The sequence below is a fragment of the Streptomyces flaveus genome, assembly GCF_014647675.1.
GTDB classification, from domain to species: Bacteria; Actinomycetota; Actinomycetes; order Streptomycetales; family Streptomycetaceae; genus Streptomyces; species Streptomyces flaveus.
The window spans coordinates 1-50,532 of sequence record NZ_BMPQ01000020.1; the positions used below are offsets into that span (position 1 = coordinate 1).

The following is a 50,532-nucleotide window of genomic DNA, read 5'->3' on the forward strand; positions in this document are numbered from 1 at the left end:
AGAAGATCGAACTCCCGCAGATCTACTTCGCCCACCAGCGCGAGGTGTTCCAGCGCAGCGGCATGTGGCTGACCGCCGGTGACTGGGGCGGTCCGAAGGACGGCGAGAGCGTCGAGAAGCGCCTGGTGCGTTACCGCACGGTGGGCGACATGTCCTGCACCGGTGCCGTGGACTCCGACGCCACCACGCTGGACGCGGTGATCGCCGAGATCGCCGCCTCCCGGCTCACCGAGCGCGGCGCGACCCGCGCGGACGACAAGCTGTCCGAGGCCGCGATGGAAGACCGCAAGCGCGAGGGGTACTTCTAACCATGACCAGCACCACCGAACCCACCGAGCCGCTGTCCGTCGAGCAGTTGTCGGGGACCACCCTGCTGCGGTTCGCGACCGCGGGGTCCGTCGACGACGGCAAGTCCACGCTCGTCGGACGACTGCTGCACGACTCCAAGTCGGTCCTCACCGACCAGCTGGAGGCCGTCGCACACGCCTCGCGCAGCCGCGGTCAGGACGCACCCGACCTCGCGCTGCTCACGGACGGGCTGCGGGCCGAGCGCGAGCAGGGCATCACCATCGATGTGGCGTACCGCTACTTCGCCACCGCCCGCCGCCGGTTCATCCTCGCCGACACCCCCGGCCATGTGCAGTACACCCGCAACATGGTGACGGGTGCCTCCACGGCCGAGCTGACGGTGATCCTGGTCGACGCCCGCAACGGCGTCGTCGAGCAGACCCGCCGGCACGCCGCGATCGCGGCCCTGCTGCGCGTCCCGCACGTGGTGCTGGCCGTCAACAAGATGGACCTCGTCGACTACCAGGAGTCCGTGTTCGCCGCGATCGCCGAGGAGTTCACGGCGTACGCTTCCGAACTGGGCGTCCCCGAGATCACCGCGATCCCCATCTCGGCGCTCGCCGGGGACAACGTGGTGGACCCGTCCGCGAACATGGACTGGTACGGCGGCCCGACCTTCCTGGAGCACCTGGAGACGGTCCCGGTCACCCACGACCTGGCCACCTGCCACGCGCGCCTGCCCGTGCAGTACGTGATCCGCCCGCAGACCGCCGAGCACCCGGACTACCGCGGCTACGCGGGCCAGATCGCGGCCGGTGCGTTCCGCGTCGGCGAGGAGGTCACGGTGCTGCCCTCGGGCCGTACGTCGAAGATCTCCGGGATCGATCTGCTGGGCGAGCCGGTGGACGTGGCGTGGACGACGCAGTCGGTGACGGTCCTCCTTGAGGACGACATCGACATCTCGCGCGGCGATCTGATCGTGCCCAGCAAGGACGCGCCCGCGACCACGCAGGACATCGAGGCGACCGTGTGCCACGTCGCGGACGCGGCGCTGACCATCGGCCACCGTGTGCTGCTCAAGCACGGCACCCGCACGGTCAAAGCGATCGTCAAGGACATCCCGTCCCGGCTGACTCTCGACGACCTCTCCCTGCACCCGCACCCGGGGCACCTGGTCGCCAACGACATCGGCCGCGTGAAGATCCGTACCGCCGAGCCGCTGCCGGTCGACGCATACGCCGACTCCCGGCGCACCGGCTCGTTCATCCTGATCGACCCGGCCGACGGCACCACGCTGACGGCGGGCATGGTCGGCGAGTCCTTCGCCTCGCCGGAGCCGGTGAAGACCGCGGCCGACGACGACGGCTGGGACTTCTGACATGACCACCGATGACTTCTTCTCGACGTTCGCGAAGGAGGGCGGCCGGGTAGGCAGCGGTGCTCTCGGAAGCGGGCAGGGCGGGGTGGCCCGATGTGTGTGATGGCGTACGCGCATTGCCGGCGCGCCCCGTACCGACGAAAACCCCCTGCCGATCCCCCGGCCACGACCTGAGAGCGTGACCGCCGGGCCGACGAGAGGAACCCCTCCCTTGCCTGCCATGAACTCCGCCCTCCGCCGCGGCCTCGCCGTGGTGGTGGCCGTGCCCCTGCTGGCGCTCGCCGCGCCGGCCTGCGGGTACGGCTCCCAGGCCAAGGACAACGGCACGGCGAACGTCGCCGCCCACGGCAAGAAGCTCTCCGCCGGCACCGTCAGGATCGGCTACTTCCCGAACCTGACCCACGCCACGGCACTGGTCGGTGACGAGAAGGGGCTGCTCCAGAAGGAGCTCGGGGGTACGCAGGCCACGTACTCGCAGTTCAACGCGGGCCCCGCCGAGATCGAGGCGCTCAACTCCGGCTCGATCGACATCGGTTGGATCGGCCCGTCGCCCGCGATCAACGGCTACTCGACGACCGAGGGCAAGGGCCTTCGCATCATCGGCGGCTCGGCGTCCGGCGGTGTGAAGCTCGTGGTGAATCCGGACAAGATCAAGTCCCTGAAGGACGTCAAGGGCAAGAAGATCGCGACTCCGCAACTCGGCAACACCCAGGACGTGGCGTTCCTCAACTGGGTTTCGGAGCAGGGCTGGAAGGTCGACGCTGAGAGCGGCAAGGGTGATGTGTCCGTGGTGCGTACGGACAACAAGATCACCCCCGATGCCTACAAGTCCGGTTCTGTGGACGGTGCGTGGGTGCCGGAGCCGACCGCGTCCAAGCTGGTCGCGGAGGGCGGCAAGGTGCTGCTGGACGAGGCCGATCTGTGGCCGGACAAGAAGTTCGTGATCACGAACATCATCGTGTCGCAGACGTTCCTGAAGGAGCACCCGGACGTCGTCGAGGCCGTGCTGCGCGGCTCGGTGAAGACCAACGCCTGGATCAACGCCCACCCGGACGAGGCGAAGGCCGCCGCCAACGCCAAGCTCGAGGAGCTGACCGCCAAGCCGCTGCCGGCCGAAGTGATCGATCCGGCCTGGAAGTCGATCCGGTTCACCGACGATCCGCTGGCCGCCACCCTCGGTGCCGAGGCGCGGCACGCGGTCGACGCGGGTCTGCTCGAGAAGCCCGACCTCAAGGGCATCTACGACCTCGCACCGCTGAACAAGGTCCTCAAGGCCGAGGGCGAGCCCGAAGTCGACGACGCCGGTCTCGGCGTCAAGTAAGCCCGAAATCCATCCCGTTGAGTTCCCAGGAGGTGACGACCATGGCAACCGCCCTCGCCAAGGCCGCCGACGCCGGTACGTCGGTGGCGCACGCCGCGCGCATCGAGCATGTCTCGAAGTCCTTCGCCGGCCCGGCCGGACAGCAGCTCGTCCTCGACGACATCACGCTCGATGTCGCGCCCGGCGAGTTCGTCACCCTCCTGGGAGCCTCCGGGTGCGGCAAGTCGACGCTGCTGAACCTGGTGGCGGGCCTGGACAGGCCGTCCGCCGGCGGCATCACGACGGACGGCCGCCCGGCGCTGATGTTCCAGGAGCACGCCCTCTTCCCGTGGCTGACCGCGGGCAAGAACATCGAACTCGCCCTGAAGCTCCGGGGCATCGCGAAGTCCGAGCGGCGCGACAAGGCCGAGGAGCTGCTGGAACTCGTCCGGCTGAAGGGCGCGTACGGCAAGCGCGTGCACGAGTTGTCGGGCGGTATGCGGCAGCGGGTCGCGCTGGCCCGCGCACTCGCGCAGGACAGCAAACTCCTGCTGATGGACGAGCCGTTCGCGGCGCTCGACGCGATCACCCGGGACGTGCTGCACGACGAGCTGACCCGCATCTGGCGCGAGACGAACCTGTCGGTGCTGTTCGTGACGCACAACGTGCGGGAGGCGGTGCGACTCGCCGAGCGCGTGGTGCTGCTGTCCTCGCGCCCCGGCCGTATCGCACGGGAGTGGACGGTAGACATTCCGCAGCCGCGCCGTATCGAGGACGCCGACGTGGCGGAGCTGTCCGTAGAGATCACCGAACAACTGCGTGGGGAGATCCGCCGTCATGGCCAGCACTGAGACGACGGACGCCAAACCCACCGGGGGCAAGGCCACCGGGGGCGGCAACGATCTCGCCGGGCTCGAAGCGGGCCTGGACGCCCTGGAGACGGTCCAGACCGGACGTACGCCCTTCCGGAAGACCCTCGTCGACAAGATCCTGCCGCCGGTCGTCGCCGTACTCCTGGTCCTGGTGGTCTGGCAGATCCTGGTGTGGGCGGAGGTCGTCGACAGCTACAAGCTGCCCGCGCCGTCCGAGGTCTGGAGCGAGGTCCGGGACGCCTGGCTGCAGGGCACGCTCCACGAGTACATCTGGACGAGCGTCTCGCGCGGACTGCTGGGCTTCCTGATGGCGCTGGCGATCGGTACGCCGCTGGGTCTGCTGGTGGCGCGGGTGAAGTTCGTCCGGGCGGCGATCGGCCCGATCCTGTCCGGCCTTCAGTCACTGCCGTCGGTGGCCTGGGTGCCGCCGGCCGTGCTCTGGCTGGGCCTGAACGACCGGATGATGTACGCGGTGATCCTGCTCGGTGCGGTGCCCTCCATCGCCAACGGCCTGGTGTCGGGCGTCGACCAGGTGCCCCCGCTGTTCCTGCGGGCGGGCCGTACGCTCGGGGCGACGGGCCTGCGCGGGACCTGGCACATCGTGATGCCGGCCGCGCTGCCGGGCTATCTGGCCGGTCTGAAGCAGGGCTGGGCGTTCTCGTGGCGTTCGCTGATGGCCGCGGAGATCATCGCGTCCTCGCCGGAACTGGGCGTCGGTCTCGGCCAGTTGCTGGAGAACGGCCGTACGGCGAACAGCATGTCCATGGTCTTCTTCGCCATCCTCCTGATCCTGATCGTCGGTATCGCCATCGACCTGCTGATCTTCAGTCCGCTGGAGCGGTCGGTGCTGCGCAGCCGCGGTCTCCTCCCGAACCGCTGACCCGGGGAGTGTCACGTCCCATGCGCCGACCGGTCCTTCTCGTCATCGCCCACGGCAGCCGCGACCCGCGCCATGCCGCGACGGTGCACGCCCTGGTGCGCCGGGTGCGCGCCATGCGTCCGGGCCTGCGCGTGGAGACCGGCTTCCTGGACTTCAACATCCCGTCCGTCCCGGCGGTCTTGGAGTCGCTGGCAGCAGAGGACGTGCGGGACGTGGTGGCACTCCCCCTGCTCCTGAACCGGGCCTTCCACGCGAAGGCCGACATCCCGGCGGTGCTGCGGGAGGCACCGTCGCGGCTGCGGATCCGGCAGGCCGAGGTACTCGGCCCGTCGCCGCTGCTGACGGCCGCGCTCGAACGGCGGCTGTACGAGGCCGGGTTGACCCCGGCCGACAAGTCCTCGACCGGGGTCGTGCTGGCCTCGGCGGGGTCCACAGACCCGGAGGCGATCGCAGTGATCGCAGAAATCGCGCGGGAGTGGCGGCACACCGGTTGGTGCGCCGTGCGGCCTGCGTTCGCCTCCGCATCCCTCCCCCGCACGCAGGACGCGGTACGCGAGCTGCGTGCGCTGGGCTGCGCCCGCGTGGCGGTGGCCCCGTACGTCCTCGCCCCCGGCTTCCTGCCGGACCGGATCGCGCGGGGCGCGGCCGAGGCGGACGTACTGGCGGATGTGCTGGGGCCGGCGCCGGAGGTGGCGCGGGTGCTGCTGGAGCGGTACGACGCGGCGCGGGTGCCGGTGCTGGCGGCGCTGGGCGCTTGAGCAGCCGCAGACGCCCGCAGCTTCTTCCCTGGACGACCCGCGGCTGCTTCCCTGCCCGAGCAAAAGCGGCGCTCAGTCCTCTTGAACAGACGCGACCGCCTCACCTGCCAGCCGTATCAGCTCGGACACCGGCATCGACCCCGCCTCCCTGCGCTCGCGCGCGAAGTCGTTCGCGAGGCGTTGCAGCAGGTCGTTGAGCGGGGTCGGTACGCCGTGCAGGCGGCCCAGGAGGGCGATCTCGCCGTTGAGGTAGTCGGCCTCGATCGTGCCGGTGCCACGGTGGAGCGACTGCCAGGAGGAGCCGGCACCACGCTCGGAGCCGTCGAAGGGCTCGAACCGCATCTTGTCCGCGCGGGCCTGCTTCTGCTCCTCGTCACCGGCGTACGCGATGCCCGCCACGGCGAGCACGGCCTCGCCCTCGGCGCGGACGCGGTCGTAGAGCGCGATCCCCTCCTCGCTGGTGAGCACGCCGCTGACCGCCTCGATCGCGTTCGCGAGGTTGCCGAGGAGCTTGGCGTACTGCCAGCGCGTCACATCGGGCACGACCGGCGCCTCGAACCGGGACTTCTCCAGGTCGGCCGCTATACGGCGGGCCGTCTCATCCGTGCCGGATGGATAGCGGCCGAGGTGCAGGATGCCGGTCAGCGGCGTGCCGGCGGCGGACACGACGCCCGGCTCGACAAAGGTCGCGGGCAGCCAGACGCACATGCCGTACACGCGCCGGAAGCGGCGCAGCGCGAGCCGCTGGCTCTCCACCCCGTTCTGCGCGCAGACCAGCGGCAGCCGCTCACCCGCCGTCCCGCCGCCCGCCACCGTGACCGGAGCCCAACTCTCCAGGGCCGCCGCACTGTCCTGCGTCTTGACTGCGAGCACGAGCACGTCGTCCGCCCGCAACTCCCCCAGGGCGTACGGCCCGTCGACCGTGGTCAACCGCTGCACGTGCGGCCCATCGGGCACCACCAGCCGCAACCCACGCTCGCGCAGCGCCTCGTACTGCGCACCCCGCGCAACCAACACGACCTCGCACCCGGCCCCGGCAAGACGACCACCGATCGCCCCGCCCACCGCCCCCGCTCCGATGATGATGTATCGCATGGGTCAGAGCCTGCCACAGCCGCGTGTAGCCGCCATCAAGATTCCGCACACAGCAACGTGGCCTGAATGCGCACACCCCGGCCACGTACCGAACAGGACGGGGCCGTCCGGGCCGACGTGGACGTTGCGCGGCAGCGCGTCGCCGTGGATCGGGCCCGGCGCGAGCAGCTCCGCGCCGCCCTGCCCGAGTCCCGCCCCCGCGAGGACGTCCCGCGCCCGTGCCTCGTCCATCACTCGCCTTCCATGGCTGCTCAGTCCGGTATCAGACACGTACGCGGCGTGTGCTCGCGTACGACGTCGAGATCGCGCCATACGCCGCCCAGTGTCGCATTCGCCCAGGTGGGAGCCCTGGCCAGGGCCTGCGCACTGCCTTGACGGCACGTCAGTCCGCCAGCACGATGACCAGGGCCGCCGGGGCGGCCGGACCCCCACGAGCCGCCCGAAGGAGCCGATTCCGTGACATTGGCGAGCGCGACGAAGCGGGCAGCGAAACCCCGTCCGCCGCAAAAGGGCCGGCCCGTCGACCACGGCGCCTGGTTCCTGGTGCTGCCCGCGCTGATTCCGATCCTGATCCTCAGCGTCGGACCGCTGCTGTACGGGATCGCGCTGGCCTTCACCGACTCGCAGTCCGGCCGGACCGAGCCCACGCAGTGGATCGGGATGCTCAACTTCCAGGATCTGGTGCACGACACGCTGTTCTGGCACTCGTTCCGGATCGGTCTGCTGTGGGCGGTCGGGGTTACCGTCCCGCAGTTCCTGCTCGCGCTCGGCCTCGCGCTTCTGCTCAACCAGGACTTGAGACTGCGCTGGCTGGCACGCGCCCTCGCGATCATCCCGTGGGCGATGCCCGAGGTGGTCGTGGGCATCATGTGGCGGCTCGTCTACAACGCGGACGCGGGAATCCTCAACGAGACCATCCGCGACCTGGGCCTGGGCCAAGGCCGTGACTGGCTGAGCGGCCTGGCCACCGCCCTCCCCGCCGTGATCGTCGTTGGCGTCTGGGCGGGTATGCCCCAGACGACGGTCGCTCTGCTCGCCGGCCTGCAGAACACCCCGCGCGAACTCCACGAGGCGGCCGCGATGGACGGCGCGGGCGCCTGGCGCCGCTTCCGCACGGTCACCTGGCCCGCCCTCAGACCGGTCGCCCTCGCCATCACCGCGCTCAACTTCATCTGGAACTTCAATTCATTCGCCCTGGTGTACGTCCTGACCAGCGGCGGCCCGGGCGGACGCACCCGGCTGCCGATGCTGTTCGCGTACGAAGAGGCCTTCCGCTACGGCCAGTTCGGCTACGCAGCGGCGATGGGCTGCGTGCTGGTCGCGGTGATCTCGGTGATCCTCGCCGTCTTTCTCGTCGGCCGCCTGAAAGGAGGTGCGGACGCGTGAAGACCGGCAAAGGCGTCCGTGCGGGCCAATACTTCGCCCTCCTCGCGTACCTCGTCTTCCTCGCCTTCCCCTTCCTCTGGCTGATCTCCACCGCCTTCAAGCCGGCGCGCGAACTGGGGAGCCTGCACCCCACCTGGATCCCGAAGGACCCCACGCTCGCCAACTTCCGGCAGGCCTTCGACGAGCAGCCGCTGCTGGACGCCGCGCTCAACTCCCTGGTCGCGGCCGTAGGCGCGGCGCTGATCGCCGTACTGATCGCGACCCCGATGGCGTACATCATGGCCCGGCACCGCACACGGCTGGCGAAGGCCGCGACCGGCTGGGTCGTGGTCAGCCAGGCGTTCCCGTTCGTCCTGCTGATCATCCCGCTGTTCCTGGTCCTGAAGAGCCTGCGGCTGATCAACTCCGTACCGGGTCTGATCATGGTGTACGTGGTCTGGGCGCTGCCGTTCGCGCTGTGGATGCTCGTCGGATACGTACGGGCCGTGCCTGCCGAGCTGGAGGAGGCCGCGGCGGTGGACGGCGCGGGAAAGGCACGCACCCTGGTCTCGATCACTGCGCCGCTGCTCGCGCCGGGCATCGTGGCCACGGCACTGTTCGCGTTCATCAGCGCGTGGAACGAGTTCTTCTTCGCGCTGATCCTTCTCAAGACCCCGGAGAAACAGACCCTGCCGGTCGTCCTCACGCACTTCCTCGGCGCGGAGGGCGTGGCGGACCTCGGACCACTGGCGGCAGCCGCGTTCCTCGCGACCCTGCCGTCACTGGTCGTCTTCGCGATCATCCAGAAGCGGATCACGGGCGGCATGCTCGCCGGGGCGGTGAAGAGCTGATGCGCAGGAGACCGCTCGTGGTATTGGCGGTGGTGCTGGGCCTGGTGATCAGTGGCTGCACCAGCGACGACAGCGGCTCGGAGGACGGCCGCATCACCCTCCGCTTCCAGTCCCTCGCCTGGCAGCAGGAATCCGTCGACGCCAACAAGGAGCTGGTGAAGGAGTGGAACGCCACGCATCCGGGCGTCAAGGTCGAGTATGTACAGGGGACTTGGGAGAGCGTCCACGACCAGCTGCTCACCTCCTTCGAGGGCGGCGAGGCTCCGGACATCATCCATGACGCCTCGGACGACCTCGCGGACTTCGCGTACGGCGGGTATCTCGCCGATCTGACCGACCTTCTCCCCGAGCGACTCAAGTCCGATATTCCGCAGCGCAGTTGGGAGACGGCGACGTTCGGGGAGGGGATCTATGGGGTGCCGTTCCTCCAGGAGCCGCGAATCCTGATCGCCAACGCCAAATGGCTCAAGGAGTCCGGCGTACGCATTCCCACGCCCGAAAGGCCTTGGAGCTGGGGCGAGTTCAGGGAGATCACCGACGAACTGAGCAACGGGGACGGCAAGTACTGCGTGGCCTGGCCGCTCAAGGAGCCCGTCTCGGCCACGCTCAACCTGTCACTGTCGACCGGTGGGCAGCTGTTCCACCAAGGCACGGACGGCAAGGTGAAGATCCGCTTCGACGAGGCCGACGAGGTGGTGCCAGAGACCATCCACGACCAGGTCAACACCGATGGCAGCGCGCCGAGTTCGACGCTCGGCAGCAGCGGCTCCGACACACTCCCCGGCTTCTTCGGCGGCAGATACGCGATGGTGCCGCTCGGCTTCTCGTACCGGCAGCAGATCGTGCAGCAGGCACCCAAGGGCTTCGACTGGCAGGTGCTGCCCGCACCGGCCGGCGCCGACGGGCTCGCCCAGGGAGTGAGTCCGCAGACGCTGTCCATCGCGGAGGACAGCCCGAACAAGGAGCAGGCCGCAGAGTTCATCGACTTCCTGCTGCGGCCCGAGAACATGGTCCGGCTCGCGCTCGGCGACTGGATGCTGCCCACGGGCACCGAGGCACTCAAGGACCCGGCGCTGCACACGACCGAGCACGACTGGGCCACCGGAACGGCCCTCGCCGCCCACCTCCGCTCGGCCCCGGCGCAGTCCGTACGCGGCTATCCCGAGTGGAAGGACAAGATCGCGACACCTGCGTTCCAGGAGTACTACAGCGGGGCGATCGGCCTGGACGAGCTGCGCGGGCGCCTGGTGGAGGACGGGAACCTGGTGCTCAAGCGCTATCAGAGGTGACGGAAGGCGATGGCCATCGATCCGATCGGCGGTCACGGTGTCTCTGGTGTGCGTCGTGATTTTCAGCATTTTCGTACTGGCCGGAATTGGAGGAGCAGACAGGGCGTCAGGACGCGCCTCGACGGCCGCACGAACCGGGGAGACACCGGATTCGACTACGGTTTGGGGGGCAAGCTCGTGTGCGTCAAGCCGCTGGACGAGGAGGTCGCCGTCTTCAACGGCACCCTCGACAGCAAGGAGCCGCTGCTCACGTTCGGCCCTTCTGGGGACCGGGTGTGGTTCTGAGATCCGCGGCGGACTGAATCTCTCTCGGCACGGCTCGAGGACGTCGTCGTGACCGAGACCAGGAAGGGCAGTTGCGGCTGACGTCTGCCCGGCGGAGGGCGATGCGTCCTGCACTTGGAGATGTCACTGTCACCCAGCCGGAGCGCCCGGCGTGCGCCCGGCGGGCCTCTACACCACCTTGACCGGGCTTATGGCCTGCCGCATGCTCATAACATCCGTAGCACGGTGCGCTGTTGAAGGCGGGGGCCATGGAGAGCAGCGATGTCCGGCACGCACTTCTGGTCGCACCTTCCTATGATCACAACGAATACCTCGGGGCGGAGAGCCTGGGAATCCGCTCCGTGGCGGCGGCCCTCCTCCGAGAGGGGGCGCAGGTTGCGGTGGTCGACGAATGTCCGGCCAAGCCCTCCACGGAGATCCTTGATCTGGCCCGTCAGGCCTCGTTGATCGGGATCGGGGTGCTGTTCACCAGGCAAATTCCGGACGCCCTGGCCCTGGCCCGAAAATTCCGGTCGGCGGCACCTCAGGCCCATATCACGATCGGCGGGCAAGGCACGTTCTCGCTCTGGGCCCGCATGCTCGAAGAATGTGACGCTCTGGATTCCGCCTGCCTCAATGAGGCCGAGGAGTCCGTCGCCGAGTTATGGCGCCATGTCACCAGGGGCAAAGGCCTGAAGGGCGTCCGAGGGACTTACGTCAGGCTGGACGAGGGGCTGGTGTTCACCGGCCCCAGGCCCCCGACGGAGGATCTCGATGGGCTGCCTCTTCCGTTCCGGGGAGGCCGCGAGGCAGCGTACGCCGACAGCCACGTGACGATGTGCACCAGCCGGGGTTGTGCGGCCCACTGCTCGTTCTGCCAGTCGGGAAACTACGCGAACCGCCACCCCGGGGCACCACGCTGGCGGTACCGGTCGGCGGAGCATGTGGTAGCCGAGATCAAGCATCTTCAACAGACTTACGGCGCCCGCATGTTCAGCTTCGTCGACGACGACTTCCTGGGCGGCGACAGCCGCGGGGTCCAGCGGGCCCATGAGATCGCCGGCCTGATCAGGAAGCATGAGCTGGACATCAAGTTCGCCATCGAGTGCCGCATCAGCGAGCTGGAAGAAACAGTGCTGATGACGCTGCGGGAGGTCGGGCTGCGCCATGTTCTGATCGGTGTCGAGTCGGCGAACGACAAGGACATACGGCTGTACGCGAAGCGCACCACCCCTCAGCAGGCGGCCGACGCCATCGCCCTGCTCAGGAAGGCCGACATCGAATTCTCGGTAGGCTTCATCATGTTCCAGCCGTTGTCCGGCCTTGACGGCATCCGCACGAATATCGACTTCCTCCTCGAAAACAACGTGGGCAGCTACCGGAGGGTCGTGAACCGGCTGGAGGTCTACCCTGGTTCACCCCTTCTCGGCTACTTCAGGCGAAAGCAGGTCGACTTCCGTGAAGATGCCTACCGCATGTACTACGATTTCGCGGATCCTCAGGTAGCCGCCCTCTACGACGCGTTCGTCAGGGTACTCAGGCCGTTCGAGGAGCTGGAGACTCTCGCAGCCAAGGCTCTGTTCCGACTGCGCGCTCAGGAAGGACCGGCCGAGATGCGTGCCCCCCGCCACGCCACGAAGGTGGCTGACGACGTCACGCGCGCCCTGCTGGAGACCGCCCTTCACTGCCTCCAAGCTGTCGAGGACGGACGGATTCAGGCCTGCGAAACCGAGATAGCAGCCCACACCAATAGTCGCCTGACCGAATTGCGAAAAGCTGTTGCGTCACTGTGAAAACCAGGCGAACAACCACAGGAGGTGGATTCCATGTGGGTACACGGCAACGGCGGCGGTGACGACCCGGGCGGAAAATCTCCGGACAATCCTGATGACTTATTTCCGGTGGCCACGAGAACCATACACATTCCGGAGGGAAGGGAGGTGGGTCACATGTGGGTGAACGGCAATGGCGGCGGCGGCTGACGGCCGAATTGAGCGACGGTCTGACGGAGCTCCGATAAGCTACGATAGGAGTCCCGTCAGACCGGGGCGGTTACGGATGCCGAAACAAGGCGAGGGGGCCTTTCAGCCATGCAATTTTCCGAATACCTGTTCGGAGGAATTTATCTCAGTGCCTGCCGTTTCGCAAACATTGAACGCTTTGCTTCCTATGTGACTGACTTTATGGGCTCCGACGCTCGCGCCGACTCCGCGTCGGAGGCCGCGCGCATCCTCCAGGAAGCCGCCGGGCGTCTCGACTCGGCAGCCGAATCAGTCCTTTCCACCGAGGAGGACGCCGAGCGCAGACTCATCGCACGCGACCTCCGACTCGTGGCCGAGTCGGAACTCGAACGAGTCGACGACTTCGCCTCGGTGGAAGAGCGGCTGGATCGCTTCGGGCCGCAGGTCCAGTCCGTCCTGGTGGACCTCGGGCTGGACGTGAGGGATGCACCCCTGCGCATCGTTGACGTGTTTCCCGAGCCGTTCCACCGCTTCGGCTGGTCGGCCTTCGCGCCGGACCTCGAAGACGAAGAGAATTTCGACATCCCTCGCGGAGTGTACTTCCGCCGGGACAAACTGCGCCCCTTCTACAGTGAGGCGCTCTTCGCGCACGAAGTGGTCCACACAGTCACCGGCCGTATCGACCCCGATATCTTCGCCATGGGACTGGAGGAGGGAATCGCCGAGATTCTCGGCACCTGCTACGCGGGCTCCTCCATTCTTCCTGAAGAAGTGCTCGGAAACATTCTCGTCCACGGCCGGCACGGCGTGGAAAGGCCGAAATTGTGGTCGGTGTATCTGAACCACACGCGGCAGGCCAGTCTGCTCTACGACCGCTTCGGGCTCGAAGGTCTCGCCGAACTGATCAGGCGTGGCCGAAAAGCCATCCACGACGCGGAGCATGCCGTGCTGACCGGGCAGGTGGAACAGCTCGACCTCCCCAGGGGAAAAACCGATCCCAAGACGTCCAGGGTTCTTGATTTCGCGTGCCGGGGATATCTGTCCACGCATGTCTTCTCACCACTCGAATGTCTGTTGCTGCTCAGCGTCCGCAAGGGGCTGACGGTGGAGCGGATCTGCGCGGACGCCGGAGTGGACCTGACGGTGGGGGCACCCCTGCTGGAACGGCTCGGCGCAGAATCGGCCCTGTTCGTCCAGGACGGAGACCGGATCGCGTACTCCAACATGGAGCGCTATCTGCACGCGGAGGAAGAATCTGTCGCGGCGATCATCCGCTACCTGCCGCGCTGACGTCCCGCACGTCGACGAAGGACGAAGGGGGAGATCGTGGGGTCACCTACCGGGCCGCCGGGTTCCCGTCGCACTCTCGGTGGTGCGCTGACGGATCTGTACCGCAGCCGTGGGCTGCTCCTCGGTCTCCTCGCGGTGGCCGTGGGCATCATTCTCATGATCACCGTGCCGCAGGAAACTGTCTACATAGTCCGTGACGCGGACGGCCAGTACGTCATCAACAAAGGCGCCGAGAACCTTCAGAGTCGCCTACATCTGTTCGACATCGGTAACGCCATCTTCCAGACCGGCCTGGTCATCGTGCTCTTCCAGGTACTGCTCAACCAGATCGCGGACGACCGCTTCGTCGAGCAGGTCAAGAGCGTCATGGACACTGAGCGGGAAATGGTCCGCGAAGCGGTGGTCCGGTCCATGGCGGTCGGCAGGCACATAAACTCGCTGGAGCTGTCGCCTGCCGAACTGGATCGGGTCATCGAGAGCGCTGTGCGACTCCGCTCGGGCAGCTCGGAACTCGGCTCCGTGGTGGCCCGCAAATTACGCCTGGGAGTCTTCGACTCGGAGGAGATCTGGCACAACCTCGTGGTCCGCGCCGAAATCCTGGAGATCGAGCGCGCGGCACCAGGGGGCAGGGACCACGACTACTACGTCGTCTATTTCCAGTTCGGCTACCACACCAACAACACACGCCGCACACGGTTCGCCTTCAAAGTGGCGACCTGGGGGGAGGAGTACGACAGAACGCTCCGTGCCCAGGATCTGGGCGGGGTCTGGCGCCTCCCCTCCTCGGGCGAGTTCGACGCGGACTGGACCGACGGTTTCTCGCTCACTTCCGTGTCGTTCGCGGGCCGTTCAGTGCCGGTCGGGGTGAACGAGGCCGAGCGTGAGTTCTTCGTCCATGTCCCGGTCGACGAGTTCGAGGACGCTGAGAGCATCAGGGTCCAGTACTCCTTCGTGGCCAAGGTGCGGGCGGACGGCAATCTGCTCAGCTTCGAGGTACCGAGACCGACCTTCGGCGCGAACTACTCGGTGAGCGTGGGGGTGAACGACATCGACAGCATCAGAGCCCTCGACTACTTCGGAGCCACCCGGCCGGCCTCCGTCGACTACAGCCCGGGGCTCACGGCGACGCGTGTCGTCAGCGTCAGCATCGACGACTGGATCCTGCCCAAGGCAGGCATGGTGCTGGTGTGGAAACGAGGTGCTGCCTCCTGATCCACCTGATCAGGAGAAAGTCTTCCGCGATGCCCCAGGTGCCCCAGGAGGTTGGCGTTCTCTGCCTACCGCAGCAAATCATCAGGGCAGTCGGAAACCCGATGCAGACGACGCCCGGCGGCCACCATCCGGCCGAGCAGTTCATGGCCGGCCACGGCAGTCACCAGCCCCTCTACGACAGCTTCGTTCATGAGGTCGAAGGTCTCCTTCGTGGTGATGCCCCGCCGTCGCGTGAAGGCGGCCGCCGACCGGTCGTCCGTGATCCACACCGAATCGCGGAACTCAGGGCGCTTGATGATCAGTGCGCAGGTCTCGGCCTCGCCGAGGTGTTTGGTCGGCACCGACGCCACACCGCCGAAGACCGCTCGGCGTAGACGGTCGACCTCGGCGATCTCGTCGAGGTCCGTGATGGTGATCGGCTCGCCGAGCATGCCGACCGCCACGATGTCCCGTAACCGGGGAAGGTAGGCGGCGGACTGCTCGGCCTCGTGGGCCACGGCCTCGGTCCAGCGGCCGCGGCCGTCGAGCAGTTTCTCCAGCAGGGGTACGCGGTCGACGGCCGCGAAGTTGCACAGGACAGTGTTGTCCGGGAACCAGCAGATTCTCATGGCTGGAAGATCAGGTCCCCTTCTTCCACCGCACTGTCGGCAAGTTCAGGAGTGTCGGGCTCGGCAGGATCGAGCAGGTCGTGCAGTTGGTCCACGTCCATCCCCAGGAGAGAGGCGAGGGGGCGGAGAGTCGTCTCCCCGTCGGCGTAGCACTTGTAGAGGGCGGTCACGAGGCGTACGGGGAATCGCTCCGCCGCCGCCCAGGCGAGTTGCCTTTGGAAGGCGTCAGTCGCACCTGCCAGCAGGTGGCAGATCTCAGTCGTGAATCCCTGGAGGTGCGGTGCCGACTTCGCGTCGATCAGGCGGAGTTGGCTCAACCGTGCGGCCAGCGCGCTGGGCGAGACCTTGAAGCCCACTACCAGCCCGGAGAACGCCTCGTCGGTGAGCCTGCCGTGCCGGTCGGCCACCTGCCGGAACCTGTCGCGGACTTCGAGCGCGGGCATCAGCAGATTCGAGGCAAAGACGTTGGCCCGCACCTCGGTCAGATCCTTCTGCCGCCCCGGCGCCACATGTGACTCCACGACGAGCTCCTGGGCGTCGCGGGCCAGGATGTGGCCGAGTTCGTGAGCGATCGTGAACCGCTGCCGGGTCCAGGTCTCCGTGGGCCCGATGAGGATGAGCCGAAAGGCGTCCGTCTGCCACGTGAGCCCGTCCACGCTGTCGGGCAGGTGCGTCACCGCCACGTCCACGCCGAACAGTTGGGCGCACGCCGTGATCAGTACGTCGGTCTCGAGATCGGCCACGGTGCCGGGGCCGGCCGCCGCCGTCAGGACGTCGACGGCGTCCTGCGCGAGCCGCTGCCCCTGGTCCACGAATCGCTTGAGGTCGGAGCGTACGGAGGGCAGCGGCGGCAGCTCCGGCGGTCTTCCCAACAGCTCCAGCACCTCGTACGCCTCGGTGAACCGGCTTGCGGTATCACTCACGCGGTCCCGCCGGGGAGCCGATCCGGCGACCGTACGCGCCGCGAACGACGGACGCAGCGGCTCGCGCCCCGTGAGCAGCCAGTCCACCGTGCGGCCGCCGGTCTCGGCGATCAGTGCGAGATCGAGCGAGGTGAAGCGGCGCACCCCGGCCAGCGACTTCGACAACTTGTCGGGGGTGAGCCCCACCTTCTCGGCGAACGCTGCCTGACTCGTCGAGGCTGCTTCCATGACCCTGCGCACACGGTCGATCACAGTCTCGTTCATACACCCACCGTAACCGCAGCTTGCGAAAATCGCAACGCACTGGCCAAAGCGTCGACCCGTGCAATGGCGTACGCAACGGCCGGTGCCCGCGCACAGCAACGTGGCCGGGATGCGCACACCCCGGCCACGTACCGAACTACCGCGAGAAGATCAAACCCCCACCTTCTCCCCCTCCACCGCCGGCGGCGGAGGCGGCGCGGACACCGGGCCCTGCGGGGACTCGTCGTGGGTGAGGTCCGGGAGGCGGTCGAGCCACTTCGGGAAGTACCAGTTGCGTTCGCCGAGGAGGGCCATCGCCGCGGGGAGCAGGACGCCGCGGATGATCGTCGCGTCGATGAGGACCGCCGCCGCGAGGCCCACGCCCATCTGCTTCATGGACTGCATGGACAGCGTGCCGAAGATCGCGAAGACGGCGACCATGATGACGGCGGCGCTGGTGACGACACCGGCCGTGGTGACGACACCGTGCTGGACGGCGTCCTTCGTCTCGAGGCCCCTCAGCCGCGCCTCACGGATCCGGGAGACCACGAACACGTGGTAGTCCATGGACAGGCCGAAGAGGATCACGAAGAGGAACAGCGGCAGCCAGGTGATGATGGCGCCCACACCCTCCGCGCCCACCAGTGAGGCACCCCAGCCGTGCTGGAAGACGCCGACGAGGATGCCGTAAGCCGCGCCCACCGAAAGGAGGTTGAGGACGATCGCGGTGATCGCGATCGTCACCGAGCGGAACGACAGCAGCATCAGCAGGAAGGCGAAGACCACGACGAAGGCGAAGACCGGGGCCACCGCGCCGGCGAGCTGGTCGTTGAAGTCCTTCGAGCCCGCGACCTGACCGGTGACCGGCGCCTCGAGGCCGTCGACCTTGCCGAGCGTCGCCGGGCGCACCTCGTCGCGGATGGTCTCCAGGCTCTTCTCCGCCTTGTCCAGGTCCGAGCCGCCCACCAGCGGTACGTACACGAAGGCGACGTTCTTCTCGTCGTGCACCTTGACGTCGACCGGGCCGCGCGAGGCACCCGATTCCACGGCCTGCGTCCGGAAGTCGGCGATCGCGGACTTCACCTCGGGCGAGTTGATGTCGTCGGCCTTGACGACCACTTCGGCCGGGTCGCTGCCGCCGGGGAAGGCCTCGTTGACCCGGTCGTACGTCGCCACGATGGGCAGCGAGTCGCCGAACTCCTGGTCCAGGGTGAGGTTCTGGGTCTTCATGCCGAGCGCGGGAGCCGCGATGGCCAGCAGTGCGCCGGCCGCCACGATCAGCGAGATCGCGGGCTTCGCCAGCACCACCCGCAGCACGCTCTTCCAGAACCGGCTCTCGGCGCTCGCCGAACCGTCCTTGCGCTTGCGCCGCTTGTCCGGGTGCAGGAACGGGATCCGTCCCTTCTCCACCCGCTCACCGAGCAGCGAGAGCAGCGCGGGCAGCACCGTCACCGAACCGACCATGGCGACCGCCACGACCATCAGCGAGGCCAGGCCCATCCCCTCGAACTCGGCGATCCCGGTGAACAGCATGCCCGCCATCGCCACGCACACCGTGACGCCGGAGACGATGATGGCGCGGCCACTGGTCGCGGCGGCGATACGGAGCGCGGTCTGCGGGTCGTGTCCGGCCGCTCGCTCCTCGCGCTCGCGCCGCAGGTAGAATAGGCAGTAGTCGACGCCGACCGCGAGGCCCACCAGCAGCATCACGGAGCTGGCGGTGTCGCTCATGGGCATCACATGGCTGACGATGCCCATCAGACCCATCGTCGCGATGATCGCGGTGATCGCGAGGGCCACCGGCACCAGCGCCGCCACCACCGCACCGAACGCGACCAGCAGGATGCCGAGCGCCACGGGAACGGCGGAGTACTCCGCCTGCTGGAAGTCCTCACCGAACGCGTCGTCGAACGTCTTCATCATGCTGGCGCTGCCGATCTGCTCGATCGTCAGTGCCTCATGGTCCTTCTGCACCTCTTCGACGGCCTTGAGTACGGGCTCCACGCGCTCGCCCGCGGTGTCCGCCTCGCCGCGCATGTCGAACTGCACGAGCGCGCTGCGGCCGTCCTTGGAGATGGTGTCCGTCTCGTACGGCGAGGTCACGGCCGTCACTTCGCCGGTCTTCTCGACCGCCTGCATCACGGCCGTGACGGCGGCGCGGAAGTCCGCGTCCGTCGCCTTCATGCCGGAGTCCTTGGCCTGGACGAGCACGGTCTCCCCGGCCGGCTCGTCGATGCCCGCTTCTTCGGCGATGGTCGCCGCCTGGCTGGTCTCGCCGCTGATCTGATCGCTGTCCTTGACCTCGACCGTGCCCGCCGCGGAACCGAGCCCCATCGTCAGGACGACGAACAGCATCCAGATCCCGACGGCCGCCCAGCGGTGCCGGGCACTCCAGCCGCCGGCCCGGGCGGCTATGCCCCGCACCCGTGTATCTCCGTTCCCCATGACGGACTTGCCCCCTTGTCCGAGGTGACGGCCCCCTGCCGCCTCCTTCGCTTCGACGGTATGGGCCGGATAAGGACGTCTCGTCGTGCTGCCTGGTGAAGTGACGGAGGACCGCCTCCTCCCCTTGGCCCCCGTGACCTCCCCACTGGGGAGGAGGTGTCCCCTACACGTAAAGGGAGTACGGGAGGGGCGCGATCACCATGTCCGGCCCGCCGGACGCCGCGTCCGATCTGTCGGCCCTCAACCCCTTTGTTATTGCGAACACTTGTTGAATGTGTCACAGGTGTATGTAGGTGTTGATCTGCGCGCGTCAATCAGTCAGGGTTTCGTGCCAACCGCCGGGTAACTTTCGGTGCCCGGCGGCGAGTTTTTCCCCCCACGAATCCCCCCACAGAAACCACGAGGAGACCCCTCTTCATGGCAACAACCCAGCGTGCCCGCAGAATCAAGCTGACCGCGGCCATAGCCGCCACCGCCACCGCGGTGGGCGTGAGCCTCGTCGCCGGGACCACCGCCGGCGCCGCAACCCCGGCCGAGGGCAAGGTCTACGGCCTCGACGCCAAGGGCGCCGTTTCCGGCAGCTACATCGTGCTGCTCGACGAGAAGGCCACCAAGGGCGCCAAGAAGGACCTCGCCCAGGAGTACGGCGGTTCCCTGAAGCGCACGTACGCCTCGGCCGTCAACGGCTTCTCGGCGTCCGGCCTTTCGCAGGCCGAGGCCAAGCGGCTGGCCGCCGATCCGTCGGTCGCCAAGGTGGTCCAGAACAAGAAGTTCCACATCGACGCCACCCAGGCAAACCCGCCCTCCTGGGGCCTGGACCGTATCGACCAGACCGAGACCGCGGGCGACGGCGCCTACAACTACCCCGACAGCGCCGGTGAGGGCGTCACCGCGTACGTCATCGACACCGGAGTCCGCGTCAGCCACAGCGACTTCGGCGGCCGTGCCGCGGACGGCTTCGACGCGGTCGACAACGACAACACCGCGCAGGACGGCAACGGCCACGGCACGCACGTGGCGGGCACCATCGCGGGCGAGGCTCACGGCGTCGCCAAGAAGGCGAAGATCGTCGGTGTCCGGGTTCTCGACGACCAGGGTTCCGGCACCACCGAGCAGGTCGTCGCGGGCATCGACTGGGTCACCGCCAACCACGAGGGCCCGTCCGTCGCCAACATGAGCCTCGGCGGCGGGGTCGACGAAGCCCTCGACGCGGCCGTACAGAAGGCCATCGCGTCCGGCGTCACCTTCGCCGTCGCGGCGGGCAACGAGTCGGCCGACGCGAGCCAGGGTTCACCGGCCCGCGTCCCCGAGGCCATCACGGTCGCCTCCTCCACCGAGGACGACCAGCAGTCGGACTTCTCCAACTTCGGCTCCGTCGTGGACCTTTACGCCCCCGGCTCGGAGATCACCTCCGCCTGGAACACCGGCGACGACGCCACCAACACCATCTCCGGTACGTCCATGGCGACCCCGCACGTCGCGGGCGCCGCCGCCGTCTATCTGGCCGGCCACCCCGACGCCGACCCGGCGGCGGTCACCCAGGCGCTCACCGACGGCGCGACCGCGGACACGATCTCCAACGCGTCCCCGGGCACGCCGAACAAGCTCCTGAAGATCGTCGAATAAGCGAGTAACGTCACCGACCGCGGCCGTCGTGCTCGCCCCCACGGGGCACGGCGGCCGCTTTGTCGTATGCGGATCTAATGTGTGCGGCGGTTCTATTGTGTGCGGATGACGACGTATGCGGCGCTGTTGCGCGGGATCAACGTGGGCGGCAGCAAGAAGGTGCCGATGGCCGAACTGCGCACGCTGCTCGAGGGACTCGGTCTCGGCGGGGTGAGCACCTACCTCCAGAGCGGCAACGCGATCTTCACCGCGGACGGCGGCGACGAGGGCACTCTCGCTGCCGACATCACCGCGGCCATCGAGAAGCACTTCGGCTTCACCGTCGACGTCCTGGTCCGCGACCACGCGTACCTCCAGGCGGTGCTCGAGGCCTGCCCGTTCCCGGCCGCCGAACTCCAGCCCAAGCAGCTGCACATCACGTACTTCTCCGTGCCGGTCGTCCCGGAACGGTTCGCGTCGATCGACCAACAGGCCTTCCTCCCCGAGGAATTCCGCTTCGGCGACCGCTGCCTCTACCTGTACGCCCCCGATGGCCTCGGCCGCTCCAAGCTGGCCGAGGCCCTGTCGAAGCCGCGGCTGGTGAAGGGCGTGATCGCCACCAGCCGCAACTGGAACACCGTGGTCAAACTCGCGGAGCTGACCCGGACTTAGGGGTCCCCTGAACTGCCGCGAGCTCCGCCTCGATCAGGTCCGCCGCCCGCTGCGTACCGCCCTCCGCCGCCATCTGCCCCTGGATCTCCTTGAGCCGCCCGGCCACCTCCGGGTCACCGGCCAGCGCAAGTACGGCCTCGCGCAGGGTCTCAGCGGTCGCCTCCTCCGTCGGTACGTGGCGGGCGACGCCGAGTGCCTGGAGCATGTCTGCGTTCCCGAACTGGTCGACGGCCTGGGGCACGCAGACCATCGGCGTCCCGGTGGCCAGACCCTCCTGGCTGCCGCCCGCGCCCGCGTGCGTGATGAAGGCGTCGGCCTGCTTCAGGATCGCCAACTGCGGGACCCAGTCCCGTACTTCCACGTTAGTGGGGATCGCGCCGAGCTCGGCCGGGTCTACGTGCTTGCCGATCTGGAGCACCATGTGCCAGCCCGGCAGGTCGCCGAAGGCCTTGACGCACTCGCGGTAGAAGTTCGGCTGCTTGGTGAAGCTCGACCCCAGTGACACGAGCAGCACCTTCTCGGCGCTGTCCGGCCGCTGCCAGTCTCCCTGCGTCGAGCGGTCGCCCTGGCAGGCTCCGACGAAGGAGTGCACGCTCTCGTCGACCCGGTCGGCGGTCGGCTGGAGGGCCTTCGGGATGAGGACGATGGAGCGCGCGGGGCGGCCGGCGAAGGGGTCGGGGTGCTCGGTGATCCCGTTCTCCTCCAGCCAGGCATGAAAGCGGGCGTAGTACGCCTGGCCGCGCTCGGTCTTCTTCGGCTCCTCCCACATCGGCTCGGAGACCTCCTCCTCGTAGCCGTCCCAGGCGACCAGGTTCGGTGAGAGGGAGATCGCCTTGACGCCCCAGCGGTGGGCGAGGACGCGGGCCGGGTAGGAGGTGATGTCGTGCAGGACGAGGTCCGGTTCGTCGCCCTCGTATGCCTCGATGAGCTGCGGGAGTGCCTGGATCGCGTCGTTCAGGAAGGGCTCCACGTTGTCGAGGAGGGTGGTTCCCCATGCCTCGGGGTCGTCGTCGGGGGACGGCAGCATGGAGTTCCACAGCTTCGGCTCGGCGCCCGTCTCGGCGACCTTCTCGGCGAAGGCGGGCGGGATCGCGTACGTCACGCGGTGCCCGCGGGCCACGAGCTCCCGGATCACCTCGAGGCTCGGATTCACGTGCCCGTGAGCAGCGATGGAGAACATGGCGATGTGGGCGGGGCGAGGTGTGGTCATGACGGAGACGCTACGAGAGACGATACGTCTCGTGCAATCCGTTTTCGGACGCCCCTCCTATCCGGTGGCGGGATCCGGGTGAGGGCTCCCACCTGGCCGAATGCGACACTGGGCGGCGTATGGCGCGATCTCGACGTCGTATACGCGGGCTCGATGCGTACGTGTCTGATGCCGGACTGAGCAGCCATGGGAGGCGTGTGATGGACGAGGCGCGGGCGCGGGACGTCCTCGCGGGGGCGGGGTTCGGGCGGGGCGGCACGGAGCTGCTCGCGCTGGGCGAGAACGCCGTGTTCACCGCCGGTGACCTGGTCGTCAAGGTGGGGCGTGACGCCGAACTCCTCGACCGGGCGCGGCGGGAGCTGGCCGTCGCACTCTGGCTCGCGTCGGCGGGCGTCCCCGCGGTGCGGGCCGCCGCACCCGAGGCGCGGCTCGTGACCGGTCACCCGGTGACGGTGTGGCACCGGCTGCCCGATGCCGTACGTCCCGCCGAGCCCCGCGATCTGGCCGAACTGCTGCAAAGGGTGCACGCCCTGCCCGCCCCCGCCTTCGGCCTGCCGCGCCGCGAGCTGCTGGGCGGCGTCGAGCGCTGGCTGCGGCTCGCGGGCGAGGCGATCGACCCGGCGGACGCCGCGTATCTGCGCGTGCGCCGCGACGGCTTCACGACGGCCGCCGCCGCGCTCACCCCGCAGCTGCCGCCGGGCCCGATCCACGGCGACGCGCTGCCGCGCAACGTCCACGTCGGCCCGGACGGCCCCGTCCTGGTCGACCTGGAGACCTTCTCCGCCGACCTGCGCGAGCACGACCTGGTGGTCATGGCCCTGTCCCGCGACCGCTACGGGCTGCCGGCCGAGGCGTACGACTCCTTCACGACCGCCTACGGCTGGGACGTGCGCGAGTGGGACGGCTGCGCCGTACTGCGCGGGGCACGCGAGACGGCCAGCTGCGCCTGGGTGGCCCAGCACGCGCCGAGCAACCCGAAGGCACAGGAGGAGTTCCAGCGACGGGTGGCCTCGCTGCGGGAGGGAGACACGACCATGCGCTGGTATCCGTTCTGAGAGCCGGCTGAGGTTCAGCGGTCCTGCCGGTTCAGTGGTCCTGCCGTCGGATCGCGTCCGCGGCACGGTGCAGCTCGGTCAGAACCGTGCGGACGGCTTTCCGTGCCGTGCGTTCGGGGCGGTAGAGGGCGTCGATGTGGCGCCGGGCCCGTACGCCGCTGAGTGGCTTGAGGACCAGCTCGGGATGCGGGCGTGTGGTCCAGCGGGGCATCAGGGCGAGGCCTCCGCCTGCGGCGACCGCCTCGGCGACGACGGCGAACTCGTTGATGCGGTGGGCGAGATGGAGCCGTTGGCCCGCTGCGGTGGCGATGGCCTCGATGGTGGCCATGAGCGGGAAGCCGTCGTGCACGGTGATCCACGGCTGGCCGGCCACATCGCGTGGAACGAGCCGCCGCTTCACGGCCAGCGGGTGATCGGCGGGCATGGCCACGTCGAGCGGTTCGCGCAGCAGCGTGGTCGCGGTCACCGTACGCGGCCACGGGGGCGCGTGCTCGAGACGGTGGGCGAGTACGAGGTCGTACTGCCTGGTCAGCGGCGGGAAGTCGGTCTGCGGGACGTCCTCGTCGGCGAGGGCCAGTTGAGGTCCGCCGGGTGCGGCGAGGCCGCGCAGCAGCAGGGGAAAGAACGCCGAGCCCGCACTGTGGAAGGCCGCCACCGACACCTCGCCGTCCGGCCGGTCGACGAACTCGGCGACGGTGTGCCGGGCTCGCTCCAGTGCCGTCTCCACCTCGATCGCCGCGTCGGCCAGGGCCTGCCCGGCGTCGGTGAGGACCAGTCTTCGCCCCTGTCGCTCGGTGAGCGGGACGGGCATCGCGCGTTGCAGCAGCCGCAGTTGCTGCGAGATCGCCGAGGGCGTCACCAGCAGCGCCTCGGCGACGGCGGTGACACTGCCCAGTTCCCCGAGCTCCCGCAGGATCCTCAGCTGCCGTTCGTCCATTGCCTCAGTGTAGGGATGCTAAAGGGTTGCTTAAGAAGGTGGCCCTGGGCTTCATGGAGCGGGGAAGGCAAGGTGGGCGCGTGCCTGATACCCGCCGTACCGATGCGGTACTTCTCCTTGTCGCGCTCGTCTGGGGCTCGAGTTATCTCTCCGCCCAGACAGCAGCCGCCGCGCTCCCGGTCCTGGTGGTGCTGTTCGCGCGGTACGCGCTGTCCGCGCTCGCCTGCCTCGGCCTGGTCGCCGCCGCCCGTCGAGGACCCCATGGGCGGACCCGTGGGTGGACCCGTGAGGAGCTCCGGGCCGGTGTGCCGCTGGGAGTCACACAGGCGGCCGTCCTGCTGATCGAGACCTACGGCGTCGCCCACACGAGCGCCGCCAACGCGGGGTTGATCATCAGCCTGACCATCGTGCTCACCCCTCTCCTGGACCGCTCGGGTCACCGTGGCGGTCTGCCTCCGGTCTTCTTCGCCGCCGCCGGGGTGTGTGTGCTGGCCGTCGGGCTTCTCATGGCCGGCAACGGGTTTCACGCGCTCCGCCTCGGTGATCTGCTGATGCTCGGCGCCGCGGTGGTGCGGGCGGCGCACGTGGTCCTCGTCGGACGGCTCACCGCGGGCCGGACGATACGTCCGCTGCAGCTGACGGCGGTTCAGACCCTGGTCGGCTCGGCCCTGTTCCTGGCGCCCGCCGCCCGCGACCTTCCGGACCTGGCGCACGTCGGCCTCGCGGCCTGGGCGCAGCTGCTCTATCTCGCCCTGTTCTGCAGCGTGTTCGCATTCCTCGCACAGACCTGGGCCGTGCAGCGCACCTCGGCCAGCCGGGCCAGCCTCCTGCTCGGCACCGAACCGATCTGGGCCGCCGCGGTCGGCATCGGCCTCGCAGGCGAGCACTTCACCGTGCTCACCGCGCTGGGAGCGGCCCTGATGGTCACCGGCACGTACTGGGGGCAGGCCGTGGAACGCGCCCATCGCGGCACCGCGCCACGCGCAAAAGACCCGAAGATCCCGCACCACACCGAAGAGGACCCTGTATGCCCGCCTGGCCCGGCACACCGAAGCCGGGCACCAGAACAAGCCATCCCTGGTGGCCCGCGTGACAGAAGTGGTTGAAAGCCTGACCGCAGGTCCGGGCTGGGGTTAGCCTCGTGATCCCATGGGGGCGAACTGACGTACGCATGAAAGCACTTCGGGGGGTACGTGTCACAACAGCGGCCGGCGCCACCGGACTCACCGACGAACGAGGCTTCCGCACTGCGGGAAACCGGTGCCGCACCCCTGCGGCCCGGCGACCCGGGCCGTGTCGGCCCCTATGTGCCACTGGGGACGCTCGGCAGCGGTGGCATGGGGCGGGTCTATCTGGCTCGTCCCGCGGACGACGGCCCCGGTCTGGTCGCGGTGAAGGTGATCAGGCCGGAGTACGCGGAGGACGCCCAGTTCCGGCGCCGGTTCAAGCATGAGGCGTCGGTGCACGCCCGGGTCCGTACGCCGCGCACGCCGCGATTATGCGGTACGGGCTTCCAGGACGAACTGCTGTGGATAGCCACCGAGTACGTCCCGGGACTCGATCTGGCCGATGCCATACGCGAGGACGGCGCCCTGGAGACGGCCACGGTCTGGCGTCTGGTGAAGGAACTGGGGCAGGCGCTTTCCGACCTCGCCGCCACGGGGATCGTGCACCGGGACCTGAAGCCGTCCAACGTTCTGCTGTCCGTCCGGGGTGCGCATGTGATCGACTTCGGCCTTTCGAAGGCCGCGGACGCGAGCGCGATCACCGGCACGGGCAACCGGGTGGGAACTCCGGCCTACATGTCGCCGGAGCACCTGCGGACGGGCCTGTGCGACACGGCGTCGGATGTCTTTTCGCTGGCCGGAACGCTGGTCTACGCGACGACGGGGCGTGGTCCGTTCGGTGACGGCACGGGTGTGGATGTGATGCACCGGGTGGCGTTCGAGGAGCCGAATTCGGAGCTGATGGCCAAGGTCTCGGCGGCGGACGCGGCGCTCGGTTCGCTGCTGTCCGACTGTCTGGCGAAGGAACCTGCGATGCGGCCCGCCCCGCAGGACCTGATCGACGCGGCGGCCGGGGCGCACTCCGGGACGTCCACCTGGCCCGAGCCGCTGCGCGGCAAGGTGCTGGCCCGGCAGCGGGCGTACGAGGCGCTGCACCGCCTCCCCGTCGAACAGACGACTCGTCTGCGGTCCTCGGGCGACCGGCCGGCGGCGGGGCCGCGGATCCCTTCCGAGCCGGTGCCCCAGTCCCAGCCCGCTCCGCCCGGTTCCGGACCATCGGTACAGGCGGCAGCTCCTTCCGGCGTCACACCGCCGGGGCAGTCCCCGGGGCAGTCACGCCCGGTGGAAGCTCGTCCTTGGGTACGGAGGAAGCCGGTGCTGGCCGTCGCCGCGGGCATCGCCCTCTGCGCGGTGGCCGCAGGAGTCTTCATGCTCACTCGTCCGGACACCGACACAAGCGCTTCGGCTCCGGAAGCCGGTGCGCCGACCGCCGTCGGCACCGTGCCCGGCGATGCCGGCGTCTCGCCGGTGCCGGAGGTCTCGGAGGGGACGTCTGCCCCGGGTGCGCCCGGCAACGGCGCGTCCGGCAACGGCGCCAACGGCGTCGGCGGCGTCGACGCCTCGCGTCCTGAGGTCTCCAGCACCGCCGACGACGGCAGGCGAAACGATCCCTCTGTTCCCGGCACCGAGACCAGCGTCCCCACTGACGCGGCTCCGTCCCCGAGCAGCCCGCCTCCCGAGCCCGCAACCCCACCCTGGATCTCCGACTGCACGCACTACTCCGGCAACGGACGCACACGCCCGGGAGACAGCGGCAAACGCGTGCGGCAGGTGCAGTGCATGCTGACGAAGCGCGGATACAGCGTGGGGAACACCGGCGTGGACGGCAACTTCGGCCCCGGCACGGAGTCCGCGGTGCGAAGCTTCCAGAGCGGCAAGGAACTGGCCGCCGACGGCGTCGTGGGCCGCGAGACCTGGGTCGCGCTGCGCAGCACGGAGTGACGTCCCCGATCCCGTGACCCGTCGCGCCGCCGCAGCGGCAGCCGAGACAGCCGACGCCGGGCATGACGGCCACGCCGGGGCTGCGGTGTCACCGCGTCCCGTGCGTGGCCTTGCGATCGGCCGGTCGGCGCGCCCTCAGACCCGTTCGTCCGTCACGTCCGCCAGGTCCCGCAGCGGCCATATCCCGTCGACCACCGCCGTCGCGTCCCCCTTGCGGCGCAGGAAGCTCTGGAAGTCGGCCGCCCACTCGGCGTACCACTCGATCTGGCGGCGGTGCAGCTCCGCCGGGCCGAGGGCCGCGACCTTGGGGTGGCGGCCGGCTATGGCGTGAGCGAGGCGGGCCGCGGCCAGGGCGTCCGCCGAGGCGTCGTGGGCGGAGTCCAGTGCGACTCCGTACTCCGCGCAGACCGCTTCGAGGTTGCGCTTGCCGCGGCGGTAGCGGTCCACGGAGCGGTCGATGGTGTACGGGTCGATGACCGGCGCCGGGGCCCGGCCGTCGAGCCGCTCGCGCAGTGACGGCAGGTCGTGGCGGCGCAGTTCGGCGGAGAGCAGAGTGAGGTCGAAGGCCGCGTTGTACGCCACGACCGGGACGCCCGTCTTCCAGTACGAGACGAGTACCGAGGCGATGGCGTCGGCCACTTCGTCGGCCGGGCGGCCTTCCGCGGCCGCCCGTTCGTTGCTGATGCCGTGTACCGCCACCGCGTCCGCCGGGATCTCGACTCCCGGATCGGCCAGCCACTCGCGGTGCCCTATCGGCTCTCCACCCCTGACCTCGATCACCGCTCCCGTGACGATGCGCGCCTCGCGCGGATCCGTCCCGGTCGTCTCCAGGTCGAAGCCGATCAGCAGCTCGCCGTGCCAGCCCATGCCGGGCCCCCTTCTTCGTGGTGCGTTCCCCCAGTGAGCTCCACGATCCCATGCGCCACTGACAATCAGAGGACCGCGTTCCGCTTACCGCTGCCCGTTCTGCCTGCCGGTAACGGGAGCTGTCAGGACACAGGCCGCGAATCCACCCAAGCCAGCTCGAACTCTTCCCGATACGTACCGAAGAGTCCCTCTTCGCCGGTGTCCTCCGCTTTGACCACGCGTCCGCCACCGCGCAGTACGAGCACCGGCGCCTCCATCCCCCGCGTCCGGCGCAGATACGACTGGACGACCGCTATGCCGTCCGAGCCGTCCCCGTCGACGAGGTACGCGGTGAAGCGGGGCGTCTCGTCGTAGACCTGGATCTGGAAGGCGCCGGGATCGCGCAGCCGGGCCCTCACGCGCCGCATATGGAGGATGTTCATCTCGACGGAGCGGCTCAACTCTCCGCGTTTGATGCCGAGTTCGCGCTCGCGTCGCTTCACGGCGCTGGAGGCGGGGTTCAGGAACAGCAGCCGCACCCGGCAGCCGGACTCGGCAAGGCGTACCAGCCGTCGTCCGGAGAAGTTCTGCACCAGGAGGTTCAGGCCGATGCCGATGGCGTCGAGGCGGCGGGCGCTGCCGAAGAGGTCCTCGGCGGGGAACTGCCGCATCAGCCGTACCCGGTCGGGGTGTACGGCCACCACGTCCGCATAGCGGTCGCCGACGAGGTTCTCTACGGCGTCGACGGGCAGCCGCCGCGCGGACGGCACATCGCTGCCCGCCCCGAGTATCTCCAGGAGCTTCGCCGAGGCGCGCTCGGCCTGGGCCAGGACCGCCTCGGACAGGGCGCGGTTGCGGGAGACGACGTTCCGGGTGACTTCCAGTTCGTCCAGGGCGAGTTCGACGTCCCGGCGCTCGTCGAAGTACGGCTCGAAGCACGGCCAGTGCTGCACCATCAGCTCGCGCAACTGCGGCAGCGTGAGGAAGCTGAGGACGTTGTCGTCGGCGGGGTCGAGCAGATAGCCCTTGCGCCGGCTGACCTCGCGTACCGCGACCGCGCGGTTCACCCATTCCTGGCCCGCGGGTCCGGCGGCGGCGACCACCCAGTCGTCCTCGCCGTGCACGGGTTCGTAGATGGGGCGCAGAACAGCGGCCACGACCGCGCGCAGCCGCTGTTCCACCAGATTCAGCCAGATGTAGGCGCGCCCGGCCCGCTGGGCGCGCGTACGCACCTCGCCCCAGGCGTCGGCGCCCCAGTCCAGCTCCGCACCGATCTCCATCGGTCGCGCCAGAGACACCGCCCCGGGTGGGACGTCCGTGGAGTTCCCCTCGTGACCGTTGTCACCAGAAGGCAACTCCCGCCCTCCCGAGCCCACCCGCGCACCGCCTTCCGCTCCCCCGAGTACTCCCCCAGCCAACGATCAAGGAAGGGTACTCCGTGCGCGGTCAACGGTGCAGCCGGATGGACAGGTCGATTCTCAACGGCCGTTGTCCGGCTGCCCGTTCTGATCGGCGAGGGCGGGCGGAGTGAGCGGATTCATAGCGGTGACGTCGCGCGGGGCGATCGAGAAGCCCTGCCAGTGGACCGGCATGGGCTGCTGGTCCTCGTCCCGGGCGACGTGGTGGAAGCCGACGTTCATCCAGACGATCGGCTGCGTGAGGGTCTGTCCGTTGACCCACTTGTCGACGGACTTACCGGCTCCGGTACCGCAGTTGCGCGGGTTGTGGCTGGCGAACTGCTCGCACTTCTTGTAGTCGGTGAAGTAGATGTCGTGCTTGGTGTAGCTGCGACCGGGGTACTTGGAGGTCGCTCCCGGGACGATCTCGTACGAGCGTGCGTGGTCGTCCTTGTTCTTGCCGGTGTTGCTGACGACCCGCCACCAGCGCATGTTCTTGGCGTCACCGGCGAGTTCCTTGGTGACCTTGGTACGCGTCGTCTTGGTGCGCGGCGCCTCGCCGCCCTGGGCGGGCGCGCTGACCACCGAGTCGTACTGCTCGACCTTGTTCTTGGTGGAGCCGTCCAGGCCGAAGTTGAGCCGCCAGAAGACGTTGTGGTTGTGGCTCGTGGCGTACGCCTTGGCGCCCTTGCCGATCGGCCAGCCGCGGCCGTCACCGGCGTCGTAGTCGCCGGGCGAGAGGCTGCCGGTGGCGCCGACGTTCATGTTGATCGTGCCGTCGTCCTGGAAGCGCCACTCGGTCATGTACTCGTACCAGCCGACCTGGTTGACGGTGTAGACGAGCAGGTCCTTGCCCTGGGCCTGGTAGACCCGGTTCCCCGTGTCGGCCTGCATGCGGTAGGCGTGGCCACGGGAACGGGTCGTGGTGCACAGGCCCTTGACGTTCGGGTTCTCCGGGTCCCAGGCGTCCGGGACCTTCACGGTCTTGATGGTGCCGCCGGGGCACTCGGCCGGCGCCAGGTTCATCAGGCCCTGGGCGAAACCGAAGCCCGTCAGGTCGTCGTACTCGACCGAGCCGTCGTCGTAGGGGACGTGGATCTGGGCGAGCTTGGCGCTGGTGAGGACCTTGATCGGCTGGGCCTCGCCCTTGGGCTGGTACGAGATGTCCTCCAGGACGAGCCCGGCGTTGGTGTCGTAGCGCCAGCACATCCGCCAGGTCGTGCCGGTGGAGAGCTTCTGCTCGATCCTGTACGCCGCGCTGCAGTCGGCGGCCGCCGCCGGGGCCGCCTTGGGCTGGGCGGCAGCGGGTCCCGCGGCCGACGTCACGCCGACGGCGAGTGCGGCCACGGAGAGGCCCACCGCCGCCCGGTTGCCGGCACGGCTGATTCTGTTCACACGCATGAAGAAGTGACTCCTTGCGGAAAGCACGAAAGTTTGGAAAGTGAACGGACGACGGCTCAGCCGAGCTTGCCGACCTTGCGGGTGCTCAGGTCGATCACCACGTCACGGGCGTCGATCCAGGGCCCGTTCTTGACCTTCGGGAACAGCCGTACGCAGCGTTCGTCCCCGCAGTCGGCGAGCGCGGCGGACTGGGCGCCCGAGGTCCCGCGGTAGACCATGCCGTTGAGCATCAGCTGGTCGGGCGAGGTGAGTTCCTTGCCGGTGGCGTCCTTGTAGTCGGCCTTCAGGCCGGAGCCGAGCGGGTCGGCGATCAGGAGCTCGGCGGCCTCGATCATCTCGGCGCGGCTGATGGACGGCTGGACACCTCGCTGGGTGTCCGTCCGCTCGACCTTCCCGGTGTCGAGGTTGATGGTCCTGGTGACGAGCGTGTCGTCCTCGTAGTCGTAGAACGTCACGTCGGCACGGCGGGGCGCGTTCGCGTCGTCCAGCTCGTCCGCCTCGGGCTCGGCGAGGTCGACGCTGAGCCGCTGCGGGCCGCGCTCCCCCTCGACGTTCTCGCTGGAGCGCTGCAGCTGCCGGTCCAGGGCGAGCTGCTCGACGCGCTTCGTCTCGTCGTCGGTCAGCGGGTCGCGTCCCTCACCCGTGTCGCCCTCCGCCGGGGCCTGCTCGACGACGCCCGGCTGCACGGCGGCCTGGCCCTGGCCCTGCTCCTGGCTCCCCTGGCCCGTCTGCTGAGCGTTCTGGCCGGCTCCCGCCCCGCTGCCGGAGTCGTCGGCTCCCGCCGAGCCCGGCAGCGTGACGGCGACCATCACGGCGGTCGTGGCGACCGCGATGCCCGCCCCCGCGACCACCTTGCCCAGATGGCGGTGCACTATGTTGCGCACATTTCCCCCTGCTCCCCTGCTATCCCTAGGAGTCCTATGAGCCCCACTGATCGGCATACGTATCGCGTATGCACTGGTCGACAGGTAAGAGGGACGTAAGTCATAGGTGGTTCCATCACTTTCGGGGAGACTCAGGCCGGAGTCGCCCCACGCGACGTCGCACAACTGGAAGAGTCGTATCCATGCAGGTCTGGCCTGGACAGGCGTACCCACTCGGTGCCACGTATGACGGCGCCGGCACCAACTTCGCGGTCTTCTCGGAGGCCGCCGACCGAATCGAGCTGTGTCTGCTCCATGACGACGGCTCGGAGACAGCGATAGAGCTGCGGGAGTCGGACGCGTTTGTGCGGCACGCGTACCTGCCCGGCATCATGCCGGGACAGCGGTACGGCTTCCGTGCGCACGGTCCGCACGCACCCGAGCGCGGACAGCGCTGCAATTCCGCGAAACTGCTGCTCGATCCGTACGCGCGTGCCATCAGCGGCAGCATCGACTGGGGCGAGGAGGTGTACGGCTACCACTTCGGCTCGCCGAACAAGCGCAATGATCTCGACTCGGCTCCCCACACGATGTCCTCGGTGGTGGTCAACCCGTACTTCGACTGGGGCGACGACCGGCTTCCGCGCACCGAGTACCACGAAACGGTGCTCTACGAGGCCCATGTGAAGGGCCTGACCATGCGCCATCCGGCGCTGCCGGACGAGCTGCGCGGCACGTACGCGGCGCTGGCGCATCCCGCGATCATCGAGCACCTCACGGAGCTGGGGGTCACGGCGCTTGAGCTGATGCCGGTCCACCAGTTCGTGAACGACCACCGTCTGGTCGACATGGGCCTGAACAACTACTGGGGCTACAACACGATCGGTTTCTTCGCCCCCCATAACGCGTACGCCTCCTGGGGCGACCGCGGGCAGCAGGTCCTGGAGTTCAAGTCCGCCGTACGAGCACTGCACGAAGCGGGCATCGAGGTCATTCTGGACGTGGTCTACAACCACACGGCGGAGGGCAACCACCTGGGGCCGACGCTGTCCTTCAGGGGCCTCGACAACGCCTCGTACTACCGGCTGACGGACGATCCCCGCTACTACATGGACACCACCGGCACCGGCAACTCCCTGCTGATGCGCTCCCCGCACGTGCTCCAGCTGATCATGGACTCGCTGCGCTACTGGGTCACCGAGATGCACGTCGACGGCTTCCGCTTCGACCTCGCGGCGACGCTCGCCCGGCAGTTCCACGAGGTGGACCGGCTGTCGTCGTTCTTCGACCTGGTGCAGCAGGACCCGGTGGTCTCCCAGGTGAAGCTGATCGCCGAGCCCTGGGACGTCGGCGAGGGCGGCTACCAGGTGGGCAATTTCCCGCCGCTGTGGACCGAGTGGAACGGCAAGTACCGCGACACCGTACGGGACCTGTGGCGGGGCGAGCCTCGCACGCTCGCGGAGTTCGCGTCCCGGCTGACGGGGTCCTCCGACCTCTACCAGGACGACGGGCGGCGCCCGCTCGCCTCGATCAACTTCGTCACCTGCCACGACGGCTTCACGCTGCACGACATGGTGTCGTACAACGACAAGCACAACGCGGCCAACGGCGAGGACAACCGCGACGGCGAGAGCCACAACCGGTCCTGGAACTGCGGGGTCGAGGGCGAGACCGACGACCCGGCGATCCTGGAGCTGCGGGCGCGGCAGATGCGGAACTTCATCGCGACGCTGATGCTCTCCCAGGGCGTGCCGATGCTCAGCCACGGCGACGAGTTCGCCCGCACGCAGGGCGGCAACAACAACGCGTACTGCCAGGACAACGAGCTGGCCTGGGTGCCATGGCCGGAGGACCCGGAAGACGGCGGCGAGCTGCTCGCGTTCACCCGCGCGATGGTGTGGCTGCGCCGCGAGCATCCCGTCTTCCGGCGGCGCCGGTTCTTCCACGGGCGGCCCGTGCAGGGCACCCACGACGAGCTGTCGGACATCGTCTGGTTCACCCCGTCCGGCGAGGAGATGACCCAGCACGACTGGAACTCCACGCAGGCACGGGCACTGTCCGTCTTCCTCAACGGCAACGCGATCTCCGAGCCGGGGCCGCGCGGGGAGCGGATCGCCGACGACTCGTTCCTGCTGATGTTCAACGCCTCGCCGAAGACCATGGAGTTCGTGGTGCCGGTCGATCACGGGAAGCAGTGGCAGGTCGTCGTCGACACGGCGCGGACCGAAGCGGTGCCTCCGGGGACGGGGGCGAAGGTGCAGGCGGGGGATCGCCTGACGCTCGTCGACCGGAGCGTGATGGTGTTGCAGCGGCCGGCGTGATGACGCAGCCCGGCGCCCCTAAAGGAGGCCGCAGGCCCTCCTTTAGGGGCGCGGGGAACTGCGCGACCAGCCACAACGGACCCGCAGCGTCAAAACTTCCCTCCCAGCGAAGCGCAAGCGTGTCAATGACACGAAAGGCTCGCCTGCGGGGTACGTAGGTTGCCATGACACCTTCGCGTCAAGAACCGGCGCCGACCGCCACCTACCGGCTCCAGCTGCAGCCGCAGTTCCCGTTTGGTGCCGCCGAGGCCTCCGTGCCGTATCTGGCCTCGCTCGGCGTCTCGCATCTGCATCTGTCGCCGGTACTGGAGGCCGTGCCGGGGTCGCCGCACGGCTATGACGTGGTGGACCACGCGCGCGTGCGGGACGAGCTGGGCGGCGAGGAGGGCCTGCGGTCCCTGTCGCGCACCGCGCGGGAGCACGGCCTGGGACTCGTGGTGGACATCGTGCCGAACCACATGGCGATGGTCCCGCGGCACAACCGCGCCCTGTGGGAGGTGCTGCGGGAGGGCCCGGGCTCGCCCTACGCGCGCTGGTTCGACATCGACTGGGAGGCGCAGGACGGCCGGATGCTGCTGCCGGTGCTCGGCGGGCGGCTCGGCACGGAGCTCGGCCGGCTGGAGGTCGACGGCGAGGTGCTGCGCTATCACGAACACGCGTTCCCCCTGCGTGCCGGCACCGAGGACCTGCCGCTTCCTCAGCTTCTGGAAGCGCAGTGGTACCGCCTTGCGTGGTGGCGGCTGGCCCGTACGGAGCTCAACTACCGCCGTTTCTTCAGCATTTCGGAGCTCATCGGGGTACGGGTCGAGGACCCGGAGGTGTTCGGGGCCACCCACGCGAAGATCCTCCAGCTGCTGGACGAGGGCGTGGTCGACGGGCTGCGGATCGACCACCCCGACGGCCTTGCGGACCCGGACGCGTACCTCCAGCGGCTCCACGAGGCGACGGGCGGGCGCTGGACGGTGGTCGAGAAGATCCTCGCGGAGGGCGAACCGCTGCCTGCCGCCTGGCCGGTCGCGGGCACCACCGGCTACGACGCGCTGCGGCACATCGACGGCCTCTTCACGGACCCGGCGGGCGCGGGGGAGCTCCTCGGTCAGTACCGGCGGTTCGCGGCGCCCCAGGCCGACCGTGGCGGCGTCTGGGAGGCGACGGTGCGGCGGGCCGCGTACAAGGTGGTCCATCACGAGCTGGCCACCGAGATCGACCGCCTGACCCGCGAGGCCGACCATCTGTGCCGTACGTCCCCGGACCCCGCGCTGCGCGACCACGCCCCCTGGGCCCTGCGCACCGCGCTGCGCGAGCTCCTCGTACGCCTCCAGGTCTACCGGCCGTACGCCTCCGGGGACGCCGCCGCGGTCGTCACCGAGGAGGCCGCACACGAGGCGCGGGGGGCCTTCACGGTGCCGGAGGAGGCCCACGCGGTGGACGTCGTACGGGACCTGGTGCTCGGCCGGACCGGGGAGGGGCCCGAGCGCGAGGGGTTCCGGGCGCGGTTCGCGCAGACCGCGTCGGCGCTGCGGGCCAAGTCCATGGAGGACACGGCGTTCTACCGGTACGTACCCGTCCTCTCGGCGAACGAGGTGGGCGGCGAGCCGGAGTTCCCCGCCGTGACCCCGGAGGACTTCCACACGTACTGCGCGCGCGTGCAGCGCGACTGGCCCGCCACCGGCACCGTGCTGTCCACCCACGACACCAAGCGCAGCGCCGACGTGCGGGCGGCGATCTCCGTGCTCACCCAGTGCCCCCTGCGCTGGGCCGACCTGCTGGCCGAGGTGACCGGGCAGACGGCGGTCGACGGGGTGGGCGCGCCGGATCCCCAGGTGGCGTGGGCGGCGTGGCAGACGGCGGTCGGCCTCGGGCCCTCGGCCGAGGAACGGCTCCAGGGCGCCTTGTTGAAGCACGTCCGGGAGGCCGGCCTGTTCACCTCGTGGACGGAGCAGGATCCCGCGTACGAGGCCTCCGTCGCCGCCTTCCTGAAGGCGGGGCCGTGCGGGGCGCCCGGGCGGCGTGCCGCCGAGTTCAGGGCGTCCCTCGAGCCCCATGTGCGGGCGAACGTCCTCGGGGCCACCCTCGTCCAGCTGACGATGCCGGGCGTGCCGGACGTCTACCAGGGCACGGAGGTCGAGTACCGTGCACTCGTGGACCCGGACAACCGGCGCTCGGCCCACTTCCCGCCGAAGGACACCGGCGACCTGTCCGCCGAGAAGGCCGCCCTCACCGCGACCGCGCTGCGACTGCGGAGGCAACGCCCCGCCGTCTTCGGCGAGTCGGCCACGTACACCCCGCTCGACGCGGAAGGCACGGCCGCCGCGCACTGCGTAGCCTTCGTACGCTCCGGGGAGGCGATCACCGCCGTCACCCGCCTGTCCCTGCGTCTGGAGGAGGCGGGCGGCTGGCGCGACACACTGCTGCCGCTGCCCGAGGGGCGGTGGGCCGATCTGCTCACTCCAGGACGGGAGTTCACGGGGCACGCGCGCGTGGACGCGCTTTTCGAGCGGTTGCCCGTGGTGCTCCTGGAGAGGGTGGGCGAACCCGAAGGCTCGCGTGACTGAGGTCGGTGCCGTTCATGCATCCGTGCGCCCGCGGACACCTCCTTGACAGTTCATCCAGTCCGTGGAGTACTGCGGATTGCGGCGCAGGGCGGACCTAGACGGGGGTGAGTCTCCTGCCGGAGAGGCACTACCCCAGTGTGACCGAAATCGTCACGTCCGCCCGGGCGTTGGCGGCTCAGCAGCCATGGCTGTGCTCGCTCGAGCAGGTCGGGGTCTCGCGGGCGGGGCGACCGCTGCATCTGCTGTCCCTTGGGCATGCCGAGCGGGCCGTGCTGGTGGTCGCGGGGGCTCACGCCAATGAGCCCACCGGGGGTTCCACTCTCCTCGCGCTGGCTGAACGGGTGTTGCACGAGCGGCAGTTGAGGGCCGATACGTCGTGGCACTTTCTGCTGTGTGCGGATCCGGACGGGGCGAGTCTTCATGTGACTCCCGCGCCACGGACCCTGCTCGACTATCACCGCGGGTTCTTCCGCCCCGCCGGACCCGAGCAGCCGGAGTGGTCGCCCTCCGTGCTGCCGCCCGACCGGCTGCCGCCCGAGACGCGTGCCCTCACCAGGGTCATCGACGAGCTGCGTCCCTACCTCCAGGCGACCCTCCACGGGACCGATCTGGGCGGCAGCTGGGTGCAGTTGACGAAGGATGTGCCGGGGCTGGCGGAGCCGTTCGCCAAGTCCGCGGCGGAGCTGCACATTCCGGTGGAGACGGGGGCCTCGGACGCGGCGGGCTGGCCTGCCTCCGGGCCCGGGGTGCATGTGATGCCCGAGCCGGGCTCGGACGCGCCGTATCCGAGCATGCCGGACGATGCCCGGCACAGCACCTGGTACCACGCCCACCGGTACGGCGGTCTGACCGCGGTCGTGGAAGTGCCGATGTGGGCCAGCGACCTGGTCGACGACCCGGCGCCGCATCCCGCGCCGGCCGCGGCGATGCGGCAACTGGCGCGCCGGCTGCTGCGGCACTCGCTCGAGGTGGAGGGCGTCCTCACCGAGGCCCTGCCCCGCCTTCCGGGCCCCGACGGACCACTGCTGCGTGCCACGAAGTGGGCCCTGGAGCTGGTACCGGGGCTGGCCGGCGACTGGGCCCACCATCCTCCGGCGGACACGACGATGGCGTACGTCGGCAGCGTGGACGCGTTCGGCCGCCGGCTCCCGCTGCGGGCCGCCGCGATGCTGCTGCGGGTCCTCCAGGAGACCGACGACCGCGCGGCACCGCACCTGGAGCACCTCGTCGCCTCCTGGAGCGAGTCCTTCGCCGAACGCTTCCGCGCCCGCTGGGTGCCGCTGGAGCACCAGGTCGAGCATCAGAGCCGTACGGTGGTCGCGGCGGCGCGCCACGCACGGGACTACGCGGAGTAGGCCCTTGATCCGAGCCCCCTCAGGCTTACTCGAACGGCACTTCGGCCTTGGCCGGGGGCCCGCCGACCGCACTGGCGCCGGGGCGCGACACCGGCGCCCGGCGGCCCGCCAGTTCGAAGGCGTGGAGCACCACCCGCGCCTGGTACTCGACCTGCCGCGCGACCGGGATCCAGCGCGCCTGGTGCCCGTCGTGGTAGTCCGCGCACCACACGTCGATCAGCCGGTCGAGGTCCGGCAGCGCGCCGGACGGGTCGCATCCGGCGCGTGTCACGAGCTGGTGCAGCAGCCCCGCCGTACGCAGCGCTATCCGCCGCGCGGAGATACGCAGCGCGGTCAATCGGGCAGTGTCCAGCGGCGGCAGGGGATGCGTGCCGTCGCCGGCTTCCGTGTCGGGGTCCCAGGAGTCGGCGAGGCCGGGGCCGACCAGTAAATAGTCGTCGACCGGTGCGAGAAGGGAGGCCGTGTCCGCTGCCGTGCCGAGGCCGGGGCGGATCCGTGTCAGCAGCGCCTCCAGAACCCGTGTGTCGCGGCGCAACGTACGGCTCACGGCCCTCAGCGCCTCGTCGGCGTCGGCAGGCGGCGAGGCGTCCCCCACGGCCCGTACGCCCCACATGGGGGCCTCGACGACCGCGGTGACCGTGCCGTACCGGTGCGGGTGGAACCAGGTGGACTCGACCGCCGCCTCCGTGATGGCGGCGGCCAGGTCCGCGCGCCGCGGGGGCGGGATGCGGTAGACGGCGGGCCCCAGGGTGGGCCAGTACAGCGTGTCGTACGGCCCGAGTTCGAGGGGGATGCCCAGGCGGGCCGCGGTGTGGGCCAGGCGCGGGGCGAGGCCGGGCAGTTCGCGGGTCAGCTCGACGAAGCCGCCGCCCACGTCGACGCCGTGCAGGGAGCACTGGAAGAAGGGCCGCAGTTCGTCCTGGAGGTCGAGCAGGGCGCGGGTCTCCGGCAGGGCGGCGCAGTCCGCGCCGTCGGGCAGCCACTCGGGCTGCTCGCGGAAGCCGGGCCTGAAGAAGTGCCGGAAGTAGTGGCCGAGGGTGTAAGGCCCGGACAGCCAGCCCTCGTTGCGGCGCGCGCCGTCCGGGTCGAGGCACAGCAGCAGGTTCCAGGTCGCGTCGGCGCCCTCGCACAGCCGGGGGTCGGCCAGCGCCCGTTCGGCGAGGCGCAGGGCGGTGGCGCCGCCCACGGGCTCGTTGGCGTGCGGTCCCGCGACGACGAGGGCCTGACGGCTGCCGTGTCCGACGGACAGCAGCCACAGCGGGAGCCCGGCGCGGGAGGTGCCCACCCGGCGCAGCCGGGCGTCCTTCGGGTGACGCTGGACGAGCGCCGCCGCCCGGACGCGCAGCTCGTCCACGGACGGGTAGCGGAGGAGTTGCGGCAGGGTCTTACCTCCGCTGCGAGTAGCTGTTCGGTTCACTTGCTGTGGGTGGCGTAAGCACAGTGAGTCACGATCACGCGGGTACGTCAACACCGCCGTGTGTGCGGGATGTTCGGCCTTCGCGGGCCGTTTGCCCGGAGGCTGCGGTTCCGCTCACCGGGCAGGAAGCGTCAGTCCGTGGCGAGCCGGAACGACATCCGCCCGAAGCTGACCTGATCGCCGGCCTGGACCACGGCTGCGCCGATCACCCGCCGCCCGTTCACGGAGGTGCCGTTGGTCGAGCCGAGGTCGCGCAGCACCCACAAGCCGCCCTGGCGGGTGAGTTCGGCGTGCACGCGGGAGACCGTCTCGTGGCTGAGCCTGAGTCCACTGGCCGGGTCGCGGCCTATACGCAGCGGGTACGGGCTCTCGGGGCGGGGCAGCAGCAACTTGGGGAGCTTCTCGGCCTGCCAGGCCCTGCTCAGCCGTACGGTGAAGCCGGAGACCGCCTCCACGGTGCCGAACACCAGCCGCGAGAAACGGCTCTCCTTGCGCAGATCGGCAGTGAGCGCGGCGAGTTCGTCGGAGGTGCGGGCGGCGAGCGCGAGTTCCATCCGGTGGACGAACGTGTTGTGCGAGATCCTGCCCACAGCGGCGCCCTCTCGGAGCACACTCAACGCCCTGTCCCGCTCGGCGTCCGACAGCCGAGGGGCGGGATAGGTGTGGAACTCGAAAGACGACGTCACGCTGGTGATTGTCGGTCAGCGCGGCCAAGGTGTCCAGAAAACGAGGAACTAGCGAGGAACTTGGTACGCCCCTGGTTCGGCTCTGGTTCGATACTGCGACCGACGCGGGTTCAATCCTTCGTTCGAGCGGTTTCAGCCGCGTACTGATCTCATGTGGCGCACCATGGGACCGGCGAGATCGCGGTGAGCAGACGAGGGAGAAACGTCCGTGCAGTTCGAGGTGTGGGCACCACAGGCCGGCCGTATGACGCTCCACTGCGCGGGCGGCACACAGGCGATGGAGCGCGATCCGGACCGCGCGGGGTGGTGGACGGGCGAGGCGGAGGCCGAGGACGGCACGCGGTACGGCTTCGCGGTGGACGACGGCCCCGTACTGCCCGATCCGCGCTCGCGGCGGCAGCCCGACGGCCCCGACGGGCTGAGCGCGGTGGTCGACCACGAGCGGTACGCGTGGCGCGCCGAGTGGGCCGGACGCGGGCTGCCGGGCGCGGTGCTGTACGAGCTGCACGTGGGCACGTACACGCGCGAGGGCACCCTGGACGCGGCTGCCGAGCGGCTCGGACATCTCGCGGAACTGGGCGTCACGCACGTCGAGTTGATGCCGCTGTGCCCGTTCCCGGGGCGGCATGGCTGGGGGTACGAGGGGGTCTCGCTGTGGGCGGTGCACGAGCCGTACGGCGGTCCCGAGGCGCTGAAACGGTTCGCCGACCGGGCGCACGAACTCGGTCTCGGTGTCGTCCTGGACGTCGTGCACAACCACTTCGGCCCGTCCGGCAACCATCTGCCCGCGTTCGGCCCGTACTTGACGGACGCGCATCACACACCCTGGGGCGCGGCCGTCAACCTGGACGCGCCCGGCTCGGACGAGGTGCGCGCGTATCTGCTGGGCAGCGCCCTGGCCTGGCTGCGCGACTACCGGCTCGACGGGCTGCGCCTCGACGCCGTGCACGCGCTGCGCGACACCCGCGCGTACCACTTCCTCGAGGAGCTGTCGGCCTCCGTGGACGCGCTCTCCGCCGGCCTGGACCGGCCGCTGTTCCTCGTCGCCGAGTCCGATCTGGCCGATCCGCGGCTGATCACGGCCCGCAGGGAGAACGGGCTCGGCCTGCACGCGCAGTGGAACGACGACTTCCACCACGCCCTGCACACCACGCTGACCGGTGAATCGCAGGGCTACTACGGGGACTTCGCCCGGGCCCCGCTCGCGTCCGTCGCGAAAACGCTCACGGGCGGCTTCTTCCACGACGGCACGTACTCCAGTTTCCGCGGCCGGCGTCACGGCCGCCCCCTGGACCGTACGCGCGTCTCCTCACACCGCCTGCTCGGCTACTCACAGACCCATGACCAGGTCGGCAACCGCGCCCAGGGCGACCGCCTCTCGGCCACCCTCTCCCCCGGCCTGCTGGCCTGCGCGGCGGCGCTGACGCTCACCGGGCCGTTCACGCCGATGCTGTTCATGGGCGAGGAGTGGGCGGCGGGCACGCCCTGGCAGTTCTTCACCGACCACACGGATCCCGAGCTGGCCGAGGCCGTACGCCGGGGCAGGCGCCGGGAGTTCGCGGCGCACGGCTGGGCCGAGGAGGACGTACCCGATCCCCAGGACCCGGCGACCCGGGACCGCTCCTGCCTGGACTGGTCCGAGCCGGAGAACGAGCCCCACGCGCGCGTGCTCGCCTGGTACCGCGAACTCATCGCCCTCCGGCACGACCAGGCGGACCTCACGGACCCCGACCTCTCGGACGTCAAGGTCGCCTACGACGAGAAGGGCCGCTGGCTGGCGTTCCGCCGCGGTGACGTCCGGGTGGCCGTGAACCTCGGCAAGGAGACCGCGTCGATCCCTCTCGGCACTGCTCGCGTGCGCGTGCTTGCGGCATGGGAGCCGGTCGAAGTGCCGGGCGCGGACGGGTTGTTGAGCCTGCCGGGGGAGTCTTGCGTGGTGCTTACGCAGGAGTGAGCAGTGGCGTTGACGCGGAGTGAGTGCTGACGCGGGGCTGACCAGTGAGCTGACACGGGAATCGGTGCTGACGCGGGAGCGATCAGTTGTCGTCCCGCAGCTCAGTCGTCGTCCCGCAGCTCCGTGACCCGTTCCAGGAGGATCGCCTCCCACGCGCGGTCCAGTTGGGAGCGCAGTGGGGGCAGCGGGTCGTTGCCGTGCCCCCGGAGGCGGTCGGCGAGGTGGATCAGGGCGTCGCAGCGGGCCAGCCACAAGCCGCGCAGGCACGGGCGGGCGCCGTATCCGGCGAGGGTTGCCGCGCGGACGGCGGCGGGGGCGCCGACGGCGCGGGCGAGACCGGCGATGTCCTCGGCGGGATCGCCGACCAGGGCGTCGGTCCAGCCGAGGACGCCGCGTACCCGCCCGTCAGCACTCAGCACGAGGTACTCCCCCGTGAGGCCGTGGTGGACGAGAACAGCGGCCCCGGGCTGTGCCCCGAGCTGAACAGCGGCGGGCGCGCCGAGCTGGTGGAGCCGCGCGGCGTCGAACTCGTCGGCCGCGCCGAGCCGTTCGGCGGCACGCGCGGCGGCGGCCCGCAACGCCTCCAGGGACCGTGGCGCGGCTCGTGGCACACCGAGCGCCTCGGCCTGACGTACGGGCACTTCGCGCAGTCCGGTGAGCAGCCCCGCCAGATCGGCCTCCCCCACGGCCGAGACATCGTGCCGCTCGCCGGAGCCGCCCGGAATCAGGGTGTCGAGCGTGTACGTCAGGCCGCTCGCCCACTCGCCGTGCGCGATGCCCACCGGGACGGCGACCGGGAGGTGCGGGCGCACCACGTCCCGCAGGCGCAGCTCGCGCCGCTGGCGTACAGAGGCCTCGCGGTCCGGGGCGAGGCGCAGCACATGGCGCGTGCCGACGTACCAGGTGAAGGGCTCTTCACCCGTGCCGACGGGCCGGATGTCGGATCTGCCGCCGTCCGGGAGCAGGGAGCGGACGAGGCGTCGCACGGTGTCCTCGGTGGGTGTCGTTGCCTGGGTCATGGTCGCGCCGTCGCCGTTCGGTGTCCCGGTCTCCGTAGGTCAAAAAGGGCTACGGTCAGCATCCTGCCCGGACAGCGGGGGCGGCGCGAGCCCGTGAACAGCACTTTCCGGGGTCTCGCGAGCGGGCGCCGGCGGCGGAATCAGCTCTCGAGCGCCAGGCGTGCGCCCAGGAGCAGCAGTACGCCTCCGGATACCTGCTCCAGCCTGCGCCGCACCCCGGCCCTGGACAGCACCGCCTTCATCCGGCCCACGAACCACACGTACAGGCCGTAGTAGCCGACCTCGAACACTGCCCAGAGCGCGGCGAGCCCCACCATGGCGGGCAGATGCGGCGCCCCCTCGGGCACAAACTGCGGCAAGAAGGACATAGCGAAGATCGCCGCTTTCGGGTTGGCGAGATTGAGCAGCAGCCCGCCCCGGTAGGAGGCCCAGCCGCTCTTCTCCACGGCTTCCTCTCCGCCCGCGTCCGCCGTGCCCTTGGCGTGCCGCGCCTGCCACAGCGTCTGCACACCGAAGACGACGAGCACGACGGCGCCGACGATGCGCATCACGTCGTACGCCGCTTCCGATGCCGCCAGCAGTGCCGTCAACCCGAACGCCGCGAGGATCCCCCAGACGAAGACACCGGTTTCGTTGCCCAGCACGGTCAGGAAGCCGGAACGTCTGCTGCGGATCGACTCCTTGATGATCAGTACGGTGCTCGGGCCGGGCGAGGCGGCGATGAGCAGGCAGGCGCCGAGGAAGGCGAGCAGGGTGCTGAGCATTGGGCCATCGTCGTCTGCGGGCGGGGGCGGGGCCAGTTGTTTTCCGGGGCCTGGTTTGACGGACGTACACCGTGGTGTCGGCGGCCCGACAGACCCGCTTCACCGTCAGCCGCGATTCCTCCCAACCCCCTTGTGGCAGCGGCGTCTACGCGCAGAGACTACGGGGGTTCACGTGTTCCCCTTCCTCCTCCGGAGCCCCGATGAACCACCCCAGACCGCAACGTCCACCGTTCTCGCGCCGTGTCGCGCTCGCCGGTTTCGCCGGAGCGGCGTTGGCCGGCACGACAGCGTTCAGTGCGGACGCGTCCGCCGCGCCCGGGAGCACGTACCGACGGACCGTCCGTTTCGCCACCTTCAACGCCTCGCTGAACCGTGGCGCCCAGGGTGCCCTCGTCACGGACCTGTCCACGCCGGACAACCAGCAGGCGCGCAACGCCGCGGACCTGGGCTGATTTCCGCAGCTGAGGTTCCGCTGCCCAGGCGGAATTCTGCAGCCGAGGCCGGCATCAATCAGCCCGTCCGGCACTTGAGGACGAGGCCGCAAGGCCGATACGGGGGCCTGGGGGCAGAGCCCCCAGCGGGGTCCAGGGGCGGAGCCCCAGTGATCAACCCCGCACCGTCCGCCCCACCTCCGCCCGCAACGCCACGAACTCCGCCAGCCCCCGCGTGCCGATCTGCTCCCGCTCCCCCGGCAGCCCCACCGGCAGATCGAGCACGACACGCGAACCGGGCCCCGCCGAGAGAACGACGACCCGGTCCCCCACGTACACGCTCTCGTCGATGTCATGCGTGACGAACACGATCGTCGTCCCCTCCGCCCGATGCACGTCGAGCAGCAGATCCTCGAGGTCCTCGCGGGTCTGCGCGTCGAGGGAGCCGAAGGGCTCGTCCATGAGGAGGAGGGAAGGGCGGCAGACCAACGCCCGGGCGATGGCGACACGTTGTTGCATGCCGCCCGACAGCTGCCAGGGATGGCGGCGGCCGACCCCGCCGAGCCCGACGCGTTCCAGGATGCGTTCGGCCTCGTTCCGCCGTTCGGCACGTGCCATGCCCCGTCGACGCAACGGCAACGCGACGTTCTCCCGGACGGACAGCCAGGGGAACAGCGAACGCCCGTAGTCCTGGAAGACGACCGCGAGCCGGTCCGGCACCCCGACGACCGGGTCCCCGTCGATGCTGACTGTCCCCTCGTGCGCGGGCAGCAAGCCCGCGATCGTCCGCAGCAGCGTCGACTTCCCGCATCCGGACGGCCCGACCACGCACAGGAGTTGACCGTCGGGCACGGTGAGGCTGATGTCGTGCAGGACGCGGTGTTCGCCGTAGCGCTGACCGAGCGAGTCGAGGCGGAGCATACGGAGCGGTCACCTGTCCCGGGAGTCGAGCGCGCCGTCGGAGCCTGTGCCGATACCGGTGACGCGGACGTGCAGCAGAAAGGGCCCGTCGCCGTCGCCGTGGGCCAGCGCCCGGTCGAGGGCGGCGGGGAGTTCGGCGGGCGATTCGACGTATGCCGCCGGGCACCCGAAGCCGGCGGCCAGCGCGGTGAAGTCGACGTCGCCGATCTCCGTGCCGGGGACGGGTGCGATGTCGATGCGGTGGCCGAGGGCGCGTACGGCGGCGTAACCGCCGTTGTCGAGGAGGACGTAGGTGACCGGCACCCGATGGCGCGCGGCGGTCCACAGTCCTTGGACGGAGTAGAGGGCCGAGCCGTCGCCCAGCACGCACACCACCCGCTGCCTATCGGCAAGGGCGCGCCCGACGGCCAGCGGCAGGCCCCAGCCGAGCGCCCCGCTGCCGGTGGTGAGGAAGCCGCCCGCCAAGTCGACCCGCACGCGCGCGTGGAGAGCCTCGCGGTGGCTCGGTGCCTCCTCGACGAGGACATGGTCGTGCGGCAGTCGCTCCTGAAGCAGGTCCAGGACCAGCTCCGGCGTGATGTGGTCGAGACGTGGCGCGGGGATGGGTGCCGGACGCGGGGGCGGCGGTTTACGGTCCGACCGGTCCGACTCCCCCACCAGCTCCGCCAGTTGAGCCAGGGCCGGCTTCAGTGTCGTCACGATGCTCGTTCCCGTGGGCAGCCACGCCGCCTGCCCGGGGTCGCAGTCGAGGTGGAACAGTTCGGTGCGGGCGGGCAGTGGCGGGCTCTCCGTATGGAAGTGGTACGTGAACAGGGGCGTGCCCAGGGCGACGACCACGTCGTATGCCTCCAGGCAGGCCGTCAGGCGGTCGGCGGCCGGTGGCAGGAAGCCCTGGAAGAGCGGATGGGACTCGGGGAAGCCGGAGCGGCCGGACATCGGGCTGATCCAGACAGCCGCGCGGGTGCGTTCGGCGAGGGTGCGGACCTCGGCGAGGGCGTCCTCGTCGTCGACTCCGGGGCCGACGACCAGGGCGGGCCGTTCGCAGGTGTCCAGGCGTGCGGCCAGGGCGGACAGCGCGCTCGCGTCAGCGGTGAACGCGCCGTGCACTGCGCGTGGTTCGACGGGCGGGGCGGGCTGGTCCCAGTCGTCCTCGGGGATCGAGACGAAGACGGGGCCGCGCGGGTGGGACATGGCGATGCGGTGGGCCTCGGCGAGCACCGCGGGTACGTCCGCCGGGCGGTCCGGCTGGCGGCTGAACTTCACGTACGGGCGCGGGAACTGGGCCGGTTCGTCGGCGCCGAGGAACGGCCGCAGCTGGAGCAGCGGGCGCGACTGCTGGCCGGCCATGACGACGAGGGGCACCCGGTCGCGGTACGCGTTGAAGACCGCGCCCAGCGCGTGTCCGGTGCCGCCCGCCGAGTGCAGGCTGACGAGGGCGGCGCGCCCGGTGCCGAGGGCGTGTCCCGCGGCCATGGCGACGGCGACGGACTCCTGTAGTCCGAGTACGTAGGTGAAGTCCTCGGGCCAGTCGCGGAACATCCGCAGCTCCGTGGAGCCCGGGTTGCCGAACACCGTGGTCATGTCGGTGTCGCGGCAGAATTGGACGACAGCGTCCAGAACTGTTCCCGTCGCTGGGGTCATACGGGCCTCCCTCTGCCGAGCAGTCGTTTCTCGACCGCCAACAGGCCGGTGTTGAGCAGATGTCCGAGCGCGCCGAGCAGGACCAGCGCCGCCCATACGGTGAGCAGGTCCGAGCGTGACTGGGCGTCGGTGAGGGTGAAGCCGATGCCGTTGGCCGTGCCCGGCAGCAGCTCCGAGAAAACCATGAGGATGAGGCAGAGCGAGAGGCTCAGCCGCAGCCCGGCGAAGATGCGCGGCAGCGCGGACGGCAGGAGCAGCAGCCACAGCCGTTCGGGCGCGGTCAGCCGCAGTACGGCGGCGACTTCGAGCCGTAGGGGGTCGGTGTTGCGCGCTCCGTCAGCCGTGTTGATCAGTACGGGCCATACGGCACTGAAGACGATCGACGCGAGCTGCATCGGCGTACCGAAGTCGAAGACCACGACGAAGACGGGTACGAGGGCCGGGGGCGGGATCGCGCGCGCGAACTGGAGCACCGGGTTGCAGAGCGCGTACGTCCGGCGCGAGCGGCCGACCGCGATTCCGAGGGCGATCCCGGCGACGGCGGCGATCGCGAAGCCGGTGGCCATGCGGCCGAGGCTGGGCAGGATGTTGTCGACGGCTTCGGCGGTGAGGAACGCATGCCCGACGGGCCCCGAGAACCACAGGTCGTAGGCGTGTCCGGCGATGTCGGCGGGCGGCGGGAAGTACACGCTGCCGTGCGCCCGAGCGACGACCTGCCACCCGGCGACGGCCACCACGAGCACGCCCCACCGCAGCAGCGCGCTCCGTACGCCCCGGCTCACCGCCGCCCCCGATGCTCCGGCGTCCACGGGAACAGCTGCCGTTCGCCCCACACCAGCACGCTGTTGATCAGCAGCCCGAGCGCTCCGGCCCACACCACGCCCGCCAGGACGTCCCGTGTGCCGTCCGTCGCGAGGCCCGCCTGGGCGATGAAGATGCCGAGGCCCTCGCCGAAGCCGGCGAGGATCTCGGTGGCGACGGCCAGGATGAGGGCGATGGCGGCGGAGATGCGGATGCCGGCGGCGATGAAGGGGGCGGTGGCGGGGAGTTCGACGCGGAGGAGGACCGCGAGGCGGCCGAAGCCGAAGGCGCGGAGGGTGTCCTTGGCCAGGGGGTCGGTCTCGCCGAGGCCGTAGACGGTGTTGAAGAGGACCGGCCAGACGGAGGCGTACGTGATCAGCGCGACCTTCGTCTCCGTGCCGGAGCCCAGCAGCAGGGACACCAGCGGGATCAGCGCCACGGAGGGCAACGGGCGCAGGAACTCGACGATGGCGCGTACGGCGTCGTCGACGACGGGCACGCTGCCGAGCAGCAGGCCCAGCGGGATGGCGATCGCGCAGGCGAGGCCCAGTCCGAGCGCCCAGGCAATCAGCGTGGCGCCCAGGCCGTCCAGGAAGACCTGATCACCCGCCAACTCCACGGCGCGGGCGAGGACTTCGGAGGCGGGTGGCAGATAGGTGCGGCGGACGAGTCCGGCCCGGCTGACCGCCTCGCACACCCCGAACGCGAGCAGCACACCGAGCCCGCCGAGCAGCAACTCCTGCCTTCGTCGCACCGGGTGGCCCCCATTGAATCGTCCCAACCGAGCGGCCCTACTTGACCAGGAGCGTCGCCGGATCGACCGGTTTCTTCAACAGGCCCTGTTCCTTCATGAGTTCGGTGAGACGGCTCAGTTGTCCGGGATCCGTCGTCTCGGGGTACTCGGGCAGCCGTATCGCCTTGGCCTGATCCGGCGTCACCTTCGCGTACTTCGGCAGCTGTTCCCGTATCGCCGAAGGGTCCTGCTTCGCGATCTTCGCGGCGGCGGCGATGGCCCGCTGGAAGGCCGCCGCGGTCTTGGGGTTCTTCTCGGCGAACGGCCCGGTCGTGACGTATCCGCTGATCGGTATGGACTCCACGGGCGCGGAACCGCCGTCGATGAGCACCCGGGCGTTCAGGTCCTTCTGGAGGGCGCTGTTGAACGGTTCGGCCGCGTGCACGGCGTCGACCTGCCCCTTCTCCAGGGCGGGCCCCATCTGTGGGAAGGCGATCTGCCGGTAGACGGGGCGGCCCGCGCCCTCCTTGTCGAGGATGGCGTTCAGGGTCAGCGACTGGATGTTGTTGAGGATGTTGACGGCGAGCTTCTTGCCCTTGAGGTCGGCGACGCTCTTGATGTCCGAGTCCTCGGGCACGAGGACGTCCATCATGTGCGGCGCGACGCGGGCACCCTCCGCGAGGACCCGGACGTCGAGGGTGCCCTTCTCGTGGGCCTGCAGGAAGGTGACGTAGTTCGCGCTCGCGATCACGTCGACCTGGCCCTTCGACAGCGCGGGCAGCGCCTGGATGCTCTGCTGGACGGGCTGGATGCGTACGTCGAGGCCCTCTTTCTCGAACAGGCCCCGGTCCTGCGCGAGGTAGAGGGTCGCGTCGTCGGCCAGCGGGAGTGCGGCGACGGAGATGCTCGGTTTCTCAAGACCGTTGCCGCCCGAGCCGGCCTGGTCGGGGTCACCGCCACAGGCAACGGCGGTCATCGCCAGGGCGACGGCCGTGACGATCAACTGGCGCCTGTGTAACCGGACTTGGCCTGACTGACGCATCTGACGCATCGACATGCGCGCATGCCTATCGCAATCCCGGGACGACCACAACATGCGTATGCGCCGATCGTCACCCTTTGAGGAAAGGCGGTTCGCAACCTTTGCAAAAAGACCCACAGCGCTCCCCGCACGCTCCGGGCCGGCGTCACAGAAGCGGCTCAAGTGACGAGGCTTGACGATTCATCAGGTGATACTTAGGTTAGCCTTACCTAAATAGCGGAAGCCTGCGAAAGGTCAACTGCCCATGAGATCCGCCCTGTTCGCCCGTGCCACCCGTACCGTCGCCGTCGGCGCGACCGCCGCCGCGCTGACGGTCGGGCTCGCCACCTCGGCCTCGGCCGCCACCGCCACGCGGACGGTGACGGTGAGCGGCACGACGTACAACCTGTCGCTGACGGCCCCCGACACCCTGTCGGCCGCGGGGCAGAACATCACCGTCTCCGGCAGCGGCTACAACACCATCCAGGGCATCTACATAGGCCTGTGCGTGATCCCCGACGGCGTCGAGGTCGGCAACCCGTCGACGTACACCTCCCGGCCGACCCCCTGCCTCGGCGGCGCGGATCAGGCGGGCACGACCGGCGCCTCGCACTGGGTGTCGAACTTCGGCGGCGGCATGGTCGCCAACAGCTCCGTCTACGGCTCCGGCGGCTCCTTCAGCGTCAGCGTGCACGTGAACCCGACGATCGCCGCCGGCCAGGTCTGCGGCACGGACGTCGACTGCGCGATCGTGACGCGCGCCGACCACACGGCGAGCGGCAACCGCTCGTACGACGTCTACGTCCCCGTCTCCTTCTCATGACCGCGCCCGACAGATCCCGGGGGCGGGGCAGCGGCCTGTCCCGCCCCCGGGCGGCGGGCGCCCTCGCCTCAATC

Annotated in this window: 43 protein-coding genes and 1 pseudogene; 24 read left to right on the plus strand and 20 right to left on the minus strand. The window is 69.7% G+C overall.

The annotated features are described in order from the left end of the window. The 6 genes and pseudogenes from IEZ21_RS30865 to IEZ21_RS30890 form a co-directional block, all read left to right on the plus strand. Nucleotides 1-308: pseudogene (locus IEZ21_RS30865) on the plus strand (sulfate adenylyltransferase subunit CysD); the annotation flags it as partial. Between the two features lie 2 nt (nt 309-310). After that, on the plus strand, nt 311-1,666 hold the full coding sequence (locus tag IEZ21_RS30870) for a sulfate adenylyltransferase subunit 1 (RefSeq protein WP_189325158.1): 1,356 nt from the start codon (nt 311-313) through the stop codon (nt 1,664-1,666). Nucleotides 1,667-1,886: 220 nt separating this feature from the next. Further along, nucleotides 1,887-2,987: an aliphatic sulfonate ABC transporter substrate-binding protein gene (locus IEZ21_RS30875; RefSeq protein ID WP_189325159.1), complete on the plus strand. Its 1,101-nt coding sequence runs from the start codon at nt 1,887-1,889 to the stop codon at nt 2,985-2,987. Nucleotides 2,988-3,028: 41 nt separating this feature from the next. Further along, nucleotides 3,029-3,817: an ABC transporter ATP-binding protein gene (locus IEZ21_RS30880; RefSeq protein WP_189325160.1), complete on the plus strand. Its 789-nt coding sequence runs from the start codon at nt 3,029-3,031 to the stop codon at nt 3,815-3,817. Continuing rightward, complete coding sequence (locus IEZ21_RS30885; RefSeq protein ID WP_189325161.1) at nt 3,804-4,718, plus strand: ABC transporter permease; 915 nt, start codon at nt 3,804-3,806, stop codon at nt 4,716-4,718. The genes IEZ21_RS30880 and IEZ21_RS30885 overlap by 14 nt, the downstream gene beginning before the upstream one ends. 20 nt (nt 4,719-4,738) lie before the next feature. Further along, entirely contained in the window at nt 4,739-5,476 is a 738-nt protein-coding gene (locus tag IEZ21_RS30890) for a sirohydrochlorin chelatase (RefSeq protein ID WP_189325162.1), read from the plus strand. 72 nt (nt 5,477-5,548) lie between these two features. Here the strand turns inward: IEZ21_RS30890 and IEZ21_RS30895 are convergent, their stop codons facing one another. Further along, nucleotides 5,549-6,571: a ketopantoate reductase family protein gene (locus IEZ21_RS30895; RefSeq protein ID WP_189325163.1), complete on the minus strand. Its 1,023-nt coding sequence runs from the start codon at nt 6,569-6,571 to the stop codon at nt 5,549-5,551. Nucleotides 6,572-6,574: 3 nt separating this feature from the next. Next, a complete protein-coding gene (locus IEZ21_RS30900) occupies nt 6,575-6,802 on the minus strand; it encodes a hypothetical protein (protein WP_189325280.1) in 228 nt (75 codons plus the stop codon). Nucleotides 6,803-7,027: 225 nt separating this feature from the next. On the opposite strand from IEZ21_RS30900, the gene IEZ21_RS30905 reads away from it, so the two are divergent. From IEZ21_RS30905 to IEZ21_RS30935, 7 genes are all read left to right on the plus strand, one after another. Further along, entirely contained in the window at nt 7,028-7,957 is a 930-nt protein-coding gene (locus IEZ21_RS30905; RefSeq protein ID WP_189325164.1) for a carbohydrate ABC transporter permease, read from the plus strand. After that, complete coding sequence (locus IEZ21_RS30910; RefSeq protein WP_189325165.1) at nt 7,954-8,787, plus strand: carbohydrate ABC transporter permease; 834 nt, start codon at nt 7,954-7,956, stop codon at nt 8,785-8,787. Before IEZ21_RS30905 ends, IEZ21_RS30910 begins: the two co-directional genes overlap by 4 nt. Further along, nucleotides 8,787-10,076 (plus strand): ABC transporter substrate-binding protein, encoded by a 1,290-nt coding sequence (locus IEZ21_RS30915; RefSeq protein WP_189325166.1) that lies wholly within the window; start codon nt 8,787-8,789, stop codon nt 10,074-10,076. The genes IEZ21_RS30910 and IEZ21_RS30915 overlap by 1 nt, the downstream gene beginning before the upstream one ends. A 9-nt stretch (nt 10,077-10,085) precedes the next feature. Then, a complete protein-coding gene (locus IEZ21_RS30920) occupies nt 10,086-10,361 on the plus strand; it encodes a hypothetical protein (RefSeq protein WP_189325167.1) in 276 nt (91 codons plus the stop codon). Between the two features lie 248 nt (nt 10,362-10,609). Then, a complete protein-coding gene (locus tag IEZ21_RS30925) occupies nt 10,610-12,133 on the plus strand; it encodes a B12-binding domain-containing radical SAM protein (protein ID WP_189325168.1) in 1,524 nt (507 codons plus the stop codon). A gap of 297 nt (nt 12,134-12,430) precedes the next feature. After that, nucleotides 12,431-13,591: a hypothetical protein gene (locus IEZ21_RS30930; protein WP_189325169.1), complete on the plus strand. Its 1,161-nt coding sequence runs from the start codon at nt 12,431-12,433 to the stop codon at nt 13,589-13,591. A gap of 36 nt (nt 13,592-13,627) precedes the next feature. After that, complete coding sequence (locus IEZ21_RS30935; RefSeq protein WP_189325170.1) at nt 13,628-14,803, plus strand: hypothetical protein; 1,176 nt, start codon at nt 13,628-13,630, stop codon at nt 14,801-14,803. A gap of 65 nt (nt 14,804-14,868) precedes the next feature. On the opposite strand, the gene IEZ21_RS30940 is transcribed toward IEZ21_RS30935, so the two are convergent. The 3 genes from IEZ21_RS30940 to IEZ21_RS30950 form a co-directional block, all read right to left on the minus strand. Then, the gene (locus IEZ21_RS30940; RefSeq protein ID WP_189325171.1) at nt 14,869-15,411 is read right to left on the minus strand and encodes a PIN domain-containing protein; all 543 of its coding nucleotides are present in this window, start codon (nt 15,409-15,411) and stop codon (nt 14,869-14,871) included. Then, nucleotides 15,408-16,598, minus strand: a complete 1,191-nt coding sequence (locus IEZ21_RS30945) for a helix-turn-helix domain-containing protein (protein ID WP_246568306.1) — start codon at nt 16,596-16,598, stop codon at nt 15,408-15,410. Before IEZ21_RS30945 ends, IEZ21_RS30940 begins: the two co-directional genes overlap by 4 nt. A gap of 150 nt (nt 16,599-16,748) precedes the next feature. Next, on the minus strand, nt 16,749-19,022 hold the full coding sequence (locus tag IEZ21_RS30950; protein ID WP_189325172.1) for an MMPL family transporter: 2,274 nt from the start codon (nt 19,020-19,022) through the stop codon (nt 16,749-16,751). A 417-nt stretch (nt 19,023-19,439) separates the two neighbouring features. Here IEZ21_RS30950 and IEZ21_RS30955 point away from each other — a divergent pair, with 417 nt between their 5' ends. Both IEZ21_RS30955 and IEZ21_RS30960 read left to right on the plus strand, forming a co-directional pair. Continuing rightward, nucleotides 19,440-20,648, plus strand: a complete 1,209-nt coding sequence (locus IEZ21_RS30955) for a S8 family peptidase (RefSeq protein ID WP_189325173.1) — start codon at nt 19,440-19,442, stop codon at nt 20,646-20,648. 105 nt (nt 20,649-20,753) lie between these two features. Next, on the plus strand, nt 20,754-21,299 hold the full coding sequence (locus IEZ21_RS30960) for a DUF1697 domain-containing protein (protein WP_189325174.1): 546 nt from the start codon (nt 20,754-20,756) through the stop codon (nt 21,297-21,299). Here the strand turns inward: IEZ21_RS30960 and mgt are convergent. Beyond that, nucleotides 21,271-22,509: a macrolide-inactivating glycosyltransferase gene (mgt, locus tag IEZ21_RS30965; RefSeq protein ID WP_189325175.1), complete on the minus strand. Its 1,239-nt coding sequence runs from the start codon at nt 22,507-22,509 to the stop codon at nt 21,271-21,273. The two genes, IEZ21_RS30960 and mgt, sit on opposite strands and share 29 nt — an antisense overlap. A 200-nt stretch (nt 22,510-22,709) precedes the next feature. Here mgt and IEZ21_RS30970 point away from each other — a divergent pair, with 200 nt between their 5' ends. Continuing rightward, complete coding sequence (locus IEZ21_RS30970) at nt 22,710-23,564, plus strand: phosphotransferase enzyme family protein (protein WP_189325176.1); 855 nt, start codon at nt 22,710-22,712, stop codon at nt 23,562-23,564. A gap of 31 nt (nt 23,565-23,595) precedes the next feature. Here IEZ21_RS30970 and IEZ21_RS30975 read toward each other — a convergent pair whose 3' ends face one another. Next, complete coding sequence (locus IEZ21_RS30975) at nt 23,596-24,501, minus strand: LysR family transcriptional regulator (RefSeq protein ID WP_189325177.1); 906 nt, start codon at nt 24,499-24,501, stop codon at nt 23,596-23,598. Nucleotides 24,502-24,581: 80 nt separating this feature from the next. Here IEZ21_RS30975 and IEZ21_RS30980 point away from each other — a divergent pair, with 80 nt between their 5' ends. Further along, entirely contained in the window at nt 24,582-25,607 is a 1,026-nt protein-coding gene (locus tag IEZ21_RS30980) for a DMT family transporter (RefSeq protein WP_189325178.1), read from the plus strand. 87 nt (nt 25,608-25,694) lie between these two features. After that, entirely contained in the window at nt 25,695-27,509 is a 1,815-nt protein-coding gene (locus IEZ21_RS30985) for a protein kinase domain-containing protein (RefSeq protein ID WP_246568308.1), read from the plus strand. Between the two features lie 135 nt (nt 27,510-27,644). Here the strand turns inward: IEZ21_RS30985 and IEZ21_RS30990 are convergent, their stop codons facing one another. From IEZ21_RS30990 to IEZ21_RS31005, 4 genes are all read right to left on the minus strand, one after another. Beyond that, entirely contained in the window at nt 27,645-28,376 is a 732-nt protein-coding gene (locus tag IEZ21_RS30990) for a 3'-5' exonuclease (RefSeq protein ID WP_189325179.1), read from the minus strand. A gap of 122 nt (nt 28,377-28,498) precedes the next feature. Continuing rightward, nucleotides 28,499-29,731 (minus strand): DUF5919 domain-containing protein, encoded by a 1,233-nt coding sequence (locus tag IEZ21_RS30995; RefSeq protein WP_033322612.1) that lies wholly within the window; start codon nt 29,729-29,731, stop codon nt 28,499-28,501. 102 nt (nt 29,732-29,833) lie between these two features. Beyond that, the gene (locus IEZ21_RS31000) at nt 29,834-31,153 is read right to left on the minus strand and encodes a copper amine oxidase (protein WP_189325180.1); all 1,320 of its coding nucleotides are present in this window, start codon (nt 31,151-31,153) and stop codon (nt 29,834-29,836) included. 56 nt (nt 31,154-31,209) lie between these two features. Then, nucleotides 31,210-32,037 carry a Tat pathway signal sequence domain protein gene (locus tag IEZ21_RS31005; protein ID WP_189325181.1) on the minus strand — a complete coding sequence of 276 codons (828 nt, stop codon included), beginning with the start codon at nt 32,035-32,037 and terminating at the stop codon, nt 31,210-31,212. A gap of 182 nt (nt 32,038-32,219) precedes the next feature. Here IEZ21_RS31005 and glgX point away from each other — a divergent pair, with 182 nt between their 5' ends. The 3 genes from glgX (at nt 32,220) to IEZ21_RS31020 (ending at nt 38,247) form a co-directional block, all read left to right on the plus strand. Further along, nucleotides 32,220-34,337: a glycogen debranching protein GlgX gene (gene glgX, locus IEZ21_RS31010; protein ID WP_189325182.1), complete on the plus strand. Its 2,118-nt coding sequence runs from the start codon at nt 32,220-32,222 to the stop codon at nt 34,335-34,337. A 164-nt stretch (nt 34,338-34,501) separates the two neighbouring features. Next, nucleotides 34,502-36,892: a malto-oligosyltrehalose synthase gene (treY, locus tag IEZ21_RS31015; protein WP_189325183.1), complete on the plus strand. Its 2,391-nt coding sequence runs from the start codon at nt 34,502-34,504 to the stop codon at nt 36,890-36,892. 104 nt (nt 36,893-36,996) lie between these two features. Beyond that, nucleotides 36,997-38,247, plus strand: a complete 1,251-nt coding sequence (locus tag IEZ21_RS31020; protein WP_189325184.1) for a M14 family zinc carboxypeptidase — start codon at nt 36,997-36,999, stop codon at nt 38,245-38,247. 25 nt (nt 38,248-38,272) lie between these two features. Here IEZ21_RS31020 and IEZ21_RS31025 read toward each other — a convergent pair whose 3' ends face one another. After that, a complete protein-coding gene (locus IEZ21_RS31025) occupies nt 38,273-39,601 on the minus strand; it encodes a M14 family zinc carboxypeptidase (protein ID WP_189325269.1) in 1,329 nt (442 codons plus the stop codon). A 194-nt stretch (nt 39,602-39,795) separates the two neighbouring features. Continuing rightward, complete coding sequence (locus tag IEZ21_RS31030) at nt 39,796-40,350, minus strand: FHA domain-containing protein (RefSeq protein ID WP_189325185.1); 555 nt, start codon at nt 40,348-40,350, stop codon at nt 39,796-39,798. Nucleotides 40,351-40,558: 208 nt separating this feature from the next. Between IEZ21_RS31030 and treZ the strand changes: the two genes are divergently transcribed. Further along, nucleotides 40,559-42,304, plus strand: coding sequence for a malto-oligosyltrehalose trehalohydrolase (gene treZ, locus IEZ21_RS31035; RefSeq protein WP_189325186.1), 1,746 nt, complete (start codon nt 40,559-40,561; stop codon nt 42,302-42,304). A gap of 101 nt (nt 42,305-42,405) precedes the next feature. Here the strand turns inward: treZ and IEZ21_RS31040 are convergent, their stop codons facing one another. Together IEZ21_RS31040 and IEZ21_RS31045 are read right to left on the minus strand one after the other, a co-directional pair. Further along, on the minus strand, nt 42,406-43,323 hold the full coding sequence (locus IEZ21_RS31040) for an aminoglycoside phosphotransferase family protein (RefSeq protein ID WP_189325187.1): 918 nt from the start codon (nt 43,321-43,323) through the stop codon (nt 42,406-42,408). Between the two features lie 140 nt (nt 43,324-43,463). Next, nucleotides 43,464-44,087: a LysE family translocator gene (locus tag IEZ21_RS31045; RefSeq protein WP_189325188.1), complete on the minus strand. Its 624-nt coding sequence runs from the start codon at nt 44,085-44,087 to the stop codon at nt 43,464-43,466. 200 nt (nt 44,088-44,287) lie between these two features. Here IEZ21_RS31045 and IEZ21_RS31050 point away from each other — a divergent pair, with 200 nt between their 5' ends. After that, a complete protein-coding gene (locus IEZ21_RS31050; protein ID WP_246568311.1) occupies nt 44,288-44,539 on the plus strand; it encodes a hypothetical protein in 252 nt (83 codons plus the stop codon). A 153-nt stretch (nt 44,540-44,692) separates the two neighbouring features. On the opposite strand, the gene IEZ21_RS31055 is transcribed toward IEZ21_RS31050, so the two are convergent. The 5 genes from IEZ21_RS31055 to IEZ21_RS31075 are packed head-to-tail and all read right to left on the minus strand — an operon-like array spanning nt 44,693 to nt 49,617. Next, nucleotides 44,693-45,439, minus strand: coding sequence for an ABC transporter ATP-binding protein (locus IEZ21_RS31055; protein ID WP_189325189.1), 747 nt, complete (start codon nt 45,437-45,439; stop codon nt 44,693-44,695). Between the two features lie 9 nt (nt 45,440-45,448). Then, nucleotides 45,449-47,080: a benzoylformate decarboxylase gene (gene mdlC, locus IEZ21_RS31060; protein ID WP_189325190.1), complete on the minus strand. Its 1,632-nt coding sequence runs from the start codon at nt 47,078-47,080 to the stop codon at nt 45,449-45,451. Further along, nucleotides 47,077-47,889, minus strand: a complete 813-nt coding sequence (locus IEZ21_RS31065) for an ABC transporter permease (protein ID WP_246568313.1) — start codon at nt 47,887-47,889, stop codon at nt 47,077-47,079. Before IEZ21_RS31065 ends, mdlC begins: the two co-directional genes overlap by 4 nt. Next, nucleotides 47,859-48,635, minus strand: coding sequence for an ABC transporter permease (locus IEZ21_RS31070; RefSeq protein ID WP_189325192.1), 777 nt, complete (start codon nt 48,633-48,635; stop codon nt 47,859-47,861). Before IEZ21_RS31070 ends, IEZ21_RS31065 begins: the two co-directional genes overlap by 31 nt. A 37-nt stretch (nt 48,636-48,672) precedes the next feature. Beyond that, the gene (locus IEZ21_RS31075; RefSeq protein WP_189325193.1) at nt 48,673-49,617 is read right to left on the minus strand and encodes an ABC transporter substrate-binding protein; all 945 of its coding nucleotides are present in this window, start codon (nt 49,615-49,617) and stop codon (nt 48,673-48,675) included. A 283-nt stretch (nt 49,618-49,900) separates the two neighbouring features. On the opposite strand from IEZ21_RS31075, the gene IEZ21_RS31080 reads away from it, so the two are divergent. Beyond that, nucleotides 49,901-50,458 carry a hypothetical protein gene (locus IEZ21_RS31080; RefSeq protein ID WP_189325194.1) on the plus strand — a complete coding sequence of 186 codons (558 nt, stop codon included), beginning with the start codon at nt 49,901-49,903 and terminating at the stop codon, nt 50,456-50,458. Nucleotides 50,459-50,532 lie beyond the last annotated feature (74 nt).

Excerpts from the sequence above, each read along its gene's own strand:
- IEZ21_RS30870 (WP_189325158.1), top strand. The coding sequence starts at position 311 with ATGACCAGCACCACCGAACCCACCGAGCCGCTGTCCGTCGAGCAGTTG.
- IEZ21_RS30875 (WP_189325159.1), top strand. The coding sequence starts at position 1,887 with ATGAACTCCGCCCTCCGCCGCGGCCTCGCCGTGGTGGTGGCCGTGCCC.
- IEZ21_RS30880 (WP_189325160.1), top strand. The coding sequence starts at position 3,029 with ATGGCAACCGCCCTCGCCAAGGCCGCCGACGCCGGTACGTCGGTGGCG.
- IEZ21_RS30885 (WP_189325161.1), top strand. The coding sequence starts at position 3,804 with ATGGCCAGCACTGAGACGACGGACGCCAAACCCACCGGGGGCAAGGCC.
- IEZ21_RS30890 (WP_189325162.1), top strand. The coding sequence starts at position 4,739 with ATGCGCCGACCGGTCCTTCTCGTCATCGCCCACGGCAGCCGCGACCCG.
- IEZ21_RS30895 (WP_189325163.1), bottom strand. The coding sequence starts at position 6,571 with ATGCGATACATCATCATCGGAGCGGGGGCGGTGGGCGGGGCGATCGGT.
- IEZ21_RS30900 (WP_189325280.1), bottom strand. The coding sequence starts at position 6,802 with ATGGACGAGGCACGGGCGCGGGACGTCCTCGCGGGGGCGGGACTCGGG.
- IEZ21_RS30915 (WP_189325166.1), top strand. The coding sequence starts at position 8,787 with ATGCGCAGGAGACCGCTCGTGGTATTGGCGGTGGTGCTGGGCCTGGTG.
- IEZ21_RS30920 (WP_189325167.1), top strand. The coding sequence starts at position 10,086 with ATGGCCATCGATCCGATCGGCGGTCACGGTGTCTCTGGTGTGCGTCGT.
- IEZ21_RS30925 (WP_189325168.1), top strand. The coding sequence starts at position 10,610 with ATGGAGAGCAGCGATGTCCGGCACGCACTTCTGGTCGCACCTTCCTAT.
- IEZ21_RS30930 (WP_189325169.1), top strand. The coding sequence starts at position 12,431 with ATGCAATTTTCCGAATACCTGTTCGGAGGAATTTATCTCAGTGCCTGC.
- IEZ21_RS30940 (WP_189325171.1), bottom strand. The coding sequence starts at position 15,411 with ATGAGAATCTGCTGGTTCCCGGACAACACTGTCCTGTGCAACTTCGCG.
- IEZ21_RS30945 (WP_246568306.1), bottom strand. The coding sequence starts at position 16,598 with ATGAACGAGACTGTGATCGACCGTGTGCGCAGGGTCATGGAAGCAGCC.
- IEZ21_RS30950 (WP_189325172.1), bottom strand. The coding sequence starts at position 19,022 with ATGGGGAACGGAGATACACGGGTGCGGGGCATAGCCGCCCGGGCCGGC.
- IEZ21_RS30955 (WP_189325173.1), top strand. The coding sequence starts at position 19,440 with ATGGCAACAACCCAGCGTGCCCGCAGAATCAAGCTGACCGCGGCCATA.
- IEZ21_RS30960 (WP_189325174.1), top strand. The coding sequence starts at position 20,754 with ATGACGACGTATGCGGCGCTGTTGCGCGGGATCAACGTGGGCGGCAGC.
- mgt (WP_189325175.1), bottom strand. The coding sequence starts at position 22,509 with ATGACCACACCTCGCCCCGCCCACATCGCCATGTTCTCCATCGCTGCT.
- IEZ21_RS30970 (WP_189325176.1), top strand. The coding sequence starts at position 22,710 with ATGGACGAGGCGCGGGCGCGGGACGTCCTCGCGGGGGCGGGGTTCGGG.
- IEZ21_RS30975 (WP_189325177.1), bottom strand. The coding sequence starts at position 24,501 with ATGGACGAACGGCAGCTGAGGATCCTGCGGGAGCTCGGGGAACTGGGC.
- IEZ21_RS30990 (WP_189325179.1), bottom strand. The coding sequence starts at position 28,376 with ATGGGCTGGCACGGCGAGCTGCTGATCGGCTTCGACCTGGAGACGACC.
- IEZ21_RS31000 (WP_189325180.1), bottom strand. The coding sequence starts at position 31,153 with ATGCGTGTGAACAGAATCAGCCGTGCCGGCAACCGGGCGGCGGTGGGC.
- glgX (WP_189325182.1), top strand. The coding sequence starts at position 32,220 with ATGCAGGTCTGGCCTGGACAGGCGTACCCACTCGGTGCCACGTATGAC.
- treY (WP_189325183.1), top strand. The coding sequence starts at position 34,502 with ATGACACCTTCGCGTCAAGAACCGGCGCCGACCGCCACCTACCGGCTC.
- IEZ21_RS31040 (WP_189325187.1), bottom strand. The coding sequence starts at position 43,323 with ATGACCCAGGCAACGACACCCACCGAGGACACCGTGCGACGCCTCGTC.
- IEZ21_RS31045 (WP_189325188.1), bottom strand. The coding sequence starts at position 44,087 with ATGCTCAGCACCCTGCTCGCCTTCCTCGGCGCCTGCCTGCTCATCGCC.
- IEZ21_RS31050 (WP_246568311.1), top strand. The coding sequence starts at position 44,288 with ATGAACCACCCCAGACCGCAACGTCCACCGTTCTCGCGCCGTGTCGCG.
- IEZ21_RS31055 (WP_189325189.1), bottom strand. The coding sequence starts at position 45,439 with ATGCTCCGCCTCGACTCGCTCGGTCAGCGCTACGGCGAACACCGCGTC.
- mdlC (WP_189325190.1), bottom strand. The coding sequence starts at position 47,080 with ATGACCCCAGCGACGGGAACAGTTCTGGACGCTGTCGTCCAATTCTGC.
- IEZ21_RS31080 (WP_189325194.1), top strand. The coding sequence starts at position 49,901 with ATGAGATCCGCCCTGTTCGCCCGTGCCACCCGTACCGTCGCCGTCGGC.